Raw genomic sequence first — 43,950 nt, forward strand, 5'->3', positions numbered from 1 at the left:
TTTATATACTGTAGATAATGTACTATTTGTTGAATTACCTATTAATTGAACAAAACCTCTGACAACAGTTAACGGATTTCTCACTTCGTGTGCAACACTTGCTGCGAGTTCACTGACAATGGAAAGCTTTTCTGCTTTCATTAACTCCATCCTCATAACAGCATTTGCCCGCATGTACTCAATGAGGTATATACATAGACTAAGTATCAAGGTAAGGGTGAAAATTGTAATGCCTGGGATTACATAATTAGTTAAATCAACATAATGTGGAATTAAAACGCTTACAATTATGATTGTGCAAAGTGAAAAAATTAAAATACTAATTCCATATATCGCAGCATAATTTAATTTCTTTTTAAACGTGTAGGAATACCAATTGCTTCGTAGAGACAGTGAAAGAATAAAATAAACCGTTACACTCCCACAAAAATAAACCCAGCCCAGTTCATAAAGTTGTGAAAAATAAATTGAAGTTGTAAGAAGAGTAAGCAGACCAGGTATGGATCCTCCGTAAACGACGCTAGTAAATAAGGGAATAGGTTGAAGGGTAAAGAAAGCTCCATCAATTAGCTCGATCGGGTAAATCAGACACAAGATAGAAGAAAAAATTGAGCCGCACGTAATTAATAGTTTATTGGGTTTTAAAGAGCTAAGATTGTTTCTACTTAACCATAATAAATGATAGACAAAAATAGGGAGAACAACGAATGTAATTTGCAAGATAATATCTTTTACTAGTTCCATATAAGGTTCACCTTTGATATAAGTAAGTTTCCCTAATTATACCATTAAATTGTGAAAATTATTCTAAAATAAACATAATTTAACTAATTTTTCATAAAAACGAAATAAATGAGCTCTTAAGTTTAAAAGAGCTCATTTGGAAGTTTAGGATAATTATGTTAGGGCTATCTTCAATCTTTTTAAACCATCTAACAAAGTCTCCTTTGGGCAAGCAATGTTCATTCTAAGGAAACCTTCTCCGTTTTCGCCAAACTTTGAACCTATATGTAAAGCTAGTTTACCCTTGTTAAGAAGTAGTTCCTGTAATTCTTTATCTGATTTATTTAAACTTCTTACATCAATCCACACAAGATATGTTGATTCAGGACGCATGATTTTTACCTGAGGAAGATGATTCATTAAATATTCTTCTATTAATAATACATTTTCCTGAAGATATTGAATTAATTCATCAAGCCAGTTGCTCCCATGTTCATAAGCTGCCTGCATCGCATCAGCTCCTAACGTGTTGATACCCATTACCCCAAACAGCTGTTGAACTTCATTGTAACGCCTTTTAAGGGAGTCATTTGGTATTAACAAGATTGATGCTTGTAGGCCAGCTAAATTGAACGTTTTACTAGGTGCAATACAAGTAATGGTTTGATTGGCAATGTCTTTTCGAATAGAAGCAATTGGAGTATATTGATTTCCAAACAGCAGCAGATCGGAATGAATATCGTCTGATATAATAAGAACATTATGCTTTATACAAAGATCCCCAATTTTTGTTAGTTCCTCTTCACTCCAAACACGACCACTTGGATTGTGAGGATTACATAAGATAAAAAGTTTTGTTCTTTCATCCGAAAGTTTTTCTTCCAAATCATTAAAATCAATTTCATAACGGAAGTTTTCATTTAGTAATAATTGATTATAAAGAACCTCGCGTTTATGCTTTTGGGCAATTTCGAAAAACGGGTAGTAGACAGGCGGTTGTACGACAATCTTGTCTTCTGAAGTAGTAAAGGCATGGATAGCCATACTAATAGCTGTGACAATTCCAGGACTGTAAGTGATTGTTTTTGGATCAATCTCCCAGGAATGACGAGACTTCAACCTATTTTTAACGGCTTCTTCCATTTTTGATCCAGGCATTGTATATCCAAATATTCCGTGGTCAACTCGAGTATGTAAGGCATCAATCACTTCCTCAGGTGCTTGAAAATCCATGTCAGCCACCCACATCGGTAGAACATCTTCTACACCAAATATTCTTTTTGTATAATCCCATTTTACTGAATCTGTTTTTTTTCGGTTAATAACTTGATCAAATTGACTCAATTGCTTCACCCCTTATTAAAGATTCTTATAAAACTGTGAGCTATATTTATAATAGGATTCTTTTAACATGAGTAGTACAGTTATGAATCATAAACAAAAATGGATATAGCTTCTTTCTTTCATTATCTACTTCTATCATAAGTGTGTTACAATAACAGTGCAAAAAATAAGATTAATAAAGGTGAAATAATGGAAACACAGCAAACGAATATAAGGTTAATGGAAGTTTTATTACAGTGGGATCCGTTAGGTTATGGAGAAGATAGTTATGAAACGGAAGTAGTTGATGTGCTCCAGGCTGTTCATTTAATAGATGATAAACTAAAGTTAGCAAGAAAAATACAAGCGATTTATGAATTTTCGTTCGAAGAAATCATCCCTCTAACGGAATGTGAATCCATGTCTAAGCAGTTACTTCAAATCAAAAATAATACAGCTGTGAAATTTAAGCGAAAAACCACTCATATGAGTGGTTTTTCTATTGAGCCTGAATAAGGAAGTTCATAATTTTTTCTGAAACGTGTTCCGGCCTTTCCTCAGGTACTAAGTGGCCAGTTTGTTTAAATGAGAAAAATGTTGAATTAGGTAAGTCGTTTTGTAATCTTTCTCCAATAGAAACAGGTACGACTTTGTCTTCATTTCCCCATATAAGCAAGCTAGGCTGTTCGATCTGCTTTAACTCTTCTGAACTAAGATCACCTTCATGGTCACGAATCATCCGATTTAAAGCACGAAATATTTTGTCATCGAGAAAAGGCTCCATATACCCGTCCATCATTTCCTGATCAATTAATGAGCGATCATGTACCACGTTGTTTAAGTTCTTTAGAATTCCTTGACTTGCTAGCCAATGCTTAATGCATAGATAAAAATATGGAACATAAGAACCAAATTTTAGTGAAGGATGTACACCTTTCATATATCCTGAGCTACATAGTAATACCACTTTCTCAAATAAATCAGGTCTTTGCTTTGCTGCATTCAAAGATACTTGCCCACCCATGGAGTGACCAACAAGGTAAGCTCTTTTTATGTTCAGTCCTTCTGCTAAACGTATTACTACTTTTGCCATGTTTGTATAAGAGTGAACAAATTTAGTTGATTTTTCTGTTTTTCCAAATGGAGGAAGATCAATTGTAACGATTGTAAAATCCTCTTTGAGTAAAGGGATAATTTTTCTGTAGCAAAAACTAGAGGACAAAAACCCATGTACTAAAATCATAACAGGATTGGATGGATGTTGGCGATAAACCTCATAGTGAACGTTTATGCCAAAAATATTCATTGTGCTACAGTAGTAATGGCTTTTATTCATAAGCATTCACTCCATTTTTCCTATATATATTGCCAGATTGTATGATAAAATATGTGTTTGACTTAACACACTAAAATTGCTGCTTGTCATATAGGGGTATAGCTTATAAGGAAACTTTGTTAACCAAATAGGCTGTTAAAGAAGAATTATGTTTTTTTATATTTTTTACCGGGATATAAAAAAACACTCATGTAAAAATCTACCCTTTTTTCTTTTTGTGAAACGTATGAAAAACGAGCAATATGGTGGTATAATTATCTGAAGATTTGAAAAGTAGGAGTGGTGAAAAATGAAGTTTAGTGAAAAGGAAGTAGAGTTATTAGAAATATTGCAAGATGACTGCCGCTTGACTGCAGAACAAATCGCCAAAATGATTGACTTATCAGAAGAAGAAACGAAAAAGATAATTAAAAATCTTGAAGATCAACGTATTATTGTTGATTATACAGCACAGGTGAATTGGCGTAAGGTTGATGGGCACGAAGGTGTAAAAGCAATGATCGATGTGAAAGTTCAGCCAAAAAGAGGAGTAGGCTTTGATGATATTGCAAGTCGAATTTATCGTTTTAATGAAGTAAAGTCTGTTTACTTAATGTCAGGTGCTTACGATCTTTCAGTTATAATAGAAGGAAAATCGATGTCTGCTATTGCTCAATTTGTTTCTGAAAAGCTTTCAACTTTAGACTCTGTTTTGTCTACAACAACTCATTTTATCTTAAAGAAATATAAACATGATGGTACTATATTTGAACAAGATGATGAGGATAAGAGAATTGTGGTATCACCATGATTGAACCAACGCATTACCTTTCAAGTACAGTCAAAGGCTTAAAACCATCAGGAATACGCAAGTTCTTTGACCTGGCAGCAAGTATGGAAGGTGTAATTTCATTAGGTGTTGGTGAACCTGATTTTGTTACACCTTGGAATGTAAGAGAAGCAAGTATCCTTTCCTTAGAACAAGGATATACCTCCTACACAGCAAATGCGGGCCTTCTTGAGTTAAGAAAAGAAATAAGTTATTACCTTCAAGAAAAAACAAATGTGAGCTACAGTCCATCAGAGGAATTGTTAGTAACAGTTGGGGCAAGCCAAGCTCTTGATCTTGCACTTAGAGCTATTGTGAACCCTGGTGATGAGGTTATTGTCATTGAGCCTAGCTTCGTATCTTATTCATCACTAATATCTCTTGCAGGTGGGGTACCAGTATCTGTTCAAACGAGCGGTGAAATGGAGTTCAAGCTTCAGCCTTCAGATTTAGAAAAGGCAATCACAGATAAAACGAAAGCTGTTATTTTGTGCTCCCCAAATAATCCAACTGGAACACTTCTTAATAAAGAAGACTTAGAAAAAATAGCTAAAATTATTGAAAAGTATGATTTATTGGTTATTTCAGATGAAATCTACGCGGAGCTTACATATGATGATATGTATACAAGCTTTGTATCAATTGATGGAATGGTAGAACGGACAATCCTTGTTTCAGGATTTTCGAAAGGATTTGCCATGACAGGCTGGCGTTTAGGGTATGTAGCTGCACAGCCTGAATTTTTAAGCGCCATGCTTAAAATTCATCAATACACCATGATGTGTGCACCTTCTATGGCTCAATACGCTGCAATCGAAGCAATTAAGAATGGCAAAGAAGATGTTTTGCATATGAAAAAAAGCTACAGACAACGGCGAAACCTTTTTGTTAATGCATTAACAGAAATGGGGCTTACTTGTCATGTACCAGGTGGTGCGTTTTACGCATTTCCTTCTATAAAGGAAACAAATCTTTCGTCAGAAGAATTTGCAGAAAAGCTTCTCATGGAAGAAAGAGTGGCTGTTGTTCCAGGTAGCGTGTTTGGTGAAAGCGGCGAAGGGTATATCCGATGCTCCTATGCTTCTTCATTAGAACAGCTTCAAGAATCATTAAGAAGAATGCAGCGTTTTGTTCAAAAACAAAAAGCTGGCGTATAAGTATAAATCTCAACTAAAAAAAGCTGACCAGTTGATCAGCTCATATAGAAACTAAAGGGGGAATACTAGAAAGCCTTATGCTTGTATTATTCCCTCTTTTTTATGTGGCTTAAACCTAAAAATCAGATTTTTCCTCTCTTTATAAATCCTCATTAAAATCAATTCCCAAATGAAACAATGTCGAACATGATGGCGTTAAATAAAATGAAAGAGGAGGGCAGAGACATGACCGAAGAAGAATTAATAAAAAAGGCCAAACAGGGAAATATGTCAGCTTTTCAACAGCTAGTTGAACTACATTACCCTGTTGTGGAGAAGTTTGCTTATCAATTAGGGAACAGACAAGAAGAGATTGAAGATATTACACAGGAAGTATTTATTCGTGTGTATCGATTTATAGATCAGTTTACTAAGGCAAAATTTTCAACTTGGTTATATAAAATAACACTTAATGTAACGAGGGACTTTGCTAGAAAACGACAATCTAATCTACGGAAGGTTTTTAAAATACAACAAGACTTTCGACAGGAGTATTACCCTGAAACAGAAGCTGAGGTTTTACGTAATGAGGAAGATCGGGTTCTTCATTTAGCGATACAAAAGCTAGATGAGAAATATCGGATACCAATCGTTCTTTTTTATTTTCATGAAAAGAAGTATGAGGAAATTGCAGAAATCATGTCTATTTCATTATCTACGGTTAAAACACGAATATTACGCGGGAAAACAATGTTGAAAAAAGTCATTGAAGAACTTGATAAGAAAGAAGGTGACATACATGGATGATAAATTATTTGAAGAACGAATGAGAAACTTAAAGCAATCATACGAACAAGTGCCTTCAGTTTCCTCTGTAGATAAAATAGTGAACAAGGTAAAAACATCGGAAAAACCGAATAAAAAGCGCATGAGACTTCAACTACCGTATGTTGCCTCCTTTATTGGTGTACTTTTAATTGGAGGAATCCTTGGTGCGCAACTTCTGAAGCAACCGGATAACACGGGGTCAGAACATCCACCAGATGAACAAATAAATCAACAACCCGTAACAACTTCAGACATTGAGGCTGCAACAAATGAGATTAGGGGCTACTACGAAAGAAAAGTAGATGAGTTAAATGATTCTCTACAATCCAAAGATGTGGAACAATATCAGTTTGTCCAGGAAGCTAAAAGTGCAGTTGCAGCCTTTGAACAAAGAAAGAGTTATAAATCGCAAACAGAGTTAAAAAACTATAGAAATAATGTTAAAACAATTATTGAATATCGTGTATCAATGCCTTATACAGAATTTACTATGTTAAAAAATCAAAGTGATATAAGTGATGAACAAATTCTTCATTATATTGAAAAACTAGAGCTATTAAAAGAACGCTATATAGATAGGTGGGAAACGCACTTTAAGGAACAGAGTGTAGATGTTTCTAACGTTAAAGATTATGTTCAACAACTTAATAGTGGAAGTGTAAAAAATGGAACAGAAGAATATAGTAACTTAGTGGATGAAATAAAGGGGAATGGTTACATTTTTGTTGATGATGGTGAAGGAATGATCTCTTTTACCGTTGATTATGACAAAATTTCCGAGACTTTTTCACAGAAATTATCAGAAGAACTAAAACTATTTCTGGATATTCAGAACAACAAAAGATTTAAGGTAGACGCTGAATTAGTCATCAGTCGTGATGAACTTGAAACTAGACTGATTCTGCTAGAGAAAACCATAATCAAACACCCTAATTTTTCTAATATAAATGATTTGAAAATATTGTTCCAAGATTTAATGAAAACCTATTTAACAGGAACAGAAAATTCCCAAATTACAACGAATGAGGCGAGAGTTAAAGAGGAGATCATAGCAGAATTTGAGAAATTTAATTCTGAGAATAATAATACAAGGTCTTCACAAATAGTTGATGCTTTTATAAGGGAACTTAAAGGGCGTGATTTTCAGCTAACGGAAGAGCTTGAGAATCAAGTAGAGTCTCTCATCCCTTCAGAACTAAAAATGATTCCAAATGGACTAAGCATTAACCTGTTGCCTCTACCAGATCAAATGTTAGAAACATATGAGAAATACAAAAGAACTAATAACGATAAAGTGTTTGATGGACCGTTTGCGGGAACAAATACAATTGATTTAGTTGTTGCAAGAATTTATATGTATGCAGTGGTAACTGGAGATTATGATGTAGCTTATGATCTCTTATATAAAGGAGAAGGCGCAGACATTCCTGATAAAAGTCAATTCATTTCCGAGATAAGTTCTACCGATCTCCAGACTTTATCTAATGAAGTTACGATGGTGGAATTTCAGTATCAAGAAAACGGAGAGGTTATCAAACATATTTATATAAAAGGTGATGGAGAAACAGTTTCACTTGAGCTTCGTCTAGAAAATGGATACCCAAAAATTGTCTATAAATCAATGCCTTAAAGCAACGGATTCATCGTTGCTTTTTCTTTTTTGGGTATACTAAAATATGAGATCAAAAATATTTATTTTTGTCAAAGACGCAAAGATGTGGTATAATTTTTAATTGCGTATAATGGGACATATAATTATAAGAAAAATAGGAGTGTTATTATGACAGCGAAGTACGAAATAGGAAGTGTTCATACAGGAAAAGTAACAGGAATTCAGCCATATGGTGCATTTGTTGCACTAGATGAAGAAACACAAGGACTTGTTCACATCTCAGAAATTACACACGGTTTTGTTAAAGATGTTAATGAGCACTTAAACGTTAATGATGAAGTTCAAGTAAAAGTTCTTTCTATTGACGAAAAATCAGGTAAGATCAGCTTATCAATCCGTGCTACACAAGAAGCACCTGTTGAAGAAAAGCAAGAAGCTCCAAAAAGACCGAAAAAACGTCAAGCAACTGTAAAAGCTGAAACAGAAACTCCACAAGGTTTCAACACATTAAAAGACAAGCTTGAAGAGTGGATTGAGCAATCAAAACGCGAAGAAATTAAAAAATAATGAACGAAGAAAAGATGAACACTTGGTGTTCGTCTTTTTTTATTCGCTATTATCAAAAAAAAAAGAGCTAACCGAAGTTAACTCTTTTTTCTTTAAGTCTTATCGAGCTTCTGGGCGAGGTTCTCTTGCTACTTCTTCAGAAGGTTTGAATAACAGACCAAGATTGATTAAACCAGCAATACCAACTAAACCGTAAATGATTCGTGATAATGCTGAACCCTGGCCGCCGAAGATAGCTGCTACTAGATCAAATTGGAAAAATCCAATTAGTCCCCAGTTGATTGCTCCTATTATCGTAAGTACAAGTGCTATACGTTGAATTGCGCTCATTTTATTTTACAACCTCCTTAGTTGTTAACTACATTTATATCTTGCGAAAAAATAAAAAAACTATTCAAAGAAAATTTTTATAAAAGCACATTTCTTTACAATAAAATCAGGAAATTACATAATCTAAATATGGAGGCGATATAAATGGATAATTTTACATACTATAATCCCACTAAATTAATCTTTGGTAAGGGACAAGTGGAACAACTAGAAAATGAGGTTCCAAAGTACGGAAAAAAGGTTCTTGTTGTATATGGTGGAGGAAGTATTAAGCGCAATGGTCTCTATGATAAAGTTGTTCAAATTTTAGAAAAAAACAACCTTGAGATCTTTGAATTGTCTGGAGTAGAACCAAACCCTAGGTTATCAACGGTTCACCGTGGCGTTGAAATATGTAAAAAAGAAAACATTGATTTTATATTAGCTGTAGGTGGAGGAAGTGTAATAGACTGTACTAAGGCTATTTCTGTAGGGGCGAAATATGATGGAGATGCTTGGGATATTGTGACAAAGAAACATATTCCTACTGAAGCAGTGCCATTTGGTACAGTATTAACATTAGCTGCAACAGGTTCTGAGATGAACTCTGGTTCTGTTATTACGAATTGGGAAACAAAAGAAAAATATGGTTGGGGAAGTCCTTTAACATTCCCTAAATTTTCAATATTGGATCCAGTAAATACGTTCACTGTACCAAAAGATCAAACGATATATGGTATTGTTGATATGATGTCACATGTTTTCGAACAATACTTTCATCATACAACAAATACACCGTTACAAGATCGTTTCTGTGAGGCTACATTAAAAACGGTTATTGAAACAGCTCCTAAGCTAATAAATGACTTAGAAAATTACGAGCTTCGTGAAACCATTCTTTACTCTGGTACGATTGCGTTAAATGGACAACTGCAAATGGGGTATCGAGGAGATTGGGCAAGTCATAATATTGAACATGCTGTTTCTGCTGTATACGATATTCCACATGCTGGTGGATTAGCCATTCTATTCCCGAACTGGATGAAGCATAACTTAGATCAAAATGTATCACGTTTTGTACAACTGGCTGTTAATGTTTTTGATGTTGATCCTACTGGTAAAGACGACCGATCTGTAGCTCTTGAAGGAATTGATAAACTTCGTGAGTTTTGGAGCAGCATTGGAGCACCATATCGTTTGAAGGATTATGATATTAATGATGAAAACATTGATTTGATGGCTGATAAAGCAATGATTAATGGTGAATTCGGTAATTTTAAATCTTTAAATAAAGACGATGTGGTTGCGATCTTAACAGCATCTTTATAAAATGCAAACAAGTAAGCACGGGGTTATACCCGTGTTTACTTGTTTTGTAAATGAATTGTCAGAAAAGATTGGAAATGTTAGCGATTACATAAAGATCTATACTTGATTTACACATGTAGTTTAGATAAAGTTGTTAATAGCTATAAACAAAAAGCAAACATTGGAGGAAAAATGTTATGACGCATGTAAGCTTTGATTATTCTAGTGCCTTAACTTTTTTTAACGAACATGAACTTACATATTTAAGGGATTTTGTGAAAGTTGCTCATCATTCAATTCATGAGCAAACAGGAGCTGGAAGTGACTACTTAGGTTGGGTAGATCTTCCTAAGAATTATGATAAAGAAGAATTTGCTCGTATTCAAAAAAGTGCTGAAAAAATTAAGAACGACTCAGAAGTTCTTCTTGTCATTGGAATTGGTGGTTCTTATTTAGGAGCACGTGCTGCCATTGAAATGCTTAATCATTCTTTTTATAATTCTTTATCAAAAGAACAAAGACAAGCTCCACAAGTTATTTTTGTAGGAAATAACATCAGCTCTACATACATGAAGGATCTTCATGATTTACTTGAAGGAAAAGATTTCTCGATTAATGTTATTTCTAAATCTGGTACAACTACTGAACCCGCACTAGCATTCCGTATTTTTAGAAAGCTTCTTGAAGAAAAGTATGGGAAATCTGAAGCGAAGCAACGTATTTATGCAACAACTGATAAAGCGCGTGGTGCTTTGAAAACACTTGCAACTGAAGAAGGGTACGAGTCATTCATCATTCCAGATGATGTTGGTGGACGTTATTCAATCTTAACGGCTGTTGGGTTATTACCAATCGCTGTAACAGGTGTAGATATTGAAGCTATGATGAAGGGTGCTCAAGCTGCAAGTGAAGATTTCGGAAAATCTGAGCTTGAGGAAAATCCAGCTTATCAATACGCTGCTGTTCGTAATGTTTTATACAACAAAGGAAAAACGATTGAAATGCTCATTAACTATGAGCCAGGTCTACAGTATTTTGCTGAATGGTGGAAGCAATTATTTGGCGAAAGTGAAGGAAAAGACCAAAAAGGAATTTATCCTTCTTCAGCAAACTTCTCAACTGACTTACACTCTTTAGGGCAATATGTACAAGAAGGACGTCGCGACATTTTTGAAACAGTCATTAATGTTGAGACACCTCGCCATGAATTAACGATTGAAGAAGAAGAAAGTGATTTAGATGGTTTGAATTATCTTGCTGGTAAATCAGTAGACTTTGTTAACAAAAAGGCATTCCAAGGAACGATGTTGGCTCATACTGATGGTGGAGTTCCTAACCTAGTAGTAAGCATTCCAAAAATGGATGAATATACACTTGGATATTTAGTGTATTTCTTTGAAAAGGCTTGTGCTATGAGTGGTTATCTTCTAGGAGTTAATCCATTTGATCAACCGGGGGTTGAAGCATATAAAGTAAACATGTTCGCTTTACTTGGAAAGCCTGGCTTTGAAGAAAAGAAAGCAGAACTTGAAAAACGCTTAGAAAAATAATTTTGAACAAGGGTCGACAATAATGTCGGCCTTTTTTCGTTTTAATGGTCATGATTTTCTTATATTAGGCAAATCTAAGGAAAAGGCAATGTTAAGCCATTTCTTTAGTAGAGCAGGCTTTGTTTTAGAAAGAGGTCACGAAACCTGCAAGAAGAAATGTAGCATTAACAGGTCTAAGACAAAGGAGGATTTGCTATGATTGAAGTTCGTTCAAGGTTAGAAGGACAAACATTTCAATTATATGACCTAGAGCAGGAGCTTAAACCTTTAGGCTATACGATAGGTGGAAATTGGGATTATGATCATGGCTACTTTGATTATAAAATTGATTCTGAAGTAGGTTATCAATTCTTGAGGGTTCCATTTACATCTGTGGATGGACAGCTTGATTCTAGAAATACAACAATTGAATTGGGTACACCCTTTCTTTTATCTCATAAATATCAAATTGGATTAGATGACCATGTGCATATTGGGAATTTTAGTGCATCTTTTGATCAATTCCAGGAGCCGCAAGATAAAGATGCAACCTTCCCTGAAGAATATATTGATTTAGGGAAGGCGCTTGTTAAGGAATTAGAGGCTGTATTGCTTGACTAGTGAGTAAACACTATTAGTGAATCATGATCTTGTATTTCAAAGGAGAGGGGCGGATTTACTTTCGTGTCCTCTCCTCTTTTTATGCCAATTAAAATAGATTCTTTTTCGAGGAGTTGGTGACTTGCGTCTTTGAAGGTTTTGCCAATCAGCTCTTTATTTACCGGAAGAACTTGAAATAAATTACCGCTCGCAGGGTTAAGCTCAGAATAAAATGATGACAAACCGTTTTTCGCTAAGTAACTACTCATAATAAAGTGACTTGTTAATTTATAAGACTTAATAATTTCATTTGCTCCGGCTCTGCTAGCATTATTTGCTTGCTGTTCTGTTAGCAATTCAATCACACAGTATAAATTTGGATTTAGTCCTTTTAGGGATAGCAGGACAAGAATAGAGTTCATATCAGCATCTTGTTCATTTTTGTGCTGATCAGCAGTGATGATAGCTGCATCAGCTTCTTGGATATTCGCTTTAAGTAAAGTTTGTTCATTGGCAGCATTTCCACGGATAAAATGAACATTTTCAATTAATGGCGATTCTTTTAATGAGTCATCTATTAAGACAATTTGTTTATATGGCTTAACGGTTTTTAATGAGTCAATCATTTCATTTGCTTTTTCATTCCACCCAATTAAAATGACATGATTTTTACCCGAAAACGTTACATTTCCTTCAAGGTAGGAGTGTTGTCTCTTAATCGCAGCAGAAGAAACACTGGCAAAATATGCTGTTACAAAGCTGGCTCCAGCTAAAATCATCAACATAGCGATACCTCTTCCAACATACGTTTGTGGAACATAATCGCCAAATCCAACAGTGGAGACAGTTACAAGAGCCCACCAAATTCCATCAAATGTAGTTGGAAACTCGTTTGGCTCTACAAGAGTAATAATTTCACCAAACACTAAAATGATGAGTAGAACGATAAGTGTAATACGATAATGAATAGGCCAACGCAACCATTGGGTTATGGTTTTATTTGATTTTGACATGTTGTGAACTCATCCTTTCTTATTTGGTATAAAAGATAAAACCTCTTTAATAATCGTATTAATTTTGGTTGTTACCTCGTCTTTTCCATATGTGTCAATGGCCTTTTCAATCGTCTCAATTGTATCCTCTGAGAATTCAATAAGTGCTTTATCTTCTTCAGAATCATTATAAAAACCAATAAAGGAGTCTAACCCTTCATTCATTTTATCGATTGCTTCACTAAGTAATTTCTTTTCTTCTTCATTTACTTTCAACAGTTTCACTTCCTAACTTTTAGCATTTGAAGCTTTAAATTATTCTAAAAAAAGAATGTATTCTAAAATTAGTTCTACACAAAAACTCTTATCTTGCTTGGTCTTATAAATCTGTTCGTTTTAACGAGGTCGTTCCATTGCGCTCCAGACACTTGCTTTCCGCGGGGAGGGAGCCAAGCCTCCTCGGCTTTGCCTGCGGGGTCTCGGCCTTTCCTCTACCTCCCGCAGGAGTCAAGTGTCTTCCGCTCCATTGCACTATGTTTTTAAAATCAACGAGCAGCCTTCAAAAAGACAGTTGGAGTGACAGCGATTTATTTAAGCATATTTTAGTATGTACACCTTCTGTTTATAGTTTGCGGATTAAGCAAAAGAAACCATATGAAATTTTGTATGGTAGAAATCATTGTTTTGATTAAACTAACCATAATCAAGTATCTGTTGTAGGGAGGATATCAACAATGTTTTTCCATCCATTGGATTTTTTAATCATTATTGCTTTTGGTCTTTCATTATGGGCGCAGTTTCGAGTTAAGGGGAATTTTGAAAAGTATGCTAAAGTGTCGGCATCTTCTCACATGACTGGGGCTGAGATTGCAAGGCAGTTACTCGATCGAAACGGGTTATCGGACGTACCAGTTGAACATGTGAGAGGGTCTTTAACAGATCATTATGATCCCTTAAAAAAGGCTGTTAGATTATCGGATTCGGTATATGGAAGTCAATCGATTGCAGCGATTTCTGTTGCGGCACACGAGGTAGGACATGCTATTCAACATAGTGAAGCTTACGGTGCACTCGTTTTACGCCATAAAATGTTTCCAATTGTGAACTTTACTTCAGGTATTGCACCGTTTTTGCTATTTGGCGGTTTTTTATTAGGCAGTTTAAATTTAATAGGCTTAGGAATCATATTTTTCTCAGCAGTTGTAGCATTTCAGCTTATAACTTTGCCGGTAGAATTTAATGCAAGCTCAAGAGCGAAAAAATTGATGCTTTCTGAAGGTATGATTGTTAATAATGAGGAAAGAGGGGTAAGTAAAGTATTAAGTGCTGCTGCTTTAACTTATGTGGCTGCTGCCTTGCTTTCTTTGCTGCAACTATTAAAGTTTATTGCGATCTTTTCACAGGGGAACAGAGAATAAATGTTACGAAAGTCGAATCTTGTCAGAATATAAACTTTTTTCTAGAATTCCCCTCCAAAATATGGTTATATGGAGAGAAGAGATAAATGTAAATATTCGTTTTAAGTAGGAGAGACCCAATGAGTAAATATTTGCAGACATTAATTAAAAATGTACGAAAACAGCTTGAAGCTTGGTTAAATGAACAACAAGAAATACAACATAAAGAACTATATCGTTTTCTTCACTCCATATCTGGAACTGCCGCAACAATTGGATTTTCTGAAGCGGGAGATATGCTCAAGAATTGATGAGCCATCTAAAGGAGCATGAAGAACGAGTGTGGAACAAAGAGGAATTGCAATCTTTTTTGCTACCCCTCATTTCCATTATCTATTACGAGGAATATTCCAATGTTGATGAAATTATTGAAAACAAACAAGAGTATGAAGATAAAAACCTTATTTTGTTAATCGATGATGATACGGCATTATTAATGTACCTTAAGGATGAATTAGAGAAAGAAGGTTGGGTGGTGATCGCTGTTGCTGATCCAGACCGTGCTATTTATTCTTATTATGACTTAAATCCTGATTGTGTTGTCATTGATGTTCATATGAAAGATAAAAATGGATTAGATGTCTTGTTACAAATAAAAGAAAAAATGAAGCAGCAGTTCATTCCTTCTATCATGATTAGTGTTGATAAATCAAAGGAAATCAGAATGCAGAGCTATAAGCTGGGTGCTGACGATTTCATACAAAAACCTTTGGAGATGGATGAATTTATTGTCAGGATAAACCGTCAACTTGAGCGAAAACAAGCAATTGACGATGTGATGTTAATAGACGAGTTAACAAGGGTATATAACAGGAAATACCTAGCTCAAACATATGACAGGTTGGTTAGTAATTTAAATAGAAGGTATGAGCCATTTTGCTTAGCACTTGTTGATTTAGATCATTTTAAACAAGTGAATGACACATACGGTCATACAGTAGGAGATGAAGTCTTAGCAACATTTGCTGATGTTGTTAGAAAGGGTCTAAGAATTAATGACATCATCATTCGGTATGGTGGAGAGGAATTTATTATCCTTCTACCTGAAACAGAAGCAAATGAGGCAAAACTTGTTATTGAGCGGATTTTAAAGGACTTTTCCAACACGGTTTTTAAATATGGAGATTCTGAATTCTATAATTCGTTCTCTGCAGGTATTCATGAAGTGCACCCAACTCAATTGGATTTAAAAGAGAATATAGAGATTGCAGATGGAGCGCTTTACGAGGCGAAACAGGCTGGTAGAAATCAGGTGAAAGTTGCTGCTGTAAATAATGTCAAGTATTCTAAAAAGCCAATTCACATTGGAATTATTGATGATGATCCAATTATTCGTACAATGCTTGAGGACTTAATCAGTAAAAGTAAGCTTACAGATGGATTTACTCTTGATATTAAAACATTTAAAGATGGTATGGAGTTTATGGAGGCAGGGTGGCATCTTAACAACAAAGATCCATACTTACTCATACTTGATGGCATGATGCCGAGAATGGATGGATTGGAAGTATTGCAGAAATTAAGAAGTCTTCAATATCAGGAAAGATTTACAGTGATGATGCTAACATCCCGAAAAAGTGAACATGACATCTCGAGAGCCTTGCAGCTTGGGGCAGATGATTATATAACAAAGCCGTTTAAATTATTAGAGCTTGAAACCCGATTAGGTCACTTAATTAAGAGGATGAAATAATATGTTTGAGATAAGTTTAGTGTTGCTTTTTATTTTATTTCTGGCAATGTTTTTTATCTTAATTAGTTTGTTTACGTATTTGCTTATTATAAAGCATTTTCATAATCAAAAAAGGAAAAAAATTGACGATCTTAAAGAAACATATCGCTTAGATATGTTTCATTTTCTACAATCGGGTAAAGAAGGGGATTTACAGCCTGATAAAACCGAAGAGAAATTTATTGCACTAATTGAATTGCTTAATGAATATTCAAATGTACTTGATAGTGAGGATGTAAAAGGAAGAATAAGCGAATTTGCAAATAAACATTTAACAAATTATATAAAAAGTGAACTTAAGCAGCGGCGATGGAGCTTAAGAATGAATGCTTTATATTCTATTGAGGATTTTTATATGGATCACGTAGTAGATGAGTTGTATAAATTATATGCTAAAAAAAATGTAACACGTACTGAAAAATTTCAGATGCTAAATCTTTTTGCTAAATTTCATGATGATAAGATTGTTTACTATTTAAAGAATGTTGATCCAGCTATTTCAAATTTTACGCTATTATCTATTTTATCTCTCTTGAAAGAAGAGCATTTTAATGAACTAGTAGATGACTTTGGGGCATTATCAAAACAAATGCAATACATGATGATTGAGACGATCGGGAAAAAGCAATATTTAAATCATGTTAATCTCATGCAAAAATTACTTGAGAATAATGACGAAGAGTTGAGGATTAGAACCTTAAAGGCTTTCGCTAACACAGGGGCACCTTTAGATGAAGCTGTATTAAGTAAGTTTTTTCTTTCAAATAGCTGGCAAGTTCGGATGATGGCAGCAAAAGCTGCAGGTGTTAGAAGAATAAGTACATTTAAAGATAGTTTAGTTTCATTATTATCAGATCGTGAGTATGTTGTTCGTTCTGAGGCAGCCAAATCAATTCTACAGTTTAAGGGTGGGGTAGACATATTACGAAAAGTCGTATCAGATTCAAATGATGATTTTGCAAAAGATATGGCCCTTGAATGGCTTGAAAAGGAGGGCGTTGAATATTAATTGGTCTAGTTTTTTGGTTATTGGTAGTTGGTTTATCTTTATTTACATGATCATCATTATTGTTGTGTATGGAGCTATGCTTGTTATTTCCCTACTCAATATACGTAAAAACTATGAGTTGGATGAGTTCGAACCTTATGAAGAATTGCTACAATCTGAATTTACTAAGCCTGTCTCCATTCTTGTACCCGCCTATAATGAATCAGCAGGAATTTATGGGAGTATCCGCTCACTGATAAGCATTGAATATCCTGAATATGAAATTATCATCATCAATGATGGTTCAAAAGACGATACACTCGAAAAGCTAATTGACCGATTTAACATGGTGAAAATTAACCGAGTTATTAGAAAGCAGTTGGATACAAAAGAAGTTAAAGGCGTTTACCAATCCACGATTTATCCTTATATGTATGTCATTGATAAGGAAAATGGGGGAAAAGCAGATGCGTTAAACGCAGGAATTAATCTTTCAAAATATCCTTATTTCTGCTCTTTAGATGGCGATTCCATTATTGAAAGAAATGCTTTCTTGAAGGTGTTAAAGCCAATTATTGAATCAGATGACGAGGTCATAGCCTCAGGTGGGAGTGTTAGAATCGCTAATGGTTGTGAAATACAGAATGGTGAGCTTACAAAGATAGATCTTCCAAAGAAACCACTTGTCGTTATGCAAATTATTGAGTATTTAAGAGCATTTTTAACCGGCAGAGTAGGGTTAAGTGAAAATAATTTATTGCTGATCGTATCAGGTGCATTTGGTGTTTTTTCAAAGAAGTGGGTTATTGAAGCAGGAGGCTATGCTCACACTGTAGGAGAGGATATGGAGCTTGTCGTTAGGCTTCATCGATTGATTAAAGAAAAGAAAGAAAACAAAAAGATTATATATGTACCTGACCCGGTTTGTTGGACTGAGGCTCCGGAATCCATAAAATATTTAAGACGCCAAAGAAAAAGATGGCATAAAGGTTTATTTGATAGTTTATGGAAGCATCGAAAATTAATGTTTAATCCAAAGTACGGTTCAATTGGCATGTTCTCTATGCCATATTTCTTTTTTGTTGAGTTTTTAGGGCCGTTTATTGAATTAATAGGATATATAATCCTAATACTTTCTATTTTTGCAGGAAGTATCTATTTAGAGTATGCCATTATCTTCTTTCTTCTCTCATTAATATACGGTTCTATCTATTCTATGGCCTCTGTTTTATTAGAGGAATGGAGTATGGAGAGATACCCCAAAGTGAAACATTTTGTCATTTTATTTCTTGTTTCTATAACAGAAACATTTTGGTATCGCCCTCTTACCGTTATTTGGAGAGTAGAGGGAATGCTTGAGATGCTTATAGGGAAAAAAGGCTGGGGAGAAATGGTTAGAAAAGGTGTGTCAAATGAATAAAAAAAATGTACTGATTATCACTGGACTATTATTACTACTAGTTTTATTCACTTCTCCTTTTTGGTTCTGGCAATTAAAAGCAAGTGAAAATGTCAACGTATTGATTATTGATAAAACGGTACCTGATCAGTCTTATCGGGAACATAAAGGGTTAGTTTGGTTACTCAATCATTTGAAATTGACTAAGGATGATGGTGATGTATACAAGGCACAAGATGATTATGTTGGATTTGTGCCAAGTAATGAGCCACCAAAATTTGATACGAGAGAATTTCCGGACGATTTATCTCCTTATGATGTGTTGTATTTAGCTGATGGATATGGTGTGTATAAAGATGAATATCTTGAAGGGAGTCAAGAAGGAAATCGTTCAGAGTTATTGTACGGTGGGATGACAATTGAAGAGGTTAGAGCATTATCAGCCTCTCTTATTGAGAATGAACAAACGCTTATTGCTGAATTTAATACATTTGGATCTCCAACGGAAGAGAAGGTTCGTCAGGAGTTTTATAATCTGTTAAACATAGATTGGACAGGCTGGATGGGAAGATATTTCAATGAATTGAGCAATGCAGAAGTGCCTGTTTGGGTAAAAAATAACTATGAAGCCCAATATGGAAAACCGTTTGAGTATACGGGAAACGGTTTTGTTTTTGTAAACGAAGAAGATCAAGTGGTTGTTTTGACGAACCAAGATATGTCTGATGACCATGCTGTATTTACTCTTACAGATACGGGATTGTCTAACTTTGATATGGATAAAACCATTCAATATAACTATTGGTTTGATATAGTAAATGCACGTAGTGAGGATGAGGTTCAAGCTACGTTTAATTTACCATTAACTGATAATGGTAAACAAAAGCTAAACGAATTTAATATACCAATAAAATTCCCAGCTGTTATTCACCATAATAATCAAATGTATGATAGCTATTATTTTGCAGGTGATTTTGTTGATCAGGAGAAAGTACCAAGCATTTACCAAATGAGTGGTTTGTCAATGTGGCAAAAGCTGTTTTCTTTTGAACAAAAGGGTAGAACAGATACATTCTTTTGGAAAGCTTACGTACCGATGATGACTACAATTTTAACAGAAAAAGAGAAAGAACCTGTTAGTCAAAATGCAACAGTTGAACCAGAGGTTTTAACAAAAGAAGGAATGAAACTAAATGGAGCTGCTGCTAACGACTACCTACAAGTTTATAAAAACGGAGCCTGGGAAGATGTCCTAATTAAAGGTGTGAATATGGGAATCGCCAAACCGGGGACTTTCCCTGGAGAAACAGGAATAACAAAACAAGAATATGCAAGATGGTTTGATCAGATAAGTGAAATGAATGCTAATGCTTTACGTGTTTATACCATTCATCCTCCTGCCTTTTATCAGGCATTATATGAGCATAACATTAGCCGTGAAGATCCTCTTTATCTCTTTCACGGTGTTTGGGTAAATGAAGATGTGTTTTTTGATGCAGAAGCGAAAAGAACGGCCTATGATCCGGAAGTAATAGATGATTTTAAGGCGGAAATACAGCGAACGGTTGATATTATCCATGGAAATGCCGACATTGAAGATAGAACAGGTCATGCAAGTGGAAAATATGTTCATGATCTATCTCCGTATCTTTTAGGGTGGATCATTGGAGTTGAGTGGGATCCTGATAGTGTCGTTAGAACGAATGAAAAATATCCAGCCAAAACTAGTTATGATGGGAAGTATATGATGACTGAAGATGCTTCTCCATTTGAAGTCTGGCTCGCTGAAATGATGGATTTTACAGCATCATATGAAGCAGAGAATTATAAATGGCAGCATCCTATGAGTTTTACTAACTGGGTGACTACTGACTTGCTTTCACATCCTGCTGAACCTGATGATGATGAAGATAAGGTATCCATAAATCCAAACAAAATAAAAGCAAAGGAATCGTTTTATCCAGGCCTGTTTGCTTCATATCATATTTACCCTTATTATCCGGACTTCCTAAATTATGAGGAGAAATATGTTAACTTTATTGATCATCGTGGGGAAAAAAATAACTATGCTGGTTACTTAAATGATATGAAAGAACATCACGAAATGCCAGTGGTCGTTGCTGAGTATGGAATTCCAGCATCACGAGGGTTAACTCATAAAAATGTTCATGGCTATGACCAAGGAAATCATTCAGAACAAGAACAAGGTCAATTTCTATCGAGCCTATATGAAGATATTGTTGAACAAAACATGGCGGGAGGACTTGTTTTTTCATGGCAGGATGAGTGGTTTAAACGAACATGGAATACGATGGAATATGATAATCCTGATCGTCGACCATTTTGGGATAATATTCAGACAAATGAGCAACATTTTGGGCTGTTAAGTTTTGATCCTGATACAGAAAAAACTCAGTTGCAAATTGATGGCGAAACTTCTGATTGGAAGGCTAGAAATGCAGACCCGGTTGCTCAGAGTAATAAAGAAGAGGCAATTAAAAATGTTTTCATGTCTAGTGATGAACGAGGTTTATTCATAAGAATTGATTATGATCAAACAAAATGGAATCCAGAAAAATATAATACGTCGATTCTGTTAAACACGATAAAAAATCAAGGGCAATCACCCATTCCTAATGTGAAAAGTGTTAATGAAGAAGGTATTGATTTTCTAGTTGAGCTTAACGGTGAGGATCAATCAAGAGTGTTAGTTGATAGCTACTATGATACGTTCTACTATCATTATGGAAAAGTGCTTAATATGATTGAGACAAAAGATTATGCTAATAAAAAAAATAATGGAATTTATCACCCAATACGCTTAACACTTAACAAAGAATTGACGATAAATAAAGAAGAAGGACAAATGACTGTTCCTTTTTCATCATATGAGACAGGAAAATTAACCTATGGTGTAGCCAATCCACAAAAGGAGAACTCAACTTCCCTTGCGGATTACTATATAAAGGATGGAACTTTAGAACTTCGTCTTCCTTGGTTAATGATTAATGTGAAAGATCCAAGTCAAAAAGAAATTATGGGCGATGTGTGGTCAGAAAAGGGAATAGCTAGCTCAGAAATAATCCAATCTCTTTTTGCAAAGGTTGTTGTAACAAATAAAGACCAGGACCCTGTTCAGATGGTACCTTCTTTAGAAGGTGATTGGATCCAATATTCTTGGGATAATTGGGATGAACCAACATATCATGAACGCTTGAAGAAGTCTTACAATTATCTGCAGGAAACATTTAAAAAAACCAATATTAACGAATAACCAAAAAAAATCTCAGACTTGTGAATTTTATACAGGTCTGAGATTTTTAAAAGAAAGCGATGTAGGGAGTTAAAGTATATGTCAAAAATATTACTTGCAGAAGATGAAGAAGTGTTACGAATGCTTGTTGTTGATACTCTTGAAGATGAGGGGTATTCAATTGATGAAGCTTGTGATGGGCAAGAGGCGTACGATCTTATCAAGCAGAATGAGTATGATCTTATTTTGCTAGATTATATGATGCCTGTTTATACCGGCTTAGAATTAATTGAATTGATACGAAAGGAAAACATACAAACAAAAATCATGATGCTAAGTGCAAAGAGTCAGGCAACAGATCAGCAAAAGGTACTAGAAGCGGGAGCGGATTATTTTATGTCAAAGCCTTTTAGCCCAATACAGCTTGTTGAAAGAATTGAGGAGATTTTAGGTGAAGCTCGATAAATATATAAAAACAAGTTTGGCAAGACAATATGGTGTTTTGACTTTCACGATTATTTTAGTCTTTAGCCTTTTAGTAGCGGCTTTGATGATTTATGAAAACTCAATTTTGGATAACTTTGATAGTGAAAGTAGAAAATTGGAAGTAAAAGAAACAATTGTTTCAGACTTGGATTACTCCTTCAATTTAGCAATTTCAGAAATGAGAGCCTATTTTGCTTATAAAGGTGAAGAAACGTATTATAATGCAGTTTTAAAACAAAGAGACAAAGTTGTTGGAAAAATAGAAGAGTTGGAAAGTGTCGCTGATACGGAAGAAGATGTTTTATTTATCCAGCAAACAAAGGACTTTTATCAATATTACTTTGAAGATATTATGCCAAAGTCTAAGGCGCTTTATGATAGTAATCAAGAAGATCAAGTTTATCAAATAGCTGTAAATCAAAATGGTTCAGATACAATACGAACATATCAAGATAATATCAAGAAATATACAACAAAACTTGAAGAGCAGCTTACCATACGGAAAGACGAACAAAGAAGTAAAATTGCATTAAGTCAAACATTGTTTGGTGTATTTTTATTATTGTTAATCATAGCTATGGTTGGTTTTGTTCGAAAAATGCTGAACAATATCGGTATTCCTTTAAATAAGCTAACCCTTGCTGCAGGTCAAATAACAGATGGAAATCCTATTTTATTCACTGATACATCCAATCGACAAGATGAATTAGGGCTACTCTCTTCTGCATTTGAGAAAATGACAAAGAGTATACAAGATAAGGAGCAAGACCTTAGTGCACAGAATGAAGAGTTACTAGCTCAGCAGGATGAATTACAGGCACAGCAAACTGAGCTTGAAGAAGCTTTAGAAATTGCTCAAAAAAGAGAGCTGGATCTTAAGAGACGTAATGACCTTGTAAAAGGTATTGCTAATACACTAGATAAACAAAAAGTATTGGACAGTATTGTGCAAACAATGTGTGAGGTAATAGGGGCTGATAAAGGGGTTGTTGTTGTGATGGATCGCACTCATCAACATGCTAGTATTGGTCTTTCTTCAGAAGGTGTAGAGCAATTTATTCATAACATAAATTCAGGTGAAATTGAGAAGTTAAAGGATCTTAGAAAACCTTATACAATAAAACGAGAGTGCAATGAGGAAGAAAAAGGATTCCATCTTGCTAAATCCTATTGTTACGATCTGTATATGCCTGTACTATCATCATCAGGTGAGATGGAGGCTATTATGGTCTATTCAAGATATTCTACATCCTTCAAAGAGGATGAATTAGTGGAATATGACGGACTTAGCAAACAGATTGCCATTTCTCTAGATAAAATTCATATTTTTGAACATTCTGAGGAAGAGCGTTTATTAACACAAGATATTCTAGATACTATTAATGAAGGAATTCAGCTTATTGATGTAAAGGGTAAAGTGATACAGGTTAATCAAAAAATATGTGATATTATTGAATGTCACAGGGACACTCTTGTTGATGATTCATATGAAAAATGGCTTTCTAAACTAGCAAATTCCGTTGAAAATAAACAAGAATTAAAACAATTTTTTGACTCAATTCTCATAGACGGTAAAACAGATCAATCTTCTTTTATCTATCATCAACATAGTCCTGCTAATCGTGTGGTTCAAGTATATTGTGAACCACTGACTAGAGCAGGTGAAAAATTCGGAACCGTTATTGTCCACCGTGATATCACAAAGGAATATGAAGTTGATGTGATGAAGTCTGAGTTCGTCAGCACGGTAAGCCATGAACTTAGAACACCTCTAGCAAGTGTTCTTGGCTTTACAGAACTTATGCTGAATAAGGAATTAAAGCCTGAACGACAAAGAAAATATTTAACAACCATTTACCAAGAAGCGAAGCGATTGACAGCTTTAATTAATGATTTCCTGGATGTTCAACGAATGGAAGCCGGAAAACAAACTTATGATAAAAAGTACGATGATCTCGTTCCGCTTATTATGAATATTATTGAAACATATCAAGTGAATAACCCTTCTCACACTATACATTGTGATATTCAGACAAGTAATACGATGGTATTAGGAGATAAAGATAAGATTGGCCAAGTATTTAATAATTTAATAAGCAATGCTATTAAATATTCTCCAGATGGAGGAGACATCTTAATAAATGTATTTGAAGAAGGACCTAATTTGAATGTTTCCGTTAAAGACCAAGGTCTTGGGATCCCGGAAGATGCAATTCATAAATTGTTTACGAAGTTTTATAGAGTAGATAATTCTGATAGAAGAAGAATCGGTGGAACAGGACTAGGTTTAGCTATTGTAAAAGAAATCATGAAAGCCCATGAAGGTGATGTTTTCGTACAATCTGTATTAAAAGAAGGTAGTACTTTTACTGTTAGCTTTCCATTAGTTATTGGGGGAAATCTTCAAGATGATAAGCCACATGATCAGGAAAACAAGGGGAAAGTGAATGTCATTATTGTTGAAGATGATAACAATCTTGCAAATCTTCTGCAAACAGAATTAGAGGAAAGTCATTTTTATGTAAAAATCTACAGTAATGGGGAAGAGGCATTAGCAGCAATAAAAGAAGAAAAGCCCGATGCTATTGTCCTGGATATCATGTTAGAGGAAAAAGGGCTTGATGGTTGGGAAATTATTAAGGAATTAAAAGCAATAGATGAATTTAAGTCAATACCAATCTTTATTTCAACGGCTTTAGATGAAAAAGAAAAGGGTTTGGCTCTTGGTGCTAACGAATACCTGATAAAGCCTTATCAACCAAGTAAGCTGTCAAAGTTAATTCTTCAGACTTTGCTTAAAAAGGACTGGAGTGGTCAAATCCTTATTCCTAGCGAAAATGGAGATGACAATAAATAAAAGAAAAAAACTAGTTTTGTAAAATTAACAGATTTGGTTACACGATACAAAAACTAAATTAGCACGCCAATTAGCAGTCCTATTCGCAAATGAATAAGACTGCTTCTTTTTTGTTGATTTATATGGGTTATTAAAATGAATGGTAAATTCGCTCTGAATTTCGAACCACTTTTAACATGGAGACATAAAGTTTTGTCTGCATGAAATGCTCATTGTTTTTCCAATTGGTGAGCTAAAAATGATATGTAACTACCAGGGGGATGTCTGAGTGACGGATTAATTGAGTAACCGATGATAGTTTCAATAAGCGGAGTTCTTCCTGTTAAACTGAAGAATAGAACTCGGTTGAGGGATATAAGCGGAGTTTTTCCGGTTAAGTAAAGTAAAATGGTCCATTTTCATCTTTTTCAATTAAATAGGCGTAATCTTTCCGTCTATTTAATCTATTTTTTGTGCTATTTCCTCAATAAGAGGAGTTTCTACGCTTAGTAGCTTATCTTGGTGATTCTTGAAGAGTTGAACCGTAAACCGAACCTGTTACGTTAAAATGGACTAGTTTTTTTCTTAACTGTGTCTTCAATTCTATCTAAGAAACGAAAATGTTTAAGAGACTGCTTTTAACGGTATATACTAGTGTTAATAGGAATAGAAAGGAGATTTTTTATGTTAAGGAAACACACGTTAGAAACTCATAAACGGGATGAAATGATTGAAGTCACGCATTTAGTTCAATCGTTCATAAATGAGCAGAATACGGACGAGGGTGCAGTTTTGGTATATTGTCCACATACAACAGCTGGAATTACGATCAATGAAAATGCCGACCCAGATGTTAAAACTGATATGTTGCGACGCTTTGATGAAGTTTACCCATGGAAACTTGTAAAAGATTTACATGGAGAAGGTAACACAGCAGCACATATGAAAGCGAGCACTGTTGGCAGCTCACAAACAATAATCGTTACAAATGGAAGATTATTACTTGGAACATGGCAAGGAATTTACTTCTGTGAATTTGATGGCCCAAGACAACGTGATGTTTATTTCAAGATCATTAGATAAGTGTGAAATTTTAATGAAATATGTTGATTGTGGAAATAATAAGCTCCACCCTAAGATGGTTTCTTTTATTTGTTTTATGGTAAAATGAGAAAACATAAAAGCACATACCGTTTGAGGTGAAGTATGGAATTTCAGCTTATCTTTTTGGTTTTCCCAATCATCGTACTTATCATTTCAATAGTTGGTTACAGTGTAACGAAAAAAACCTATGTTACACCAGCCATTCTATTTGTCCTCTTTACCTTTTTAATGCTCCTTCTATTTAATGAATCCTTTTTCATTTGGGTGCTACTATACACACTGCTTTCTGTTATTGTGACAATGATTATGTACTTATTCGGTAGAATAAAAAGGAAGAGAACCAAATAAATGTAAAGAAAAGGCAATCGGTCGTTCCCGATTGCCTTTTCTTTAGTAGCTTAATGATAAAAAGTGGCACTGCCTATTTTACTAACGATTGTTTTTGAAGCAAGAAAAGTTGGAATCTGAGCTCTAGATTGAGCATTATTAGAGAATTGATACAGATACCGGTTATCTAATCTGGTAACTTGTGAAAGAAGATACGCAGACTCCGTTGCATAAGCTTTTCTTCTCTTATTTAAGGATTCAATGATTCCTTCTGCTGTTTTTATGCCGATACCATGACCGAAATAAAGGTCATTACCTAAATCAATCACATTTTCTCCTCGCCATTGGGGTGTTTTTGGATTAAATTGAGGATTATCAAAATACAAGCAATCTCCTGGTAAATAATCATTTCCCCGTCTAGTATAGATTGGCAAATCATTATCTGATTGCCAGTCGCGAAGGTAAATGCCCTGATAAATACGGTTGAATTGAGCATTATTAATGGAATCTAAAACAGCTTTATAAAAGATGATAACCATCGCAGTAGCACATTCAAATCCATACTCTTCACCATTCAGGAAAATATCGTTAATGGCATCAGCTGGATTCATTCCTTGCTTTAGTTTAAATCCGCCTTGCTCTGTTAAATTCCAGAAACGCTCATTACAGTGCGCACGCTCAAAGGTCGTAAATTTAGCCTTACTGGCCAATAAGTGACGAGCAGCCTGGATTGTTGCATATCGTATTTGGAGTGTGAATTGAAAATGCTGATTATTCATAAAAGAATAGCTTTCTTGATAACGATCCATTTTGTCGATCATTTCAATTTGTTCTGTCTTAAAAGCGGAGGATTTTAATTCGTTTCCATTTACTTCTCTGTTTCCTATGATAATCATGAGGTCCCTCCTTAATTTGTCATCATTAAAGTGTATGGTGAAAATTAAGAGGTTAGAAACACATTATCAGGATTTATTTGTCATGAAAGTAACCATAAAAAAACGCAATAGCAGGAAACGCTAATGCGTTAGAAACATTTTATTTCTTATTTTCAGGTACTTCAGTTTCAGCAAAAGTATCAACAAGCTTTTTTAAATTCGTTGTTAATTCATCATCAGCTATCGGAAGACCATGGCCTGATACAGCGATGGTAGGTTTAAGAGACTCGAGTTTTTTTACAGATTCTTCAGCAGCTTTCCAATCTATAGTAAAGTATGCAGGTGGACCATGCATTTCTTGTTTTTGGGTCATCACGTCATATAAGGATTCTTGTTCAACTGTAGTAAAAGCATCTCCGACAATTAGAGCTCGATCATATTCTCTGAACAAAGAAATGTGACCAGGCGTATGTCCAGGTGTATGAATGAACCGCCAGTCCGCTAAAGAAGGAATAATTCCCTCCTCATTTAGCAGTTCAAGATTTGAACTAACATCTATACTATGTCTTGGAAACATCGGTGACATTTTAGCAACCAGTCCTTCAGCCTCTGGGTTTGGTGGTGGATAGTCACTTCTTCCAGACAGATAAGGTGCTTCTAAAGGATGGGCATATACTGGAACATCCCATTTATTTAGCAGTTCTTTTAACGCTCCTACATGGTCAAAATGTCCATGTGTTAAAACGATACTAGTAGGTTTGCAGCCCTCCCCGAATCGCTTTTGGGCTTCAGAGATAATGAGCTCATGTGATTCGGGCATTCCTGCATCGACTAAGACAAATTCATTAGACTGCTTGGGATCTCCAATAAATACGACATTTACGATTTGAACAGATAAACAAAAAACATCTGGTACTACCTCAATTCCCATTCCGCTAGTAATTGAAGTCATTGGCATTTTTTTCACATTCTAACCCCCACTGTTTCAAATTCTATGATAGTATTTCAAAAAAAAGGGGAGAGTATGATATAGATATACAATTTTCAGTAAAAGACAGGATAGTTTTCAGGTAAACCTATCTTCATCTATAATAGTGAAGGAAGCATCATACACTATCTACGCGGGGAGAGAGTTTTACATGTATATTGTTCATTCAACCTTCAATGTCCCAATAGAAAAGGTGGAAGAGGTTATTGGAATATATCAGACACGTTCTAAACTTGTCGATACATATGAGGGGTTTCAATCGTTTCAGTTATTACAAAACGAAGTAAAACCTAATGAATTAACCGTTCAAATTAATTGGAAAACAAAGCAAGATTATTTGAACTGGGTAACAAGTGATGCATACAAAAAAGTGCATGAACTGGAGAAAAATTACCCTGATCAAGAACTTGCATCTATTAAACCAATTGTTCAAAGATTTGAAGTGGTGGCAGAATGAAGCAGGAAGTCATTGCCTCTATGATTGATGAGATTGTAGAAGGTATATATGAGGCCTATCCAATTTTAGAAGAAAAATATGGAGAACTAGGAAGAAAAAAATGTGTTGAAGATAATTATCATCATTTTAAGCATTTAGATACGGCCTATTCTCTTAATGAGGAAAAGCTGTTTATTGACTACGCCCTTTGGCTAAATAATATTCTAACTTCACGTGGAATGAAGGAAGATCATTTGATTGATAACTTTGAAAGAATCATTAAAGTATTACATACTGAACAAACAGAGGAAGCAGAGAAATATAAGATGTATCTTGAGTCTGCGATCGTAACATTAGAGAGTGAGAAACAGAGGAAGGGGCAATAGTTGCTCCTTCTTTTTTTATTGGACTATCTTTTTGGTGTTAAAACAATTTTCTTTTCACCTTCCCCTTTACTTTTTAACTTATAAACAATTCCAAGAAAAAGCGGAGCAAGAGAGGTGACATATAAAAATGACCAATCATGAAAAACAAGATAATCTACGAAATAACCAACACAAAGTAAACCAAAAATAATAAAGAAAAGTAACGAAATGTGTTGATATTCTTTATTAATGAATCGTCTACGTCCTATGAAAGATCTCATCTATACCTCTCCTTTTCTTTTACTCCTATGTTTCCCTTTATTGGTAACTATATGCTAAATATAACTTGTTAGATGTTATGAATGATTTTATACAGAAAGAATAAGAATTATTTATTGACAGAAGAAGATAAAAAAATTATAATTAAACACGTTAATAGTTAAATAGTTTAATTACTTTGAAAGGGTGGCTCCTTTTATGAAGGAAAAACAAATAGAAGAATTAATTAATCGGTATCTTGCAGTAAGCTTTTCTGTTACCAAAAAGGGGGAAAGTCTTGTTAAGGATAGTATTGGAGACTTTATAACAAACGACCAGCACTATACGCTCAGATATATACATAAAGTTGGTACGTGTACATCTACTGAGCTATCTGAGATCTTTGATGTGAAAAAAAGTGCCATTACAGCAATCATTAATCGACTAACAGAAAAGGAGTTAATTAAACGAACAAGGGATGAAAATGACCGTAGGGTTATTTATTTAACCTTAACGGAAAAGGGAACAGAATTGTTTGAAAAAACAGAAGAGAAAATTCATAGGTTGGTTGAGTCGATCATTACCAGTTTTGATGAAGAAGAAATTGTCTCATTTATTGAAACATATGAGAAATTAAACACTCTGTTGGATAATTTAAAAGACTGTAAAATGGAGGAGTAGTTGTGAACGCAATTATTAAAGGCAGATGGTTTGTTATCATTGGATGGATAGCGGTTGTTGTAGGATTATTTTTAGTTGCTCCTAACATGGCGGACCTAGTAAAGGAAAAAGGCCAGGTTAGTGTGCCAGATGGTTATTCATCATCGTTAGCCGACGAGATCATGAATGAAGTCCAGGAGAAAGAAAGTGTAGGCGATGAAATTTCAGCAGCTCTCGTTTTTCATAATGATAATAAATTAACGAATGAAGAAATAAAGGAAGCTGAAAAAGCAATTCACTTGTTAGAAAAAAATGAAGAATTAGATGTTACGGATATTTTAACTCATTTTAACGAGGAAGCATTAGAAGAGCAGTTAGTTTCAGAGGATGGAAAAACGATTCTTGCTAATGTGACGATTAACAGAAATGAACGTGAAGCAAAAGAGATATCTGCTTTACTCTATGAAACAATTGAAGACGTAAATGTTGAACATTATTATACAAGTGGCTGGATGATTGATCAGGATGTTATGACAAGCTCACAGGAAGGTCTAAAGAAAACTGAGGGAATTACAGTTGTCTTTATTTTAGCTGTCTTACTGTTAGTTTTCCGATCAATTATTGCACCAATCATACCTTTAATAACAGTAGGTCTTACCTACTTAGCATCACAATCAATCGTTTCTGTGCTGGTTGATGTTGTGAATTTTCCGATATCGAACTTTACACAAATCTTCCTAGTGGCTGTATTATTTGGGATCGGGACAGATTATTGTATCCTTTTATTAAGTCGTTTTAAAGAAGAGTTATCACATAAAGAGAGTGTTACAGAGGCAATAGTTGAGACATATCGGAACGCGGGAAGAACCGTTTTCTTTAGTGGCTTGGCTGTTATGATTGGGTTTGCTGCAATTGGCTTTTCCCAATTTAAATTGTATCAATCAGCATCAGCTGTTGCAGTAGGAGTTGCCATTCTTTTAATAGCTTTATTCACTGTTGTTCCATTTTTTATGGCAGTGTTAGGAAACAAAATCTTCTGGCCATCAAAAGGAACATTAGAGCACAAAGATAGCAAAATATGGGGAGTTGTTGGACGTTTTTCTCTCGCAAGACCTCTTATTGCACTTCTTGTTGTTGCATGTGTATCTGTGCCGTTTTTAGCTTTCTATGATGGAGAATTATCATTTAATTCTCTTGAGGAAATAGGTGGAGATTATAATTCGATAAAAGCCTTTAATGCTATATCGGATAGCTTTGGACCTGGGGATTCAATGCCAACTCAAGTAGTTCTTAAGAATGATGAAGAGATGGGTTCTACCGAATACATTGCTCTCGCTGAGAAAATTACGAAGGAATTAGAAAAGGTTGATTTAGTTGACACTGTGCGATCTGTAACAAGACCGACTGGAGAAAAAATTGAAGATTTTTATGTATCAAAACAAGCAGAAAGTCTTGAAGAAGGCCTTGGAGAAGGTAATGAAGGAATCGAAAAAATCAGTGATGGTTTAGCTGAAGCAGAAAGTGAAATGGCAGGTTCTGCACCAAAGTTGAAAGAAGCAACCGACGGTATTGGTGATTTAATTACTGGGACGACAAAGCTTAATTCGGGTGTGTCAGAACTTCAAACTAATTTAGCGAAAATCGAAGAAGGAATTCGTCAAGGTTCAGCCGGTTCAGGTGATATAAAAGACGGATTAGCAAAAACTAAGGCAGGGGCTGAACAAGCTTTAGAAGGAAGTAAACAATTATTAAAGGGATACCAAGATGTTGAAATAAATATTGGTAATCTAAATAGTGGATATGTCAAAATTGGTTCAGGTATCTCTGATTTATCAGGTGTACTAAAATCGTTGAATTCAGATTTTGAGGCTTTAGAAAATAATGAAGCATATGTGGGACTAGCGGAAGATTCAAATTATGCTGCAATAAAGGGAACCGTTCAAAATGTTGCACAAACTCAATTACCAGGATTATCTAAAGGGATAGAGGAACTAAATACTGGACTTGCGGCAATACAAGGCGGAATGAACACAGCAAATAGTCAATTCCAAAAATTAATTGAAGGACAGCAGCAAATTGTAAACGGACTTCAACAACTAATTCAAGGAATTGATCAGCAACAAGCTGGGTTAAATCAGCTTGCCGATTACCAAGGTCAAGCCGTTAACGGTATTCCGCAATTTTCAAATGGTCTTTCAGAGGTAACAAAAGGACAGCAACAATTACTTGATGGATTTGGTGATTTAAATGGTCAAATGAGTCAATTAACAGATGGATTAGCGCAAAGTGTTGACGGTTTGAATAAGGTGTCTGATGGTCTTGGCTCAGCTCAAGATTATTTAGCAGATTTATCTCAATCATCTGAGTCAGGATTTTATTTACCAGAAGAAGTGTTAGAGAGTGAGGACTTCGAACAAGCATTAGACACCTACTTATCTGACGATCGTAAAGTCATGACGCTTGATGTCATCTTCAAAGCAAATCCTTATTCAAATGAAGCGATTAATCAAGTAGATGAGTTAAATGAAGCAATTGAAAGAGCTACGAAAGATACGAAGCTTGAAAATGCAAAGGTGGCTATTGGTGGAATTACAAGTACGAATGCTGACTTAAGTACAATGTCTAATAACGATTATTCACGTACAGTTGTTTTGATGCTTGTTGGTATTTCTATTATTCTTGTTTTCTTGTTCCGCTCAATTATTATGCCAATCTATATTATTGGATCATTAATACTAACCTATTATACAGCTATGGGAATTAATGAAGTAATCTTTGTTAATATCTTAGGCTATTCAGGAATTAGCTGGGCTGTGCCATTCTTCGGCTTTGTTATATTAGTAGCCTTAGGCGTGGATTATAGTATTTTCTTAATGGATCGCTTTAATGAATATAAAGATCTTTCAGTTGGTGAAGCGATGCTGCTTGCGATGAAGAAAATGGGAACAGTTATTATTTCGGCTGTTGTCATTTTAGGTGGGACATTTGCAGCGATGATTCCATCAGGCATGTTATCTCTTATACAAATAGCATCGATTATTCTAACAGGACTACTGTTATATGCTCTCATTGTATTACCATTATTTATTCCAGTTATGGTAAAAACATTTGGAGCAGCAAATTGGTGGCCATTTAAAAGAGCTTAATAGTAAGAGGAAGGCAGTTGACATCGTGTCAACTGCCTTTTTAAATAGATATTTTTTTCTGAAAGAGTATAGATTTTTTAAAGTTTACCGATATAAAAAATAGGCTATAAGATAGAAGAGTCTTGTGGTTAAATTTACGGTTGTAATAAGGAGAATCTCCTATGTCACATGTTAGTTTACGGACATTTTTTTCATTAACATTTTTAATCTTTATTATATTGTTAACAGCTGTTTTGACTATTTCTGTTGGATCTAAATCAAGTGAGGAAATGGAAGAAGAAATTGGAAACTCATTATCAAATGTTTCCTATCAGATGGCTGATAAATTAGATTTTTTTATGTGGTCCCGATATAACGAATTAAAGCTTCTTAGTGAGCTAAACACCATAAAAGATGAGGGGAATCTTGATGACAAGAGAGTCCTTTTAAACGAGTTACAAAAGAACATCTCTTCTTTTTCCTGGGTTGGAATAACGAATAAAGAAGGAGAAGTGATTGTAGCAACAAACAATATGTTAGTAGGAAATAGCATTAAAGAGCGTCCTGTTTATCTTGAAGCAATGAAAAAGCCATTTGTCGGTGACGTTCATGAAGCAGTATTGCTTGCAAAATTAATGCCTAGTCCCAATGGAGAACCTGTGGAGTTTGTTGATATTAGTTTTCCAATCCGGAATCACAAAGGAGAGTTTTCGGGGGTGTTAGCCTCTCACCTTAGCTGGGATTGGTCAAAAGAAATACATAGGTCGATTATTGAGCCATATAAAGCACACTTAAAAAGTGCAAAGCGTGTTGAAGTATTTATCATTCGCTCAGAAGACAATCGTATTCTGTTGGGTCCAGACGATATGATTGGTACTGCTTTGCCGACATCGTTAACAAATGACAATTCGATATCTGATCAGAATTGGAATATTAGGAAGTGGCCCGATGGAAGAGATTATGTAACAAGTTATTCTTATAGTGATGGATATTTAAATTATCCAGGTCTTAACTGGAAGATTATTGTGCGTGAACCCATTGACACTGCCTTTGCTTCGGTTGAAAAGTTAAAAAGCTATACATTAACAGTGGGAATGATAGCCGCGATTCTGTTTGCTGTGATTGGCTGGTTTATTGCAGGTAGAGTTGCCAATCCTCTTAAGGAAATTGCCATTGCAGCCAATCAACTAAAAAGGGGAGAACGTACAGAAATACCTTATTTTACACGAATTAGGGATTTGAATGATCTTTCCTTATCCTTAAGAGAAATGGTCGATACCATTATGGAAACGAAATCTGAGCTTGGACGAATGAAAAAACTTGCTCTAAAAGACAGCCTTACAGGGCTGCCAAACAGAGTAGCATTATACTCTTTTATTGATAAAAAGTTAGAGAACGATGCTAATGATGAAAATTATTTCTTTTTATTTATGGATTTGGATGGCTTTAAAGATATAAATGATACTTACGGCCATCAGGCTGGTGACGATTTATTAGTAAAAGTTGCAGACAGATTGAAGGCGTCTGTTAAGAAAGGGGATTTTGTTGCACGGCTCGGTGGAGATGAATTTATTTTAATTATTCGTTGTGAAACAAATTCCAGAATAGATGAAGGTATCAAATTAGGAGAAAGCATAATTAGTTCTATCAATTCACCGATCTCGTTAGGAGATGGAGTTGAGGTTGTTATTAGATGTAGTATTGGTGGAGCTATTTGGCCTGAATGTGGCATAGAACCTGATGAGGTTATCGACTTAGCAGATCAAGCCCTTTATCAATCTAAAGATAAGGGGAAAAACCAAGTAACCTTTTATCAAGCATAAACAGGCCGCTTTGAAAAGGAAGATGTAACATTTTAAAATGAATGATCAGCTTTTTTGAAATGCGTTAAAATAAAACGGATGAAATAGTAAATAATCAATCCATATAAAATCAATCCAATAAATGAGCAGGTATGTGTCCACCACTTGTGATAGGCATACATATCAAACTTTACAAAAGCTGGTTCAATCATAAATGCGAGTATACCAGCAAAAATAATATATTTCCATATATAAGAAGTAAGTGTTGGTGAATATTGGTAGATTAGCATGGAAAAAACAGGGATAACGGCAACATCAGCCGGTACAAGTGGCGGAATAATTGGAATAAGCTTGTCCGGATATCCCCACAATCCAAGGAAAATACCTACTTCATCTAGAAATGAAGCTAGCAAAGAACTGATAAGTCCGAAAAGAATTAGTTCAAGTGATCTATTGCGATCTCTAAATTTATTCCATACTATAAATGGTCCAATTGTTGATAATAATAGAAACCACCATGTTACAGTAAATAAATCATCGTGATACCAATGGGAAAAGCTTGTGTTATTTAGGTTTTCATTTATTTTTAAAATATCCTCATAGGTAGGGGTATTCATTGTACCACCTCATTTAAATCAAAATGTTTATTCACTATAATGGGCATTAGTGGTAAGAAATATGTAGGTTTTTATCGAACATTTGTGGACAAAAGCTTGTTTAGTTTCTTGATTTTAACAAAAATAAGTGTTAAGATTGACTTAATTATTTTTGTTCGGATAAGACTGAGAGATGGAAGTTGCTTTAAAAAGTTTTTTCCTCTTGAAGAATCGTTGTCTAGCAAGAATAGTAATACAATGTGGACTTTTTAGATACCACGCAGGAGGAAAAACAATGCTACAAGGTAAAGTAAAATGGTTTAATTCAGAAAAAGGTTTCGGTTTCATCGAAGTAGAAGGACAAGACGATGTATTCGTACACTTCTCAGCAATCCAAGGTGATGGCTTCAAAACTTTAGAAGAAGGCCAAACAGTTACTTTTGAAGTAGAGCAAGGAGCTCGTGGACCACAAGCTGCTAACGTTCAAAAATAATAATGACGCTGCAACAGCAGCTCTATAAAAGACTCCAATTTGGGGTCTTTTTTTCTTGGAATTAGTAAGCGCTTTATACTATTGCAAGGATCTATTCTCAGTAGAAAAAACAGAAGAACTCTTTAAGGAGCCGGAATGAACTACTGAATGAGTAACCATTTCATAATTTCCCATAATTCGTCCATATTTATCCCACACTTTCTCTTTATAGTTAAAGCTAGTCAAGTATTACAAATTGAAAGACTATAAACATAATAGGGAGTTTTAAAATGGTTGAGAAGTTATTAACAAGTAAAAAAACAATTGGCATCCTTGCGGTTCTCGTTGTAGCAGCAATTGCCATTTTTATTTTTCTTTCTACGAGAAGTGAAGTTGTTGCAAAAGTTGGAAATGAATCAGTAACAAAGGACGATCTATATTCGTATTTTGTTAAGCAAAATGGGACAACTGCAGTAGACACATTAATTACAAAAAGCATCATTGAGCAAGAGACTGCAAAAGAAAACATCTCCATAACTGATGAAGAAGTAGATGCAGAGCTTAATGAGTTAATCACCACATATGGTGGAGAAGACACGTTTAATCAAACATTAGCTTCGAGCGGCTTAACGATGGAAGATGTAGAAGAAGACGTGAAAGTTAACCTTCAAATTGAAAAATTACTAGAATCAAAGATTGAAATTACTGAAGAGGAAATGCAAACCTATTTTGATGAAAACAAAGATACTTTTGCTCAGACTAAACAGGTGAAGGCAAGTCATATCTTAGTTGAGGATGAAGAAACAGCGAAAGAAGTGAAAGAAAAGATCGATGCTGGAGAAGACTTTGCAGAGCTAGCTAAAAACTATTCAACAGATACGTCAACAGCTGAAGCTGGGGGAGACTTAGGATTTTTTGGAGAAGGAAGTATGGTAGCAGAATTTGAAAAAGCGGCATTTACTATGAAGGTCGATCAAATAAGTGAGCCTGTAAAAACGGAATACGGCTATCATATTATTAAAGTAACTGAAATTCAAGAAGCTGCTGAAGCAAACTTTGATAACAGTAAAGAAGAAATTAAAGATATCTTGTTCGATGAAAAGTTGTCAACTGAATATCCAACTTGGTTAGAAGATAAGCAAGAAGAGTATGGTGTGAAAAACTATCTTTCTGAAGAATAAACGAGAAAAGAGCCCAAAGTGGCTCTTTTTTTAGATTAATAATAAGCCGAATTTTCTACCCGTGATGAATATCACAGTTTCAAATACAGCCATTCATTAAAATAAGAGGTAAGAGTAGACTTCATACTCTTAGATGCTTACGGATAAAGGTGAAAGTATGAACAGTGAAAAACACGATTTACTTGATACACATATGATTCGGCATTATGAAAAGGAGCTAGAGGAAATTTCCTCTCTTTTACATGAAGATATTGCGCAAAAGATGTATGCATTATTTAACCATTTGCAATATGTGCAGCAATATATTGATGACCGACAAGATAGAACTCGAAATGAAGAAATGATAAAATTAACAAAGCATACGATCGAGGACTTAAGGTTTATCTCCCAAGATGTGCTACCTTTTTGTCACAAAGGAATAGACGGGGCAATAGAAGCTTTTTTAATGAACTATAGTAAAAAGAATGGCGTAACAGTTCAAATTCATAGTTATGGAGAAAAGAAACGACTGCCGCAAATAGTCGAAGTGTTTTTTTATCGGCTACTGAAAGATATGCTAAATAAACTAGCTGACCTTTTTACCGTTAGCCTTCTAGAAGTCACTTGCTTTTGGGAAGAAATCGTTCAAATTAGAATAAACTACACAATAGAATTTCAATCAAAGAATCAGCATGAACAGTTTTTAGATCATATTATAGAATACAAAGAAAAGATGGAGTTAGTTAAAGGTGCAATCAATTTAGAGAGAATTGATGAACATCATAGTCAACTAACCTTATCTATTCAGAATGAGAGGTGATATTTTTGACAACATCCATTTTATTAGTTGATGACCACGCTGTTGTTCGCACAGGGTTAAAATTATTAATAAATGATATCGAAAACATGGAGGTTGTAGGGGAAGCTTCTGAGGGTGACGAGGCTATCAAAATGGTGGAACAGCTTAAGCCAACAGTTGTCTTAATGGATTTAAGTATGCCACATGGAAAAGATGGATTATCTGCAACGGTTGAAATTAAGAAAAGGTGGCCTGAGGTTCAGATTCTTATTTTAACCATGCATGATGATGAAGAGTACTTATTCCGCGTGATCCAGGCTGGTGCCTCTGGGTGTATATTAAAAAGTGCACTTCATAACGAATTGATTCATGCCATCACTGTTGTTGCCGAGGGCTCAGCATACTTATATCCAACTGCAACAAAGAAATTAATGGAGGATTATCTTGATAAATTACAAAGTGGAGCAAATGTTGATACGTATTCCCTTCTATCAGAACGAGAGAAAGAGGTCCTAACATTAATTGCAAAAGGGTTTTCAAATAAAGAAATTGCAGAAAAGCTTATTATCAGTGTTAAAACAGTTGAAAACCATAAGGCAAGGATTATGGAAAAATTAAAGTTAAAAACAAGACCTGAACTTGTAGAATATGCTTTAAAAAAGGGATTGTTAGGCTATGGTATCTAATGAACCATAAAGAAAGGAATTTCATCATAAATGATTCAAAAAGATTCTCAAGTATACATCATCATTAATGAACAAGGCACGATAGAATCCTTTAACCTCCCAGCGACAGATATATTTGGCTTTAAACAAGAAGAGGTAAAAGGTAAAAAAGTAGACATGTTATTTCCTAATTTTAACACTCAATTGTTACATCAAGAAGATAGTTCAGCATTTGAAACGTTAGGGGTTTTAAAAGATCAATCCATTACAACATTTCAGGTTAATTGTAATAGGCTTTTACTATTAGATCAATTATATTTTGTCCTGCATGTTGAAACTGCAAAGGAGCAAAAATCATCCTTCAATAAAATGAAAGCAGAATTAAAAGCCTCTCTCTCTGAATTGATGGATTTTAAATTTGCTCTTGACGAGTCATCTATTGTAGCTATAACTGATCAAAAAGGAATTATTACTTATGTTAATGAAACATTTTGTAAAATTTCAAAATATAGTAGTGAAGAATTGATTGGGAAAAGTCACAAAATTATTAACTCTGGTTATCACTCTCCTGATTTTTTTCGAAACCTCTGGAGGACAATTGGAAACGGAAAGGTATGGAAGGGAGAAATTAAAAATCGAGCAAAGGATGGAACCTATTATTGGGTTGATACAACGATTGTTCCTTTTTTAAATGGAAAAGGTAAGCCTTATCAATATTTGGCGATTCGTAATGAGATTACTGGTAAAAAACGTGCAGAAGAAGAATTACAGAGAATGATGAGTAAGTTAATTGGCATACAAGAAGAGGAGAGGAAGAAAATTTCTCGGGAACTTCATGATGGTATTGGCCAGAACCTATATAGTCTTCTTATTATGATTAACCGATTAAGGACGGATTCGAATCATCAATTTATTGAACAAATGGAAACCGAAATATCCAACATTATTGACGAAATACGTCAAATATCGTGGCAGTTACGGCCGTCAATTTTAGATGACCTTGGACTTATTCCCGCTATTCGATCGTTTGTAAATAAGTTTAATGAGCATTACGGTCTAAAAACGAACTTTACATATAAGCTTCAAAGACGACTTGATTCTGAGGTTGAAACAAGCATATATCGCATTGTTCAGGAGGCGATGACTAATGCAAGAAAATACGCTAAAACAAATGAGATATCCCTGTCAATAATAGAAGGTGAAAATGAGTTAGATATTGTGATTGATGATCATGGAGTAGGCTTCGATCCAAAAGCAAAAAGAAATGGTGTTGGATTATTTAGTATGGAGGAAAGAGCGCGGTCCATTGAGGCAGATTTGCAAGTTCATTCCCAAATAAATGAGGGAACAACGATTAAGGTAAAGGTACCTTTTCAATAAGAAGAAGGAGCACAAAGATACAACTGCTCCTTCTTTTTGTATTATTGGGGGAATCCCTGAATGAAAATAAGGGAATTCCCTGATAACTTTCTCTTCATCATTGCTTTACAATAAGGATATAAGAAACGATACGGGGGCGATGATGATGACAACATGTGTAAAAAAGAGAAATGAAGATGTGAAAAATACGAATTTCTTTTCTATAGACAGTTTAAATTTGTTAAAAAAGAACATGAAGTTGATGACGTTTAAAAGCGGAGACCACATCTTTTTTGAGGGAGACCATGTGAATTCTCTCTATTATGTAGTGGAAGGAACAATTAACTTATATAAAGCAACAGAAGATGGAAAAATTCTCACATTGAACTATTTTGAAGAAGATGATCTTTTTGGTGATTATCCTCCAAATGCTAAAAATAAAACAAGAGAGAACGCAAAAGCATTAGAAGATTCTGTTGTAGGTATGATTGATCTACATGATGTTGAACTGCTTCTTTGGGAACACCGTGATTTTTCAATTGAATTTACAAAATGGGTTAGTCATTCTCAACAGCTAACACAAACGAAATTACGTGATTTAATGTTTTTTGGTAAAAACGGGGCTATGGCTTCCGTAATTATTCGAATGACAAACACATATGGCAAACAGCAGGGTGATAAATGGGAAATTACAAAAAAATTCACTCATGATGAAATGTCATGTTTAATAGGAACGCCTAGAGAAACTGTGACACGTATGCTAAGTCAACTGAAAAAAGATGGATTAATAGATTATGATAAGGGCTATATCACGGTTTTTGATTTAAATGGTCTTAAGAACATTTGCCGCTGTGAGGATTGTCCTTTACAGATATGCCGCTTATAAAAAACAAAAGCTAATGTTGCTTTTGTTTTTTGTTTTAGTGCTTTTTATGAAGTAATACGAACAAAGAGGGGCGTTTCATTGCGCTCCAGACACTCGCTTTCCGCGGGGAGGAAGCTGAGCCTCCTCGCCTTCGCCTGCGGGGTCTCAGCCTTTCCTCTTCTCCCGCAGGAGTCGAGTGTCTTCCGCTCCATTCCACTAACGTTTTTATAATCTTATTCAAGTCAAATATTGAAAGGAGAATCACACACTTATTCACTTTGTGATCTAGTTATAACAGTCTTAATCTATGGCTATATTCTTACAATATAAAAAGGGCTCTCCATAAATAATTAGGAGAGTCCTTTTCATTATTCATTTTCATCTTTTGTTGTAAAATCTACTAAAAGAGCCATTAAGATCGTTGTTACAATAAGCATTGAAAAGGTAACGGTAAACATAGTATCAACCTCCTACCACGTTTTAAATCCTGAGGAGCCAGGTGGTGCATGATGGATCATCTCAGCTAAAGGAATGGTATAAGCAAATGCAATTAAAGCGAAAGCAATACCGATCCAGATCCACCAATTCTCCAAATACTTAGGAGTTTGATCAAGGTCACTTTCTGCCATTGGAAACTCAACAAGTTCATTCTCCGTTTTTGCTTTAGGTGCAAAGAACAATGTTTGAAACACAATATAGATTAAGATCATCGCAGATAAAAAGAGAATCGTCCCACCAATGGCCATTGTTACATGGTTTGATAGTATTCCATTGAACCACTCTAAAGCAGTCGGATCATCCATATAACCGGCATAAGCTGTACGTCTCGGTGCTCCTAGTAAACCTAAAATATGCTGAGAGGTACTCATGAGCAACATACCGATTGACCAAGTAATGATCTGAATGAAAGCCAGTTTCTGAATTGACTTTGTTAGTTTTCTACCTGTTAAGTAAGGTATTAACCAAAACGTTAGTCCCATAAATGTCATAGCAACAGGTGTACCAACGGTAATGTGAAAATGTCCAACAACCCAAAGAGTATTATGGACAACCTCGTTTAGCTGGAAACTTGCATTGATTATTCCGCCAGCTCCACCTGGGATAAAGAAGAACATAGCAATGAATAAAGATGTAAATCGAATATCTTTCCAAGGAAGTTTAAAGAACCAACCAAATAATCCTGAAGCTCCTTTTAATCTTCCTGTTCTTTCGAATGTTCCAAACATAGAGAAAGCAGTCATTAATGATGGAATAATAACCATAAATGTTAAAACTGTCTGTAAAAACTTCCAAAAGCTTGAGATACCTGGTTCTGTAAGCTGATGGTGAAAGCCAACAGGTATAGAAAATAAAATAAATAACACGAATGACAAACGAGCAAGTGAGTCACTAAAAACTTTTCCTCCAATGATTTTTGGAACAACTACATACCATGCCATATAAGCAGGTAACAACCAGAAGTATACGAGCGGGTGCCCGAAATACCAGAAAAGTGAACGGCTCAATTCAACATTTATAGTATCGACCCAACCAAATGCCCAAGGAATAAATTGAAATAATACAGTTGCTACTACACCTAGGCAAGCGATAATCCAAAGAATAAAGGTAGATATCGTCATATAGGCAAACAAAGGACTTAGTTGTTTTTTATGTTGTTTTTTCCACTTTACATAATGACTAATAAGGGCAAAGCTGTATATCCAAGTTCCTACTACGAATAGTGCCAAGCCTACATAATACCATCCGCTTGCTTGAAGTGGTGCGTAAAATGTGTAAAGAACAGAAGCTCTGCCAGCAATAATTTCGACAGTTGCAAGAATTGTTCCGGCTGTTGTTACAAAAAATCCAATCCATGAAAAAAGGCGTACTTTCGGTCCAAAAGCACCGAGGGAATAGCTCATTCCAGAAATAAGAAAAGCAAAGATAAAATAAGTTGTAAAAATAAGTGCTAATAAAACGCCATGTGCTGTTAGTATTTGATAATAGTCAAGCCATGGTGGAAGTGTTAGTGCATCATTTCTAATAAACACCTGCATTAAACCGCAAAATGTACCTATTAAAAAAGCAATATATGCTACAACAATATTTGTAATAGCGAGCTTTCTATCTCCTAAACTAATCTGTTTCATCACTCAACCACCTCAATTGTTGTTTTCATAAAATGATGCCCTGTGCCACAGTACTCGTTACAAATCACCAAATACTGTCCAGCCTCATCAAACGTATATTCCTTTGTATTAATTTGACCAGGTACAACCATCATGTTTACATTTGTTTTTGCAATTGAGAAGCTATGAGTAACATCAGTACTAGCTACCTTAAAAACTACTTTTTTTCCAACTGGTACTTTTATTTCCGCTGGATCGTACCCAAATGCTTTTGCAACGATAATAACTTCATATGTGTTGTCATCAATTTGATGTACACCAGGGTTGTCAAAAGGAGCAGTTTGCTCAACTTTATTAGGATCGATTGTATCCATACCCCCTGAAGGATGATGATTGAAAGCAAATGCTGTTACTCCAATAATACTTAGAAATAAAACTAAAGAAATAATTCCAAATCCTAACCAGATTTTTTCAAATTTATGAAAATGCATTGTAAAACCCCCTAACTATCGTGATAAATAAAAGAAATAAACACCAAACCACATGACTATAATGAAAAAACCAATGACAAAAACACTAATTAAAGTACCTTTAAGTTCATGATCTTCGTGCTTTATTTTTTTGCTCATCATAATCCCCCTTACGTTTTGCTTTTCTTAAGGTAAGGTTAAGGGATTCCAATAAAAATTGATGTGATAAATCTCACTTGAAAAATGAAAAAAAGTGAACTCATATTAGAGTTCACTCAGCTTGTAGAGAAAGTG

43 protein-coding genes are annotated in these 43,950 nt (G+C 34.9%); 30 read left to right on the forward strand and 13 right to left on the reverse strand.

Annotated features, from left to right (window positions below):
* Nucleotides 1-744: histidine kinase dimerization/phospho-acceptor domain-containing protein (locus tag COD11_RS05175; protein ID WP_304362974.1), on the reverse strand; the 744-nt coding region annotated here is incomplete at its 3' end.
* Between the two features lie 153 nt (nt 745-897).
* Nucleotides 898-2,067, reverse strand: coding sequence for a MalY/PatB family protein (locus COD11_RS05180; RefSeq protein WP_098795704.1), 1,170 nt, complete (start codon nt 2,065-2,067; stop codon nt 898-900).
* Between the two features lie 189 nt (nt 2,068-2,256).
* Here COD11_RS05180 and COD11_RS05185 point away from each other — a divergent pair, with 189 nt between their 5' ends.
* The gene (locus COD11_RS05185) at nt 2,257-2,562 is read left to right on the forward strand and encodes a DUF1871 family protein (protein WP_098795705.1); all 306 of its coding nucleotides are present in this window, start codon (nt 2,257-2,259) and stop codon (nt 2,560-2,562) included.
* Here COD11_RS05185 and COD11_RS05190 read toward each other — a convergent pair.
* On the reverse strand, nt 2,546-3,382 hold the full coding sequence (locus COD11_RS05190) for an alpha/beta fold hydrolase (RefSeq protein WP_098795706.1): 837 nt from the start codon (nt 3,380-3,382) through the stop codon (nt 2,546-2,548). The two genes, COD11_RS05185 and COD11_RS05190, sit on opposite strands and share 17 nt — an antisense overlap.
* Nucleotides 3,383-3,671: 289 nt before the next feature.
* Between COD11_RS05190 and COD11_RS05195 the strand changes: the two genes are divergently transcribed.
* From COD11_RS05195 to yugI, 5 genes are all read left to right on the forward strand, one after another.
* On the forward strand, nt 3,672-4,172 hold the full coding sequence (locus tag COD11_RS05195) for an Lrp/AsnC family transcriptional regulator (protein WP_098795707.1): 501 nt from the start codon (nt 3,672-3,674) through the stop codon (nt 4,170-4,172).
* A complete protein-coding gene (locus COD11_RS05200) occupies nt 4,169-5,347 on the forward strand; it encodes an aminotransferase (protein ID WP_098795708.1) in 1,179 nt (392 codons plus the stop codon). The genes COD11_RS05195 and COD11_RS05200 overlap by 4 nt, the downstream gene beginning before the upstream one ends.
* A 225-nt stretch (nt 5,348-5,572) precedes the next feature.
* Nucleotides 5,573-6,133: an RNA polymerase sigma factor gene (locus COD11_RS05205; protein ID WP_098795709.1), complete on the forward strand. Its 561-nt coding sequence runs from the start codon at nt 5,573-5,575 to the stop codon at nt 6,131-6,133.
* A complete protein-coding gene (locus COD11_RS05210; protein WP_098795710.1) occupies nt 6,126-7,784 on the forward strand; it encodes a hypothetical protein in 1,659 nt (552 codons plus the stop codon). The genes COD11_RS05205 and COD11_RS05210 overlap by 8 nt, the downstream gene beginning before the upstream one ends.
* A 150-nt stretch (nt 7,785-7,934) precedes the next feature.
* Entirely contained in the window at nt 7,935-8,333 is a 399-nt protein-coding gene (yugI, locus tag COD11_RS05215; RefSeq protein WP_098795711.1) for a S1 domain-containing post-transcriptional regulator GSP13, read from the forward strand.
* Between the two features lie 99 nt (nt 8,334-8,432).
* Here the strand turns inward: yugI and COD11_RS05220 are convergent, their stop codons facing one another.
* Nucleotides 8,433-8,663 (reverse strand): DUF378 domain-containing protein, encoded by a 231-nt coding sequence (locus tag COD11_RS05220; protein WP_098795712.1) that lies wholly within the window; start codon nt 8,661-8,663, stop codon nt 8,433-8,435.
* Between the two features lie 144 nt (nt 8,664-8,807).
* Between COD11_RS05220 and COD11_RS05225 the strand changes: the two genes are divergently transcribed.
* From COD11_RS05225 to COD11_RS05235, 3 genes are all read left to right on the forward strand, one after another.
* Nucleotides 8,808-9,971 (forward strand): iron-containing alcohol dehydrogenase, encoded by a 1,164-nt coding sequence (locus tag COD11_RS05225; protein ID WP_098795713.1) that lies wholly within the window; start codon nt 8,808-8,810, stop codon nt 9,969-9,971.
* A 176-nt stretch (nt 9,972-10,147) separates the two neighbouring features.
* Entirely contained in the window at nt 10,148-11,500 is a 1,353-nt protein-coding gene (locus tag COD11_RS05230) for a glucose-6-phosphate isomerase (RefSeq protein ID WP_098795714.1), read from the forward strand.
* Between the two features lie 195 nt (nt 11,501-11,695).
* Nucleotides 11,696-12,100 (forward strand): YugN-like family protein, encoded by a 405-nt coding sequence (locus COD11_RS05235; protein WP_098795715.1) that lies wholly within the window; start codon nt 11,696-11,698, stop codon nt 12,098-12,100.
* Here the strand turns inward: COD11_RS05235 and COD11_RS05240 are convergent.
* Complete coding sequence (locus COD11_RS05240) at nt 12,097-13,092, reverse strand: potassium channel family protein (protein WP_098795716.1); 996 nt, start codon at nt 13,090-13,092, stop codon at nt 12,097-12,099. The genes COD11_RS05235 and COD11_RS05240 overlap by 4 nt on opposite strands.
* 9 nt (nt 13,093-13,101) lie before the next feature.
* Complete coding sequence (locus tag COD11_RS05245) at nt 13,102-13,347, reverse strand: atypical membrane-integrating protein (Mistic protein) (RefSeq protein WP_098795717.1); 246 nt, start codon at nt 13,345-13,347, stop codon at nt 13,102-13,104.
* Nucleotides 13,348-13,805: 458 nt separating this feature from the next.
* Between COD11_RS05245 and COD11_RS05250 the strand changes: the two genes are divergently transcribed.
* The 10 genes from COD11_RS05250 to COD11_RS05290 all read left to right on the forward strand — a co-directional run bounded on the left by COD11_RS05250 (nt 13,806) and on the right by COD11_RS05290 (nt 26,674).
* Nucleotides 13,806-14,489 carry a zinc metallopeptidase gene (locus COD11_RS05250; RefSeq protein WP_098795718.1) on the forward strand — a complete coding sequence of 228 codons (684 nt, stop codon included), beginning with the start codon at nt 13,806-13,808 and terminating at the stop codon, nt 14,487-14,489.
* A gap of 119 nt (nt 14,490-14,608) precedes the next feature.
* Nucleotides 14,609-14,779 (forward strand): Hpt domain-containing protein, encoded by a 171-nt coding sequence (locus COD11_RS27375; RefSeq protein ID WP_255301538.1) that lies wholly within the window; start codon nt 14,609-14,611, stop codon nt 14,777-14,779.
* Nucleotides 14,779-16,221, forward strand: coding sequence for a GGDEF domain-containing response regulator (locus COD11_RS05255; RefSeq protein WP_255301539.1), 1,443 nt, complete (start codon nt 14,779-14,781; stop codon nt 16,219-16,221). The genes COD11_RS27375 and COD11_RS05255 overlap by 1 nt, the downstream gene beginning before the upstream one ends.
* A gap of 1 nt (nt 16,222) precedes the next feature.
* Complete coding sequence (locus COD11_RS05260) at nt 16,223-17,269, forward strand: HEAT repeat domain-containing protein (RefSeq protein WP_098795719.1); 1,047 nt, start codon at nt 16,223-16,225, stop codon at nt 17,267-17,269.
* 46 nt (nt 17,270-17,315) lie between these two features.
* A complete protein-coding gene (locus tag COD11_RS05265; RefSeq protein ID WP_255301541.1) occupies nt 17,316-18,668 on the forward strand; it encodes a glycosyltransferase family 2 protein in 1,353 nt (450 codons plus the stop codon).
* The gene (locus COD11_RS05270; protein ID WP_098795720.1) at nt 18,661-21,921 is read left to right on the forward strand and encodes a hypothetical protein; all 3,261 of its coding nucleotides are present in this window, start codon (nt 18,661-18,663) and stop codon (nt 21,919-21,921) included. The genes COD11_RS05265 and COD11_RS05270 overlap by 8 nt, the downstream gene beginning before the upstream one ends.
* A 78-nt stretch (nt 21,922-21,999) precedes the next feature.
* Nucleotides 22,000-22,365 carry a response regulator transcription factor gene (locus COD11_RS05275; protein ID WP_098795721.1) on the forward strand — a complete coding sequence of 122 codons (366 nt, stop codon included), beginning with the start codon at nt 22,000-22,002 and terminating at the stop codon, nt 22,363-22,365.
* Complete coding sequence (locus COD11_RS05280; protein WP_098795722.1) at nt 22,352-25,243, forward strand: ATP-binding protein; 2,892 nt, start codon at nt 22,352-22,354, stop codon at nt 25,241-25,243. The genes COD11_RS05275 and COD11_RS05280 overlap by 14 nt, the downstream gene beginning before the upstream one ends.
* Before the next feature lie 663 nt (nt 25,244-25,906).
* A complete protein-coding gene (locus COD11_RS05285; protein ID WP_098795723.1) occupies nt 25,907-26,305 on the forward strand; it encodes a secondary thiamine-phosphate synthase enzyme YjbQ in 399 nt (132 codons plus the stop codon).
* Nucleotides 26,306-26,428: 123 nt separating this feature from the next.
* Nucleotides 26,429-26,674 (forward strand): DUF2651 family protein, encoded by a 246-nt coding sequence (locus tag COD11_RS05290; RefSeq protein WP_098795724.1) that lies wholly within the window; start codon nt 26,429-26,431, stop codon nt 26,672-26,674.
* Nucleotides 26,675-26,724: 50 nt separating this feature from the next.
* On the opposite strand, the gene COD11_RS05295 is transcribed toward COD11_RS05290, so the two are convergent.
* Nucleotides 26,725-27,549: a protein-glutamine gamma-glutamyltransferase gene (locus COD11_RS05295; RefSeq protein WP_098795725.1), complete on the reverse strand. Its 825-nt coding sequence runs from the start codon at nt 27,547-27,549 to the stop codon at nt 26,725-26,727.
* A gap of 139 nt (nt 27,550-27,688) precedes the next feature.
* Complete coding sequence (locus COD11_RS05300) at nt 27,689-28,486, reverse strand: MBL fold metallo-hydrolase (RefSeq protein ID WP_098795741.1); 798 nt, start codon at nt 28,484-28,486, stop codon at nt 27,689-27,691.
* Nucleotides 28,487-28,667: 181 nt separating this feature from the next.
* Here COD11_RS05300 and COD11_RS05305 point away from each other — a divergent pair, with 181 nt between their 5' ends.
* Nucleotides 28,668-28,973, forward strand: a complete 306-nt coding sequence (locus COD11_RS05305; RefSeq protein WP_098795726.1) for an antibiotic biosynthesis monooxygenase family protein — start codon at nt 28,668-28,670, stop codon at nt 28,971-28,973.
* Nucleotides 28,970-29,338 (forward strand): hypothetical protein, encoded by a 369-nt coding sequence (locus tag COD11_RS05310; RefSeq protein ID WP_098795727.1) that lies wholly within the window; start codon nt 28,970-28,972, stop codon nt 29,336-29,338. Before COD11_RS05305 ends, COD11_RS05310 begins: the two co-directional genes overlap by 4 nt.
* A 23-nt stretch (nt 29,339-29,361) precedes the next feature.
* Here COD11_RS05310 and COD11_RS05315 read toward each other — a convergent pair whose 3' ends face one another.
* Nucleotides 29,362-29,598 carry a hypothetical protein gene (locus COD11_RS05315; RefSeq protein WP_098795728.1) on the reverse strand — a complete coding sequence of 79 codons (237 nt, stop codon included), beginning with the start codon at nt 29,596-29,598 and terminating at the stop codon, nt 29,362-29,364.
* Nucleotides 29,599-29,794: 196 nt separating this feature from the next.
* Between COD11_RS05315 and COD11_RS05320 the strand changes: the two genes are divergently transcribed.
* The 3 genes from COD11_RS05320 to COD11_RS05330 all read left to right on the forward strand — a co-directional run bounded on the left by COD11_RS05320 (nt 29,795) and on the right by COD11_RS05330 (nt 35,183).
* On the forward strand, nt 29,795-30,256 hold the full coding sequence (locus COD11_RS05320) for a MarR family winged helix-turn-helix transcriptional regulator (protein ID WP_098795729.1): 462 nt from the start codon (nt 29,795-29,797) through the stop codon (nt 30,254-30,256).
* 2 nt (nt 30,257-30,258) lie between these two features.
* Nucleotides 30,259-33,381 (forward strand): MMPL family transporter, encoded by a 3,123-nt coding sequence (locus tag COD11_RS05325; protein ID WP_098795730.1) that lies wholly within the window; start codon nt 30,259-30,261, stop codon nt 33,379-33,381.
* 161 nt (nt 33,382-33,542) lie between these two features.
* Nucleotides 33,543-35,183, forward strand: a complete 1,641-nt coding sequence (locus COD11_RS05330) for a sensor domain-containing diguanylate cyclase (RefSeq protein ID WP_098795731.1) — start codon at nt 33,543-33,545, stop codon at nt 35,181-35,183.
* 32 nt (nt 35,184-35,215) lie between these two features.
* Here the strand turns inward: COD11_RS05330 and COD11_RS05335 are convergent, their stop codons facing one another.
* Nucleotides 35,216-35,779: a CBO0543 family protein gene (locus tag COD11_RS05335; RefSeq protein ID WP_098795732.1), complete on the reverse strand. Its 564-nt coding sequence runs from the start codon at nt 35,777-35,779 to the stop codon at nt 35,216-35,218.
* A 274-nt stretch (nt 35,780-36,053) separates the two neighbouring features.
* Between COD11_RS05335 and COD11_RS05340 the strand changes: the two genes are divergently transcribed.
* From COD11_RS05340 to COD11_RS05365, 6 genes are all read left to right on the forward strand, one after another.
* A complete protein-coding gene (locus tag COD11_RS05340) occupies nt 36,054-36,251 on the forward strand; it encodes a cold-shock protein (RefSeq protein ID WP_026558957.1) in 198 nt (65 codons plus the stop codon).
* Between the two features lie 269 nt (nt 36,252-36,520).
* Nucleotides 36,521-37,411: a foldase protein PrsA gene (locus COD11_RS05345; RefSeq protein WP_098795733.1), complete on the forward strand. Its 891-nt coding sequence runs from the start codon at nt 36,521-36,523 to the stop codon at nt 37,409-37,411.
* A 157-nt stretch (nt 37,412-37,568) separates the two neighbouring features.
* Nucleotides 37,569-38,210, forward strand: coding sequence for a sensor histidine kinase (locus COD11_RS05350; protein ID WP_141549650.1), 642 nt, complete (start codon nt 37,569-37,571; stop codon nt 38,208-38,210).
* 5 nt (nt 38,211-38,215) lie between these two features.
* Complete coding sequence (locus COD11_RS05355; RefSeq protein WP_255301540.1) at nt 38,216-38,875, forward strand: response regulator; 660 nt, start codon at nt 38,216-38,218, stop codon at nt 38,873-38,875.
* A gap of 30 nt (nt 38,876-38,905) precedes the next feature.
* Complete coding sequence (locus COD11_RS05360) at nt 38,906-40,234, forward strand: PAS domain-containing sensor histidine kinase (RefSeq protein ID WP_098795735.1); 1,329 nt, start codon at nt 38,906-38,908, stop codon at nt 40,232-40,234.
* Between the two features lie 145 nt (nt 40,235-40,379).
* Nucleotides 40,380-41,099, forward strand: a complete 720-nt coding sequence (locus COD11_RS05365) for a Crp/Fnr family transcriptional regulator (protein ID WP_176550984.1) — start codon at nt 40,380-40,382, stop codon at nt 41,097-41,099.
* A 449-nt stretch (nt 41,100-41,548) separates the two neighbouring features.
* On the opposite strand, the gene COD11_RS05370 is transcribed toward COD11_RS05365, so the two are convergent.
* The 3 genes from COD11_RS05370 to COD11_RS05380 are packed head-to-tail and all read right to left on the reverse strand — an operon-like array spanning nt 41,549 to nt 43,815.
* The gene (locus COD11_RS05370; protein ID WP_098795737.1) at nt 41,549-43,207 is read right to left on the reverse strand and encodes a b(o/a)3-type cytochrome-c oxidase subunit 1; all 1,659 of its coding nucleotides are present in this window, start codon (nt 43,205-43,207) and stop codon (nt 41,549-41,551) included.
* Nucleotides 43,207-43,677 (reverse strand): cytochrome c oxidase subunit II, encoded by a 471-nt coding sequence (locus COD11_RS05375; RefSeq protein ID WP_098795738.1) that lies wholly within the window; start codon nt 43,675-43,677, stop codon nt 43,207-43,209. Before COD11_RS05375 ends, COD11_RS05370 begins: the two co-directional genes overlap by 1 nt.
* Nucleotides 43,678-43,692: 15 nt before the next feature.
* The gene (locus COD11_RS05380) at nt 43,693-43,815 is read right to left on the reverse strand and encodes a cytochrome c oxidase subunit 2A (RefSeq protein WP_483296276.1); all 123 of its coding nucleotides are present in this window, start codon (nt 43,813-43,815) and stop codon (nt 43,693-43,695) included.
* Nucleotides 43,816-43,950 lie beyond the last annotated feature (135 nt).

This window comes from Bacillus sp. AFS040349, from assembly GCF_002577655.1.
Taxonomy (GTDB): Bacteria; Bacillota; Bacilli; order Bacillales; family Bacillaceae; genus Metabacillus.

Bases quoted from the DNA above. Each gene is read 5' to 3' on its own strand.
- COD11_RS05370 (WP_098795737.1), bottom strand. From the start codon at position 43,207: ATGAAACAGATTAGTTTAGGAGATAGAAAGCTCGCTATTACAAATATT.
- COD11_RS05200 (WP_098795708.1), top strand. From the start codon at position 4,169: ATGATTGAACCAACGCATTACCTTTCAAGTACAGTCAAAGGCTTAAAA.
- COD11_RS05205 (WP_098795709.1), top strand. From the start codon at position 5,573: ATGACCGAAGAAGAATTAATAAAAAAGGCCAAACAGGGAAATATGTCA.
- COD11_RS05300 (WP_098795741.1), bottom strand. From the start codon at position 28,486: ATGCCAATGACTTCAATTACTAGCGGAATGGGAATTGAGGTAGTACCA.
- COD11_RS05265 (WP_255301541.1), top strand. From the start codon at position 17,316: ATGATCATCATTATTGTTGTGTATGGAGCTATGCTTGTTATTTCCCTA.
- COD11_RS05185 (WP_098795705.1), top strand. From the start codon at position 2,257: ATGGAAACACAGCAAACGAATATAAGGTTAATGGAAGTTTTATTACAG.
- COD11_RS05220 (WP_098795712.1), bottom strand. From the start codon at position 8,663: ATGAGCGCAATTCAACGTATAGCACTTGTACTTACGATAATAGGAGCA.
- COD11_RS05190 (WP_098795706.1), bottom strand. From the start codon at position 3,382: ATGAATAAAAGCCATTACTACTGTAGCACAATGAATATTTTTGGCATA.
- COD11_RS05340 (WP_026558957.1), top strand. From the start codon at position 36,054: ATGCTACAAGGTAAAGTAAAATGGTTTAATTCAGAAAAAGGTTTCGGT.
- COD11_RS05275 (WP_098795721.1), top strand. From the start codon at position 22,000: ATGTCAAAAATATTACTTGCAGAAGATGAAGAAGTGTTACGAATGCTT.
- COD11_RS05375 (WP_098795738.1), bottom strand. From the start codon at position 43,677: ATGCATTTTCATAAATTTGAAAAAATCTGGTTAGGATTTGGAATTATT.
- COD11_RS05310 (WP_098795727.1), top strand. From the start codon at position 28,970: ATGAAGCAGGAAGTCATTGCCTCTATGATTGATGAGATTGTAGAAGGT.
- COD11_RS05255 (WP_255301539.1), top strand. From the start codon at position 14,779: ATGAGCCATCTAAAGGAGCATGAAGAACGAGTGTGGAACAAAGAGGAA.
- COD11_RS27375 (WP_255301538.1), top strand. From the start codon at position 14,609: ATGAGTAAATATTTGCAGACATTAATTAAAAATGTACGAAAACAGCTT.
- COD11_RS05230 (WP_098795714.1), top strand. From the start codon at position 10,148: ATGACGCATGTAAGCTTTGATTATTCTAGTGCCTTAACTTTTTTTAAC.
- COD11_RS05285 (WP_098795723.1), top strand. From the start codon at position 25,907: ATGTTAAGGAAACACACGTTAGAAACTCATAAACGGGATGAAATGATT.
- COD11_RS05195 (WP_098795707.1), top strand. From the start codon at position 3,672: ATGAAGTTTAGTGAAAAGGAAGTAGAGTTATTAGAAATATTGCAAGAT.
- COD11_RS05260 (WP_098795719.1), top strand. From the start codon at position 16,223: ATGTTTGAGATAAGTTTAGTGTTGCTTTTTATTTTATTTCTGGCAATG.
- COD11_RS05365 (WP_176550984.1), top strand. From the start codon at position 40,380: ATGACAACATGTGTAAAAAAGAGAAATGAAGATGTGAAAAATACGAAT.
- COD11_RS05240 (WP_098795716.1), bottom strand. From the start codon at position 13,092: ATGTCAAAATCAAATAAAACCATAACCCAATGGTTGCGTTGGCCTATT.
- COD11_RS05225 (WP_098795713.1), top strand. From the start codon at position 8,808: ATGGATAATTTTACATACTATAATCCCACTAAATTAATCTTTGGTAAG.
- COD11_RS05290 (WP_098795724.1), top strand. From the start codon at position 26,429: ATGGAATTTCAGCTTATCTTTTTGGTTTTCCCAATCATCGTACTTATC.
- COD11_RS05330 (WP_098795731.1), top strand. From the start codon at position 33,543: ATGTCACATGTTAGTTTACGGACATTTTTTTCATTAACATTTTTAATC.
- COD11_RS05380 (WP_483296276.1), bottom strand. From the start codon at position 43,815: ATGAGCAAAAAAATAAAGCACGAAGATCATGAACTTAAAGGTACTTTA.
- COD11_RS05360 (WP_098795735.1), top strand. From the start codon at position 38,906: ATGATTCAAAAAGATTCTCAAGTATACATCATCATTAATGAACAAGGC.
- COD11_RS05210 (WP_098795710.1), top strand. From the start codon at position 6,126: ATGGATGATAAATTATTTGAAGAACGAATGAGAAACTTAAAGCAATCA.
- COD11_RS05305 (WP_098795726.1), top strand. From the start codon at position 28,668: ATGTATATTGTTCATTCAACCTTCAATGTCCCAATAGAAAAGGTGGAA.
- COD11_RS05320 (WP_098795729.1), top strand. From the start codon at position 29,795: ATGAAGGAAAAACAAATAGAAGAATTAATTAATCGGTATCTTGCAGTA.
- COD11_RS05270 (WP_098795720.1), top strand. From the start codon at position 18,661: ATGAATAAAAAAAATGTACTGATTATCACTGGACTATTATTACTACTA.
- COD11_RS05345 (WP_098795733.1), top strand. From the start codon at position 36,521: ATGGTTGAGAAGTTATTAACAAGTAAAAAAACAATTGGCATCCTTGCG.
- COD11_RS05295 (WP_098795725.1), bottom strand. From the start codon at position 27,549: ATGATTATCATAGGAAACAGAGAAGTAAATGGAAACGAATTAAAATCC.
- COD11_RS05250 (WP_098795718.1), top strand. From the start codon at position 13,806: ATGTTTTTCCATCCATTGGATTTTTTAATCATTATTGCTTTTGGTCTT.
- COD11_RS05315 (WP_098795728.1), bottom strand. From the start codon at position 29,598: ATGAGATCTTTCATAGGACGTAGACGATTCATTAATAAAGAATATCAA.
- COD11_RS05235 (WP_098795715.1), top strand. From the start codon at position 11,696: ATGATTGAAGTTCGTTCAAGGTTAGAAGGACAAACATTTCAATTATAT.
- COD11_RS05335 (WP_098795732.1), bottom strand. From the start codon at position 35,779: ATGAATACCCCTACCTATGAGGATATTTTAAAAATAAATGAAAACCTA.
- COD11_RS05350 (WP_141549650.1), top strand. From the start codon at position 37,569: ATGAACAGTGAAAAACACGATTTACTTGATACACATATGATTCGGCAT.
- yugI (WP_098795711.1), top strand. From the start codon at position 7,935: ATGACAGCGAAGTACGAAATAGGAAGTGTTCATACAGGAAAAGTAACA.